Consider the following 57671-nt stretch of genomic DNA (forward strand, 5'->3'; position numbering starts at 1 on the left):
GATCTGGATCAGGCGGGCGGCGGGATTCACAAGAGCTGGATCAAGCGCAAACTGGCACAGCTGTATCCGCAACTGGCCGATCAGCCATTGGTCGAAGGGTGGCATGGCCGCATCGCCATGACGTCAGACCACATCCCGAAGATTACGCAGATCGGTCCCAATGCTCTGTCCGTTCATGGATTTTCGGGGCGGGGAATCGGGCCAGGCACTGTCTTTGGCCGCCTTGTTGCCCAAAGTCTGTTGCAGGACGACCCAAGCCTTTTGCCGGTGCCCGCAGTCCCAGAGTATCAGGAAAAGTGGATAGGGCTACGCCGCGCCTATTTTGAAACCGGCGCGGCGCTGACCCATTTTGTCAAAGCGCGGTTCTGACCTCAGACCGCGCGGGTGATGCCGCCATCAACCCGGATGTTCTGACCGGTGATATAGCCGCCGCCCTCTGATGCAAGCATCGCCACGACCGAGGCGATCTCGTCATAGCTGCGTCCATAGCGGCCCATCGGGATGCGCGCGCGGAATTCCTCTTTCTCTGGCAGGCTGTCGATGAACCCTGGCAAGACGTTGTTCATCCGGATGTTGTCAGCCGCGTAATGATCCGAGAACAGCTTGGTGAAAGCGGCCAAACCTGCGCGGAACACGCCCGAGGTTGGGAAGACAGGGTCGGGCTCGAACGCGGCGAAGGTCGAAATGTTGATGATTGATCCACCACCTTGCTTCTGCATAATAGGTGTCACCAGCCGGGTTGGTCTGACGGCGTTCAGGAAATAGACGTCCATTCCGGTGTGCCAATCCTCGTCCGTCAGCTCCAGCACTGGCGCGCGCGGTCCGTGACCGGCCGAATTGACCAGCACGTCGATGCGCCCCCAATGGGACATCGCGGTATCGACCAGGTTTTGCAGATCATCCGTCGACTGGTTTGACCCGGTCTCGCCAACACCACCAAGTTCGTGCGCGAGTGCCTCACCCTTGCCAGAAGACGACAGGATGCCGACCTTAAATCCATCTGCGGCCAGACGTCGGGCTGAATCTGCGCCCATTCCGCTGCCGCCCGCTGTTATCAGCGCCACTTTGGTCATGTGATTTCTCCATTCATTGATGGCATGAAGATGCGCTTTGGCGATCTGATTGACCAATCAGTTCTGCTGGCCTTATGGTGTAGAAAAACTACAGGATGCTACGATGACGGCTCTTCCCCCTCTGAACGCTTTGCGGGCCTTCGAAGCTTCGGCGCGGCATCTGAACTTTCGCTTGGCTGCCGAGGATCTGGGCGTCACCCAAGGTGCTGTCGCCCAGCAGGTGCGCGGGCTTGAGGCACGATTGGCTGTGACGCTCTTTGACCGCTTGCCACGCGGCCTTGCGCTGACCGAGGCTGGGCGCAGGTTCCATGCGCCCTTGCGCCGGGCCTTCCGACTAATTGAAGAGGCCGTCGAGGATCTTTCTGGGGACAGACAAATTACTATCTCTGTCACGCCCAGCTTTGCTTCGAAATGGCTGGTTCCACGACTTCCGGACTTTACGCGGCACCACCCTGATATTGCCGTGCAGGTCGACGCGCGGGAACGGCTGGCGGATTTCGAGGGGGACGGTGTCGACATTGCTGTTCGGCAAGGGCGCGCGCCGTTTGGATCCGGGGTGGTCGCAGTGCCTCTGTTTTCCACAACCTTCGTTCCGGTTTGCGGTCCTGAGTTGGCGGCCAGAATTGCGCATCCTGCTAACCTGACAAAGCACACTTTGCTGAACGACACCCATGGGCTGTGGCCTTTGTTTCTGCAACGTGCAGGGATCACGGGCAAGCCGAAGATGATGAGTTTCAGCCAGACCAGCCTTGCCATCGACGCAGCCGTGTCGGGCCAGGGCGTTGCGCTTGCTAACGAACCGCTTGTTTCTGCCCAGTTGGCCACCGGTCAGTTGGTGCGCCCGATCCCGGATGAGCTGGTCGAGGACCTGGGCTTTTACATCGTGACACCCAAACAGCCACGTCAACCCGCGCTGGTCGCAGTGATGAAAGACTGGTTGCTGTCTCAATCCTGAAGCGTCGCTGCGATGGCTTCGATCCTGTCACGCAACCAGCGATGTGCCGGGTCGTTGGAAGATCTTTGGTGCCAGACCATGTAGATCGAGACAGGGTCGCACGCGAAGGGCAAGGACGCACAATCCAACGCATGTAGTGGCCCGTGTTTCATCAACGCCGTATCGGTGGAAATCAGGTCGCCGCCTTTCACAAATGAGGTAATGGCGTTGAAATGTGGCAGGGTAACCGTAGGTGGCCTGATCTGGTTTTGATCGACACCCCGCATAACAGCGCGCGAGCTGCGGCCATCCGCAAAACGAACTTCGACGTGTTCGGTTTCGCAATAGGTTTCCCAACTGTCCGGAGGAGATCGTCGCGCGCCATCGTAATAGATCATCAGCGGGCTGCTGAGGATGCGTTTTTGAAAGATGTCCGGCCCATCCGGTGGCAAAGGCGTCAGCATCAATTGACACCGATCGCTGCGCAACAGCTCAGGGTCTGGAACACCTGATGGGATAAACCCCAACCCCAGCCGCACGCCTTCGGTCCGAACCTTTTGCAGCAATTGCGGGAAAATCAATTCCCGCGGCATGTCGTTTGTGGCGATGTGAAAGACCATCTCTTCGGACAGCGGGTCGAACGGGCGATCCTCGGTCAGCGCCCGCATATTGTCCAGAACCTGCTGAACAGGATCTTTCAGGGACAAGGCGCGCTCAGTAGGGGTCAGACCCTGCCCTGATCTGATGAATAACGGATCGCCCAGAACCACCCGAAGTTTGGACAGGGTGTGGCTGATGGCCGATTGTGTCACGCCAAGCCGATCTGCGGCCTTGGACACCGAGTTTTCTTCGAGAATGGTCAGAAAGACCCTCAGGACTTTGCCATCCAGATCCATGAAATCTATTTTGCTCATACCGCTTATGATTATTCATGAATGGATTTACTGTCCACGCCGCATTAGGTGAGACCTAGACATCAGGAGGCGCACGATGGGGATCCGCTTTTTCTCGGACAAGAACCGGCCGGTCCACATGGGGCCTTATCCGTTGGAGCGGTTGGCACGTCAGAGCGTTGTGCCGGACCTGTCTGCCGTGCCGCCGATGCCTGAACTCAGTTTTCACCGGCCGGAACAGCCTGAAAGCATCGTCAACGCCATGGGTGAGTTTCAGGCGATGATGGACGCTATTCGTGATGGATTCGTGAGTGCTGTGCCCTCTGAAATCCCGGCCGATCCGACCGCGCGCGCCCATCACTTTAAGGCTTTTGGCTATTTCAATGACGCGTCGATGATGGGGTGCGGGCCTTTGCCTGCCGAGGCGATGCTGCCCCAGCCGCGTCATAACCCCGACATTGATCGTCTGGCCCATGCGCTGAAGACCCGGCAGACTAAAACGCTGGCGTCGGGCATCGACGTCATCATGGCCGACCTGAAGGAAAGCATGGAGGCCGCGCCCAAGCCGATGGACACGCACCGCCACGCCATCGTCTTTGTCTATGAACACAACCGTGATCCGAACCAGGATGAGCCCGGCTCTGAATGGATCATGGATGCGCAGGACCACCGTTCCTGTTTGCTGGCGACCGAAAATGCGGTGGTGATTGCCAATTACATCCGGTTGTTGGGGTTCGATGCGCGGGCGCATACCGCGATGTCCTCTGAGGTTGATCTTGGAAAACTGGCGGTGGCGGCTGGTTTGGCCTCGGTCGAGGATGGCGATGTTGTCGTGCCGTGGCTAGGTACGCGGTTTGGTCTGGCAGCTGTTACAACCGAGATGGAGATTGCGCATGATCGACCGCTGCAATCCATGGCGCAGCAACCGTGGTTTCGCACTCAGGGTCCGGCGTGGTGGCTGGGAACGGGGTTCGCCAAGAACGCGCTGAACCGGGATGCTTACGCCAAACGACGCTACGTGGACGGGGCGCATCCGTTCGAGAAACTTAAGCGTGTCGAAGACCCTACGACCTACATCGACGAAGAAAACGTGGCCCGCGTTCCCAAACGCGCCGACATGTTTGCCCGCGCACAATTCGGGGATATGGGCAAACCGCTGCAGGATGCAGCCAGGGGGGGGCACTATGTGCGCAAGGCCGCCCCCAGTTTCGCTCAGCGCCGCTCATTGGGCGCATTTGTGCTATTGCAGGATGGCGACAGCGCAGATGGATCGCGCCCGACCGATGCCGCCCGAAATGCCGCGAATATCAAGGCCGCGACCTATTTCATTGGAGGCGATGCCGTGGGCCTCAGCCGTTGCCCGGAATGGGCGTGGTATTCTCACGACGCGACAGGAGAAGAGATCAACCCGCCCCATGATCAAGCCATCAGCGTGATCATCGATCAAGGCTATGAAACAATGGAGGGGTCCAGTGGCGACGACTGGATCGCAGTTGCCCAGTCGATGCGCGCCTACCTGCGGTTTTCACTTTTGGGCGGTGTGATCGCGCAGCAGATCCGCAACCTTGGCTTCAAGGCCAAAGCGCATACGGTCATGGATGGCGAGGTGCTTCAGCCGCCGCTTTTGCTGCTGTCCGGATTGGGCGAGGTCAGCCGGATTGGTGAGGTCATCCTGAACCCCTATCTCGGGCCCCGGCTCAAGTCTGGCGCGGTGACGACCGACATGCCGATAGAGCACGACAAACCGATTGATTTTGGCCTACAGACTTTCTGTGAAAGCTGCAACAAATGCGCGCGCGAATGCCCTTCAGGGGCAATCACCGCGGGGCCGAAACTCATGTTCAACGGCTATGAGATCTGGAAATCCGACAGTCAGAAATGTGCGACCTATCGCGTGACCACCCCTGGCGGTGCAATGTGCGGGCGCTGCATGAAGACCTGCCCGTGGAACCTTGAGGGTATCTTCAAGGAACGCCCGTTCCGCTGGGCCGCGATAAACATCCCGAAAGCCGCGCCGGCATTGGCGAAACTGGACGATGCCGTGGGTAATGGCGGTTTGAACGACACCAAGAAATGGTGGTGGGATATCGAATTGCAGGTGGATGGAGCTTACCGCCCGACGAAACATCCGCTGAACCGGCGTGACCTGCAAACGGATCTGGACCTGCAGTTCGAAGATCAGACATTAGCCGTCTATCCTGCCTATCTGGCCCCCCATCCGTGGCCATATCCTTTTGCGATGGACCGCGAGGCCGGGATTGCGGCCTATCAGGCGATGGTGTCAGCCGAAGAATACAAAAACCGCAAGGCAGCAGGGGATACGTCGATCGTGCATCGGTACTCGATCGCGGGCGATGCGCCGGTGATGCGGGTTGCGTTGACCAAAGTCGACAAGATGACGGCGGATGTGACCAAGTATGAATTCTCGGCCCTGAATGGTGCGCCTTTACCGGATTGGACCGCCGGGGCGCATCTGGATGTGCTGGTCGCGCCTGAGTTTCTGCGTCAGTATTCTATGTCGGGGGACCCATCGGACGGGTCAGTCTATCAGATCGGCGTTCTGCGCGAGGATGAAGGTCGCGGCGGTTCGGCCCTGTTGCATCGAATCTTCAGCGAGGGGCGCAAGGTCTTCATCTCGAAACCGATCAACCATTTCGAACTGGATGAGACCGCAACAATGACCTTCCTGATGGGTGGTGGGATCGGCATCACCCCGATGATTGCATTTGCTCATCGGTTGCATGCGCTGGGCAAGCCGTTCGCGTTACACTATTCCGCCAGCACCCGTTTTGGGGCCGGGTACCTGGACGATCTGGCGGCGATGCCCTGGGCCGACCACGTGCATTTTCATTTCTCGGATGAAGGAACGCGCGCCGATCTGGATGCAGTCCTGTCGGGTTATCAGGAAGGGTGGCACGTCTATACCTGCGGACCGGATCGCTACATGGACGGTGTCATACAAGCGGCCGACCGGCAGGGATTTCCCGAAGAGGCGCGGCACCTGGAGTATTTTTCGGTCCCCGAACAGCCGGAATATGAAAATCACTCCTTCACATTGAAGCTGGCGAAGTCGGGTAGGGAACTGACCGTCCCCGAAGACAAAGATGCCGCTCAGGTATTGAACGAGGCGGGTATTCATGTGGATGTGAAATGCGCCGACGGCATATGTGGCGTCTGCAAATGCGGTGTGGTTTCCGGCGATATTGAGCATCGTGATTTCGTTCTGTCCAACAAACAGCGCGAGGGCGCGATCATCTTGTGTCAAAGCCGCGCGGCTGAACCCAACGGTGTGATTGGACTCGACCTCTGATCTGAGGTCTGAAAACGACTTCGATAAACACAAAAATTGGTCGTTCCAGCCATGGACGCCGTGGGGTTGCTGCACTAACGTCCCCCGCGAACCCCAGTGAATCCTGATCAACAGGTGCGAGGTATTTTCATGGATTATCACAGCCCCGCCAACTTTGCCGAGGCATCGGCTCTGGCCGCGAATGCGACGGGCATTACCCGGTTTCTGGCAGGAGGCACCGATGTTCTGGTGCAGCTGCGCTCGGAACTTGTGACCCCCGACACGCTGATCGACATCAAAAAGATCGACGGCGTCAGCGACATCATCAGCAATGCCGATGGCAGCTGGACAATTGGCGTCGCGGCCACCGGTGCCGAGATGAGCGAACATTCCGAATTGGGCCGCGATTGGCCCGGCGTAGTTGAGGCGATGGACTTGATCGGTTCGACCCAAGTGCAGGGTCGCGCAACGCTGACTGGGAACCTGTGCAATGGCTCTCCTGCGGCCGATTCTGTGCCTGCTATGGTCGCAGCCGGAGTGACGGTTACTGTCACAGGACCCGAAGGTACGCGCGAAGTTGCTGTCGAAGAAATTCCGACCGGCCCCGGCAAAACGTCGCTGTCCAAGGGAGAGCTGGTCTCGGCCGTCCATATCCCTGCACGGGGTGAGGATGGCGGCGACGCCTATCTGCGGTTCATACCACGGACCGAAATGGACATTGCCGTCGTTGGCGTGGGTGTAAACCTTCGTTTGGACGGCGACACTGTCACCGAAGCCCGCGTGTCGCTGGGTGCTGTCGCCCCGACCGTTCTGCTTGTCGAAGACTGTGCCAAGGCGATCATCGGTAGTACACTGGACGACGCTGCGCTTGATGCGCTGGCTGCTGCGGCATCCGCTGCGTGCAACCCGATTGACGACAAGCGCGGCACCATCGCGTTTCGCACCGAGGTCGCTGGCGTTCTGGCCAAGCGCGCCGCGAAAATCGCCTATGCCCGTGCGAAGGGAGAACAAGCATGAGCAAGTTCCACGTATCCACCACTGTAAACGGCGACTCGGTTGAATACCTCTGCGACCCGCGCGAAACCCTGCTGGACTGTCTGCGCGACAAGCTGAACCTGACCGGCGCGAAAGAAGGCTGTGGTACAGGTGACTGCGGCGCGTGTTCCGTCTCGGTCGACGGGCGCCTGGTCTGTTCCTGCCTGATGCTGGGGGTAGAGGCCGATGGCAAGCAGATCGAAACGGTCGAGGGCATCGCGGATGGCGACGTTCTGCACCCGCTGCAACAGAAGTTTATCGAACACGCCGCGCTTCAGTGCGGCATCTGTACACCGGGCATTCTGGTCGCGGCCAAGTCTCTGTTGGAAAAGAACCCCAACCCGACCGAAGAAGAAACCCGGTACTGGCTGGCGGGCAACCTTTGCCGCTGCACCGGTTATGACAAAATCATTCGTGCCGTCATGGAAACGGCGGAAGAGCTGCGGGAGGCTTCGTAATGGCACTGGACGATCGCAAATCGGAATTTACTTTCGTTGGCACCCGACCGAACCGTCCCGACGGGTTGGACAAGGTTACGGGCCGCGCGAAGTTCGGGGCAGATATCTCGGCACCCGGCATGCTACACGGCGCGATCCTGCGCTCGCCCCATGCCCATGCGCGGATCGTGAAAATCGACGCTTCGAAGGCCGAGACGCATAAGGACGTCAAAGCCGTCGTGACTCGTGCGGACTTTGCCGACGTCCCGTTCAAACCGGGTCTGGAAGGCGAATTCTGGAATGTTCTGGAAAACGTCATGGCAGGCGAAAAGGCACTGTATGACGGTCACGCTGTAGCGGCCATTGCGGCCACGTCGGCGCTGGCAGCGCGCGACGCGCTCAAGCTGATCGAGATCGAATACGAGGTGTTGCCCCACGTCACCGATGTGGACAAGGCGATGGCCTCGGATGCTCCGGTCATTCGCGAAGGTGCCGCGGACTATTCAGTTCCCGAAGGAATGCATCCAAACGTCGTGCGGTACCACGAAAGCGGACACGGTGATGTCGAGGCTGGCTTTGCCGAGGCCGATCTGGTCATCGAAGACAGCTTTGTCACCGAAGCCACCCATCAAGGCTATATCGAACCCCACGCCTGTTTGGGCATGCTGGGAAATGACGGTAAGGGTGAGCTGTGGTGCACGACCCAGGGACACTGGATCGCGCAGAAGACATGCGCGGCGCTGCTGGGTATCGAAACCTCGCAACTGCGCGTCACGGCATCCGAGATTGGTGGTGGCTTCGGCGGGAAGACGACCGTCTTTATCGAACCCGTTGCGCTGGCGCTGAGCCGCAAAGCCAACCGCCCGGTCAAACTCGTGATGACCCGATCCGAAGTGTTTCGGGCAACTGGCCCGACGGCCTCGGCGTCGATGGACATCAAGATCGGCATGAAGAAGGACGGTACCATCTCGGCCGCGCAAGGCGTGTTCCGCCTGCAAGGTGGCGCGTTTCCGGGCGCACCGGGCGATATGACCGCCATGTGTGCCTTTGCGCCTTACAATCTGACCAACGTCAAACAGGTTGGCTATGACGTTATGGCCAACCGACCGAAACAGGCAGCCTACCGCGCACCCGGTGCCCCAATGGGGGCGTTTGCCGTTGAGTCGGTGATTGATGAGCTGTGCAAAAAGCTGGACCTTGATCCCGTCGATGTACGCCTAAAAAATGCGGCGTATGAAGGCACCAAGGCCAGCTATGGTCCCCGGTATGAGCGCATCGGTCTGGTGGAGACGTTGGAGGCCGCCAAGGCGCACCCGCACTACTCGGCGCCGCTGAAACCGGGGCAGGGACGAGGGATTTCCTGTGGGTTCTGGTTCAACCATGGCGGCGAGACCTCGGTGTCGTTGTCCATGTCCGAGGACGGCTCGGCCCAGTTGATGGTTGGTACGCCCGATATCGGCGGCTCGCGTGCATCTATGGCGCTGATGGCGGCCGAGGTTCTGGGCATTCCCTACGAAAACATCCGTGTCACCATCGCCGATACAGCGACGCTTGGGTACAACGACGTCAGCCATGGCTCGCGCGTGACCTACGCCTCTGGTCTGGCCACCATCAAAGCAGCCAAGCATGCGATCGAAAAACTGTGCGAACGCGCGGCGGCCAGCTGGGGAATTCCGGCCGACGCGGTGAAATGGGAAAACGGCTTTGCGGTGCCCTCTGGCCCCAACGCCGGTGACTTCGATCCACGCCCGCTGGCCGATATCACGGCCCATATGGGTTCGACCGGCGGTCCGATCTCGGGCCACTTTGAGGCGACCCCTGAAGGCGCGGGTGTGTCCTTTGGTACCCATATCGTCGATGCCGAGGTTGATCCGGAAACCGGCAAAACCGCGATCACCCGCTACACGGTCATTCAGGATGCCGGGAAGGCGATTCACCCGACATATGTGGAAGGCCAGTATCAGGGCGGTGCCGCGCAAGGCATCGGCTGGGCGCTGAACGAAGAGTATATCTACGGCGATGACGGTCGCCTGCAGAACTCGATCTTCCTCGACTATCGCATCCCCGTCGCCAGTGACTTGCCGATGATCGACACGGTGATTGTCGAAGTGCCCAACCCCGGTCACCCCTTCGGTGTACGAGGCGTCGGCGAGACTGGCATCGTGCCGCCTCTGGCCGCCATTGCCAACGCCGTGTCCCATGCGGCTGGCGTGCGCATGCGTCAGTTACCGATGTCACCGCCGCGCATTCTGGCCGCGCTCAAGGACGATGGTTGAGGTTCACCTCTGGTCCGGCCTCCGGTCATTGACCGGAGGCCAGCAGGTCGTCGAGGTTGAAGCCAAGACGACCGGAGAACTGGTACGCGCATTGGTGCTGGCCCATCCACAGCTTCAAGGTCCTATTGATGCCGGGGTGTCTATTGCAATTGATGGCCGCGTTATCGCCACAGGGTTGACCGAGCCAATCCCTGAAGGCAGCGAAGTTTACCTGATGCAGCGGTTAAGGGGCGGTTAGGCCTCTGGCGACCACGGTTCGCGCCCGACCATGCGGTCGGCTTCAGCAGTGATATCGTTCATATGCTGCTCAAGGCTTTGGCGCAGCTCCTCGATTTTCTCTTCGGATGCTTTGCGAGGCACGGTCTCGGTCCACTCGCGGCACAGAAAGACTCCCTTGTTTCGCCAGGGGCGGGGCATCAACAGGCGATCCCATGTACCCGCTTCGCTGCCATATTGCGCGGAAAAGGTGATTCCGAAGATCCGTTTGCCCGAGGTGCGCGCCCAGACCAGCGGCACCGTGGACAGCACACGCTCGGGGCCGCGTGGTCCGTCGGCGGCGATGCCGATGGAAACCCCTTTCTTAATCTTGCCGAACACCTCTCGCGACACGGCGACGTTGCTCTTGTGTTTGCTGGCCATGGCGATGGTGTCCATGCCGAATAGTTTCTGCACCCGACCTACCATGCTGCCTGCTCGTGCAGACGAAGTGATCGAGCAGATGTGCCCTTTGTCCAGCGGGAAGAAATACGGCGACTGTGCCAGCCGCTGATGCCACAGCACCACGATCACCGGTTCACCTTGTTCGGCCAGCTGGTCAAGTTCTTCGAATCCGATGCGCTGCCACTTGGTGTTGCGATTGACTATCCGGATATAACTCGCGATGCGGCGCGCGGCCCAGTTCAAAACGGCTTCGCTGTCGGCGATATTTTTGCGGATACTCACGGATTGCGCCCCTCGTACTGACCAAAACGTGTCTTATAGAACTAAACGCTGCACGCAACTTGTTTGTCGGGTGCAATAGTCGCGCGGAATTTGAAAAAGCCTCTTGAGTCCGCTGCGCGGCTGGCATATTTGATGCGCACCTTAGGGGTATAGCTCAGTTGGTAGAGCGACGGTCTCCAAAACCGTAGGTCGCGGGTTCGAACCCTGCTGCCCCTGCCATTTCCTCATTGATTTTCGGCCGTTTCATCGTAAAGAACGAAGCCCAAGCTGGGAATCCTATAATAATTTGGTGTGTAATCTGACTCTGCAGAGATCCGGACGCGAGGGGCGATTCCTAACTTTTCGAACAACGCCGCAGCACGGCATTGATAGCTAGAAAAATTTGAATTCGTCGACGGAGAGCATACTGACCAACCGACCGTTGTTTGTGTCCCAGCCCGCAGGTGACTTTGAGATGAAGTCTTCGAAGTTAGGCCCGTGCAGCTTCATAAGCCGAGATCTCTCCATCTCGTGAAGCAAATAGAACAGCCCTCCGCGTTTGCCCTTTAAGGACTCCGGCACGGTGAGCGCTGCGACGCTCTTAGAATATTTTGACTGCTGCTCTATCTTGGCCACCGGCATTCGCCTTTTTTGCGACCGTATCAACTGAAAGGAAATATGGCAAATATGTGGCGTAGAAAACTCTGCCGGTGTTGCATACGGGAATTTTGAGACCCGGGGGTGGCTAAAGGCGGCTGAATCTGACCGATCCATTTTTTACAACCAACCGGCTTCACGCCGCATGCGATTGTACGAGGCTACAAAAGACGCCCATTTCGGTGATGAAGTCTGCGTGGGCCATCATATCCTCCTCCATCGCGTGCTCGGTTGTTCATTCCACTCAGATTGGCGGCTGTGTTGAACCTGGGGTTTAGATGGGATTAACATTGGTTTAGCCAGGTGCCGCGCAATTCGATCAATTCGGTTTCCCGCGCCTTTGGAATGGCCTATGGTCCTGCCCACAACAGACAGGCGGAAGAGGGTTCATGTCGCGCTTTGATGGTTACTTCCTGCGGCAACTGCTGATTCTATTCGGCTTTTTTACCTTGGTTCTGGTGGGTGTATTCTGGATTACCCGTTCCGTCAGCCTGTTTGACCGGGTGATCAGCGGCGGCCAACCCGCGATGGTGTTTCTGGAATTCACCGCACTGACCCTGCCGACCCTGATCCGCACTGTGATGCCAATGGCGGTGTTTGCTGCAGCCGTCTATGCCACCAACCGCCTGAGCCGTGAAAGCGAGATGACAGTGATGCTGGCCACTGGGACCAGCCCCTGGAGATTGGCGCGCGCAGTGTTCGTATTTGGCATCGTAACCGGCTTGATGATGGCCGCGATCAGTGTCTTCCTGCGCCCCGCGTCCGTAGAACAATTAGAGCAGCGTCAGGCCGAGGTCGCGGGGGACGTCACCGCCCAGCTTTTGAATGAGGGTGAATTTCTGCATCCCGCGCAGGGCGTTACGGTTTATATCGGGGAAATTGATCTGGATGGCACTTTGTCCGAGGTTTTTGTCTCGGATCGTCGGGATGAAGAGAGCCCGGTCAGCTATTCCAGCAAGACGGCCTATCTGGTCAACAATGGCTCCGGCATTCATCTGGTGATGGTGGACGGGATCGCATTGCGCCTGAACCCGGAAGGCAGGACGCTGTCTTCGACACTTTTTGCGGATGCCTCTTATGACATCTCGGAACTCACAAATTCAGACACCAACGCCATGCGCAGTCTTGAGGCGATCCCAACGCTCGAGCTTTTGCAAGGCCGGGAAAGTATTCTGGCGACCGAGCAGTTCTCGGAAGGGGAACTGATCGAAGAGCTGCATCAGCGTTTTTCATGGATCGCCATTTGTATCGCGGTGGCGATGGCTGGTTTTTCAACGCTGATGCTGGGCAGTTTTTCGCGCTTTGGGCTGTGGCCACAGATATTCGGAGCTTTCACGATTTTGGTCCTGTTGGAGGGGGTCCGGGGCTTTGTGTCCCCGGTCGTGATTGATGATCCAAACCTGTGGATTTTGCTTTATCTTCCGGCGATTGTCGGCGTCTTGATTTCATGCGTGTTCCTGTTGATCGCCGGGCGGCCATTGCTGCGCACCCGATCGCGGGGGGCGAATGGAGCCTTGTCCCAAGCTTAATCCGCCGCACGCAGTTCGGTCAGGCAGGCCACCACGTCGTCGAAGGCTTCGCTGTCCCGCTGGGTCACCAGATAAAGCGGCAACATCAGGTCTATCGCTTCGGCAACCGGCACCAAGGTGCCTTCGTTCAATTGATCCCGAATAACATATTCGGGGAAGTACCCCGTGCCGCCGCGCTGCAAAACATACCGCAGGCCCATCATGCAATTGCCCAAAAAAAGCGTCTGTCCTGCCGCTTTGCGCGCTGCTGACCGCACGTGGTCCTGATAAACTTCGCCTAACTCGAGATTTACGAAAACTGGGTCTTTGCCCACGCCGGGGGTTTCGACCAACAATAAACGTTCCGGTGCCAGTTCGTGATATAGAACGCGCCGATCAGATGGTTTTTCGTGGGTCAGTGCGGCATCCAATACATGCGTCGCCACGGCCTCGACCATGTTGAGGTCATGATCGTAGTTCAGGGTTAGCAACAGCTGGCCATGGCGCTGTTCGTAACGAACGGCCAGATCGACCAGCAGTGGATCCCAAACGCTGAGCTGTGCACCAAGGCGCAGGGCAATCCGGTGCGGTGTCTGCCCCGGTAGGTCACGAGAGGCGAAGGACCACAATGACAACATCTGCTCGGCATAGGGTCGAAACTGCCGTCCGAATTCTGTCAGGTTGGTGCCGCCTGCGCCCCGAGTGAACAAGGGCTTTCCGGTTTCCTCTTCAATCAGTTTGATACGGGCACTGACCGCAGTCTGTGTGATGTTGAGGTGTCGTGCAGCGGCATGGAAGCCACCGGTGTCTGCAACGCACAGAAATGTCTCAAGGGCTTTGATTTGCATGATGAAAGTATTTTTTGATCGAAGTGATAAAATCAATTCATTTTTTTCAGCTTCTGTCTTCGGATATGCTGGCCATAGCAGATCAGCCAGAGGAAATATCATGCTGGACAAAAGCCACAAACCCACCTGGACCAGTTTTGAAGAGGCGACCAAAGCCGATTGGGACGCCGTCATGGAGTATGAAGAGGCGTTCAACGCCGCCCTTCCTGACCGAATTCTGGACGCGATCCGTTCCCTGGACGAGGCGTGGACGCCATACCCGGTCAACCGTTACCAGCACAGCCTTCAGGCCGCGACGCGTGCCTATGAGGATGGTGCAGATGAAGAACTGGTAGTCGCGGCACTGATTCATGACACCGGAGATATTCTGTCACCGTATAACCACGGTGAGCTGTCGGCAGCGATGATGAAACCTTATGTCAGCGAAAAAACCCACTGGATTTTAAAACACCACTGCGTGTTCCAAGGCTATTACTACAATCACCACCTGGGCGGTGATCGCAACGCCCGCGACAAGTACCGTGACAGCCCCTATTGGGAGGACTGCCGCTACTTCTGCCATGAATACGATCAGAAGGCGTTTGATCCCGAGTATCCGACCAAACCGCTTGAGTACTTTGAACCCATGCTGCGCCGCGTCCTGAACAAGGGCGAAGGCCATATGGAACTGAACGAAACGTCCGAGCGTTAACAGGCAGCCATTAGGCGATAAACGATCTGCGCGGCGGTGAAGTCCCAGGCGGCATTGCCGTTCGGGGCCAGTTCGACCACGTCGAAGCCCACGCATTTGCGGCCTTTCAGGGTGTGTTCTACCAGCCGGAGCGCCTGATAATAGCCAAGGCCACCGGGCACCGGAGTTCCGGTGGCGGGCATGATCGCCGGGTCCAGCCCGTCGACATCGAAACTGACATAGACCAGCTCGGGAAAATCCTCTGGCAGGTCGATAGCGTGGATATTGCCTGTGACCAGATCTTCTGCATCCACGTGGAAGATGTGGTTTTTCAGGCGGCTCTGTGCCTCTTCAGTCGAAAAGGCGCGGACACCGAACTGAGCCAATCGAACGCCTTCTTCGGCCAGCAGGTGCATGACCGAAGCATGGGAGTGTTTTTCCCCCTGATATGCATTGCGCAGGTCGGCATGGGCGTCGATCTGAACGATGCCGATTGGTTGACCTAATGCGCGGGCCACTCCCATGACGGCACCGTAACTGAGGGAATGCTCTCCGCCCAAAGTCACTGGAACCCTGCCAGCGCGAACAGCGGCTTCGGTGCGCTGGGCAAGGCGTTCCATAATCTCGGACAGGGCGGCGTCGCAATCCACTGGTTCTTCTGTGAAAATCCCCTCGACGCATGGCTCGGCATGTCCGGTAATGCGTTCCAGCTCATTGCTGGCCTCGATGATGGCATCAGGCCCTTTGGCCGTGCCCGAGCCGTAAGAGACCGTGCGCTCCAGCGGCACCGGGATCACGCGAAAACGGGCATCTTCGGTGCGCTCAAATGCGGTCAGTTCACTGTCGAGGAAAATGCTCATGAGAGTCGGTCCTTAAAGTCGTCATAGTCGAACTGTTTGATGATCTTCAGTTCGTCTGTCTCGCTGTTCCACAAGGCGATGGTAGGCAGAGGAACACCGTTGAACGTGTTGGTCTTGACCATCGAATAGTGCGCCTGATCGAGGAAGGCAAAGCGCTGGCCGATTGCCAGTGGTCGATCCCACGTGTAGTCGCCGATCACATCACCGGCCAGACAGGAGGGGCCGCCCAGACGGTAGGTGTGGCCTGCTTCGGCCTCATCCATCAGGGCGGGACGATAGGGGGCTTCGATCACGTCAGGCATGTGGCAGGTGGCCGAGATATCGGTGATTGCAAGGTTCATGCCATTGGTGGGCAGGTCGAGAATTTCGCCGACCAAGATACCTGCGTCCAGCGCGACCGCCTCACCGGGTTCGAGATAGACATCGATGCCGTATGTCTCGCGGATGCCCTTGATGAAAGTCACCAGCCCATCGCGGTCATAGTCGTCGCGCGTGATATGATGGCCGCCTCCAAAGTTCAGCCATTTGAGTTGGCCGAGGAAGGGCTTGAGTCTTGGCAGGACGGCTTCCCAAGTGCGTTGCAATGGCGCGAACCCTTGTTCGCAGAGCGTGTGCATGTGCAGGCCATCAACCCCGGTCAGTTCGTCGGTCGTCAACTGACTGATTGGGGTGCCAAGGCGAGAGCAGGGCGCACAGGGGTCATATTTTGGGATCTCGCCTTCGGAATGCTCCGGGTTGATGCGCAGACCGACCTGAACGCCAGCGTTCCGAACTTTGGCAAGAAACCGTTCTTTTTGCGCTGGTGAGTTGAATATGATGTGATCGGATAACGACAGAATTTCATCGATGTCCGCGTCCTTGTACCCGGCGCAGAAGGTCGCGACCTCGCCACCATATTCTTCGCGACCCAGCCGTGCTTCGAAAATGCCGGACGCGCATGTGCCGCCAAGATGTTGGCGGACAAGCGGGGCGAGCGAGAACATCGAGAACGCCTTGAGCGCGCTCAGCACATGTGCGCCGGATCGGGTTCCAATATCGGCGAGAATGGTCAGGTTCCGCTCGACGGCCTTTTCATCAACCACGAAGCAGGGGCTTGGCACGCGGCTCAGGTCAAAGTTGCGAAAGGCTCCGGCATCTCCGGCCTGTGTGGTCATCATGTCGGACATGTCCGGCGCCTCCGAATTGTGGAGGGTCCGGGGGCTCTGTCCCCGGACCCTCGGAGTATTTTAGAATAGATGAAGTTAGAACTCGACCGGACCGTCGAGCTCGTGGACCTGCCACGGCAAGCCGTGTTCGTTCAGCATATCCATGAAGTTGTCCGGATCCAGCTGTTCCATGTTCCACACGCCGGGCTCGGACCAGTTGCCTTTCAGCACCTGCGCCGCACCGATCATGGCGGGGACGCCGGTAGTGTAGCTGACAGCTTGGCTGCCGACTTCTGCATAGCATTCTTCGTGATCGCAGATGTTGTAGATGTAATAGGTCTTCTCGCCCGAGCCGTCCTTGGCCTGACCCGTGGCGATGTCGCCGATGCAGGCTTTGCCCTTGGTTTCGGCACCCAGATCACCGGGATCGGGCAGCAGGGTTTTCAGGAACTGGATCGGGATGATTTCCTTGCCGTCATGCATCACCGGGTCGATACGGGTCATGCCGACATTTTCCAGAACCTTGGCGTGCATGATGTAGGCGTCGCCGAAGGTCATCCAGAAGCGGGCACGCTCAATCTCGGGGAAGTGAGTTGTAAGCGACTCCAATTCCTCGTGGTACATCTGGTACATGTTTTTCTGGCCGATGGCGGGGAAGTCGTATTCGACCTTTGTGGTCATCGCCGGGCTGGTATGCCACGCGCCGTTTTCCCAGTGGCGCACTTCGGCCAGCACTTCGCGCAGGTTGATTTCCGGGTTGAAGTTGGTGGCAAATTCCTGATCGTTCGAGCCGCCGTTGGCATCCAGGACGTCGATCTGACGAATGGTGTCCAGCTTGTGTTTCTTCAGCCATTTGGCGAACACGCTGGTCACGCCCGGATCGAAGCCCGAGCCGAGGATGGCGGTCAGGCCAGCCTCTTTGAACCGGTCCTGATAGGCCCATTGCCAGTGGTATTCGAACTTGGCCACGTCTTCGGGTTCATAGTTCGCAGTGTCGAGATAATGAATGCCCGCCTCAAGACAGGCATCCATCAGCACCAGATCCTGATAGGGCAGGGCAAGGTTCACCAGCAGTTCGGCCCCGGTTTCCTTGATCAGCTTGACGGTATCTTCGACCTTATAGGCGTCCAGCTCCGCCGTGGCGATATCAACGCCCACGCGATCTTTCACTGCCTTCGCGATGGCGTCGCATTTTGATTTCGTGCGGCTGGCCAAAGTGATTTCGGTGAAGATATCCGAATTCATTGCCATCTTGTGCACGGCCGCGTGCGATACGCCGCCTGCGCCGACAACCAGTGTTTTGCCACTCAAAGTTCCCATGGGGGTTATCTCCTCTCTGGAGTTATTCGTAATAGGTGTAGCCGTTGATGGAGTCGCGATAGGCGCTCATCAGGGTTTTGCGGTCCTTGGCCATCAGAGTACCGGTCGAGATCGCCTCGTCCACCATTTTGCGGAACGCGGCGACACAATCGTTGGGGTCAAACTCGACATAAGACAGAACCTGGCTGATCGTGTCGCCCTCTTGCTCGTGCAGCAAGTCAAAGCCACCGTCCGCGCGCAGGTCGATGGTGACAACGTTGGTGTCGCCGAACAGGTTGTGCAGATCGCCCAGCGTTTCCTGATAGGCACCGACGAAGAAGACGCCCATGAGGTATTCCTGATCTTCGGGCAGGGAATGCACCGGCAGGCTGGGCGAGACGCCGTCGGCCAGAATAAACCGGTCGATCTTGCCGTCGCTGTCGCAGGTGATGTCGGACAGCACCGTGCGACGATCTGGCGTCTGGTTCAGGCCCTGCAACGGCACGATAGGGTGCAGTTGGTCAATGGCCCAGACATCAGGCAGCGACTGAAACAGCGAGAAGTTGCAGTGATAAATATCGGCCACTTTCTCAAGCTGATCATCCACATCCGTGTCTAGATCATCGCTTGCGGCCAGCGCTTTGAGACGGGCCATCAGCGACAGATAGATCCGTTCGGCCCGAGCCATCTGGCGCAGGTCTACATAGCCGCGGCGGAACAGCGCGCGCAGTTCGTTGCGGTAGAAATTCGCGTCGTTCCAGCATTCCTGCAGTCGGTCGCTGCTGAGATAGCCGTTGATTGCAGCCAAGTCTGAGACCAGATGGTGGTCGTCCGCTTCAACCTCGGGGCCGTTGGGCGCATCGTAAAGCGTGCTTTCCAGCACGTTAAACACCAGCATCGACGATGTTGCCACCACGGCGCGGCCGCTTTCAGTGACCAGCGTAGGGTGGTTCACTTCTGCCTCATCCATCGCATAGGCGACGGTTTCGACAACATTGGCGCAATATTCCTCGACCGTGTAGTTGATCGAGTTCTCGGCAGCCTTCTTCTCACCTGTGTAATCCACGCCCATACCGCCGCCGAGGTCCAGATGGGTAAGCGGCACGCCTTCGCGTATCAGTTCAGTGTAATAGCGGCAGGCTTCGCCCACCGCGCGACGTACATCGTTGACGTCCTGCACCTGCGAGCCAAGGTGTGAGTGCTGCAGCTTCAGGCAATGCAGCAAGCCCGCCGCCTTCAGCTTGTCCACCGTAGCGACCAGCTGATCTGTATTCATGCCAAAGGCCGATCGATCACCCGAGCTTTCTTCCCACTTGCCGCTGATCTGGTTGGTCAGTTTGACCCGCACACCGATCAGGGGTTCGATGCCCAGTTCGTTATAGACTTGGATTACTGTGTCAGCCTCTTTCGGGCTTTCCAGAACAATGACCGTGTTGAACCCGATCTTGCGGCTGAGGATGGCCAACTGAATGAACTCGGCATCTTTGACGCCGTTGCAGACAATCAGCGCCTCGCTGGCCAGACGATGCGCCAAGGCCACCACCAGTTCGGGCTTTGACCCGGCCTCAAGCCCATAATTGTATTTCTTGCCGAACTCGACAATCCGGTCGACCACCTGCGCTTGCTGGTTCACCTTGATCGGGAAAACACCGCGATAGCTGCCCTTGTAGCCGGTGCGTGCAATCGCATCGCGAAAGCTCTCGTTAATGTGGACAATCTCGTGTTCCAGATAAGAACTGACGCGCAGTATCATCGGCGCTTTGATGCCGCGTTCATCTAGATCACTGAGAATACCCGGTAAGCTGATCGCTTCGGCCTCGGGGGCCATCGGATTGCGCAGACCGATTTCGCCCTGCTCCGTCACCTCAATGAGACCTTTGCCCCATTTCTCAACTCCGTAGATGGAATGCGGTGCGTCGGGCGTGTGTTTCAATCAAGTCAGTCCTTTTAAGTCAGGGTGCCAGTTTCGCGCCCGCCAATACGGCAGCTATATGATTCTTCCAAGTGTAATCTATGAGGCGGAATTTTCCGAATTCATGCAGCTGTGCGAATTGGGATCAAATGGTTGTCCCATTGGCAATCAGCCCGGTTGGATATTTGGGCCTTGTTTGTGGACAATTGCCCGATGACTCCAGTCCCGGTTGTGAACACAAACCCATTTGATGCGGCGCCAAGGCCGCAAACATCCTCGTGCAGGAAGACGCCATCAAGCTGTCCGTCCGCGACCCGAAAACGGTGCACGGCATTGCCGCGGGGGCAGGTGATAGCGACTGTTTCGCCTGCACCGGAAAAGGCGATGCTGCCCGCATATCCCTGCAACGTGCTTTGGTCAGCGTCGGGCGCGCTGAGTAGCAGGGGCTTTTCGCCACGGCGATGCAAACCCAAAAGGGGAGGATGTTGCGATGTATCGCCTTGCCATTGCATCGCGAACCCGATCAAACCGTCAGGTCGCACGGACAAATGGCGGATCGAGTTTTTGTGAAGCTTTTGTGGCAGTTCTACCTGCTCAAGAACCCCGCCATTTTGGTCCAGATAGGTCAGGCGCGGTTGCATCACAGGCAGGTTGAGCTTGGTTCTTCCTGTTTCTGGGTGGGTTTCGATCCCGCCATTTGCCACAACCAATGTGCGACCATCTGGCATGAGACGCATGTCATGGGGACCGACACCGCCCGAAGCGAACTCGCCAATTCGTGTGTAGTCATCTGTGTTCCAGACACCAATCACGCCCTGACCGGTCTCATAATCGTTTTCGGTGGTGAACAGCCGCGTTCCATCGGTTGAGAACACACCATGCCCATAGAAATGGCGGCCTTTTGGGGCTTCTAACACAGCGGTCTGTGTGCCGGTCGCGCAGTCGATGATGATTGCAAATGTTCCCGGACGGCGTGCAAAAGCCACCGCTTGCGCGTGGTGGGGATGCGCCGCCGCCGCGTGCCCGCGCGCGGGCAACGGCAGAGAAAACAGGATGTCGCCACCCGCGTCCATCCCGGCCAGCCGATAAGTCCCATCCGGGAACAGCGCCGCAGCCAGGTAATCCGGCGCACCGACAGCAGACCATCCATGCATGGGTGCAAGGCTAGCGGCAGCCAGCCCGGCTAGGAAGCGTCGACGGTTGGTCATGGTTCAGTCCCCGTCCAGCGAGTTGAAACCGGCATTGATGCCCAACGTCGGGCCAAGCTCGGTCGAGGCAATGGCGCGGATATCGTTGATGGATTGCTGTAACGCCTCAAGGCGGAACCGTCCCTGCGGGGTTGCCACAGCGACAAATGCCGGATCGTCCAGTGACTGCGCACGGTCGATGGCTGCAGCGAATGCGCCGTCCAGATCTGCCGCGATGTCCGGATGATCTGCCGACAGGCGCGCGGCAAGGTCACGCAAGGCGGTCAGAGACAGCTGCACATGGCGCAGTGAACGTTCCGAACGCCGCGCCTCGGCGCGTTTTGGGCGGGGGCGGTCGAACGTACCCATCGGGCGGCCAAGGCGGGTATCGGCCGTGAATTCCAGACCAGTAATCAGGGTTTTATAAAGCTCTTGCATGGCTTCGTCTTCCGACCGGTATGGGCTGTTTTCGCCCGGATTTGCCAATGCCGGCGCGTAGCCTACCCAATCCGCGTCAATTGCCATCGCGTTGCGGTTAATATCTGCGGTTATGGCCTGCATCAGCGCGCAGCGATACTCGGCGCTGCCCAGATCGGTGAACCGTGGATCGTAGAGCATCAGTTCCAGCGCGAAAAAACCGCGTCCGGCTACGGAGGTTTCCGCAAAGGCATCCTGGGATTGAATGGCTGTATCTTCAGCAGCGATCAGGCCGGACAGGGCTTTGGGCGTAAAGCCCTTGGTGTCGGGCCAAAACGCCAATGCAAACGCGCGGTCTTTTGCCTCAGATGGGCCAAAGCGCAGATGACTGACCAAAATCCAGTCGTCAAACACCGCGTGGTATGCAGTGCGAAGCGCGACCGAGGTTGGGTTGCAATCTGTCTGCGCTGCCTCGGCCAATTCGTCGGTGGCCTCCGTCAGTCTGGCATAGCCGGGTAGGATGTGCGCCTCGATGGTGTCGGACAGGATCGGGCCGCGCTCTTGGGCAAATACGCCCAGCGGCAACGTCAGGGAAAGGGCAAGTACGAAGGCGCGCATGGGTCAAAGGCTTTCTAGAAAACGGATAAGGGCATCGCGGTCGGGTTTTGGCATCCCGACGACAGCGTCACGCGCTGCCTGCGCCTCACCGCCGTGCCACAAGATCGCCTCAAGTAACGACTGCGCGCGGCCGTCATGCAGAAACTGCGTATGTCCTGACACCTGCTGGGTCATGCCGATCCCCCAAAGCGGTGGCGTACGCCATTCGCGACCCGTGGCGCGCGCCTCGGGCCGATTATCGGCCAAACCTTCGCCCATGTCGTGCAGCAGCAGGTCCGAATAAGGCCAGATCAGCTGAAAGCTATGCTCGGGACGGTCTTCCATACGATGCGTCACGAACGAGGGCGTGTGGCACGATGCACACCCGGTGTCGTGGAACACCTGCTTGCCGCGCAACACGTCAGCATCGTTCATATTTCGCCGGGCCTGAACACCCAGATTCCGGCTGTAGAAGGCGACCAGATCCATGCCGATCTGATCAATTTCGAAGGTCCGGTCGTCGCCATCACCATGCGGCGCGTTCACGCAATCGACCTGCGAAGTGGTGCAGTCACCCTGCGGAGCCGGGTAGAGCGGGCTGGAGATGCCGATATCCCCGGCAAAGGCCGCAGCGGATTGCTCCATGATCGTGGGCATACCTGCCTTGTGGCCAAACCGGCCCATCATCGGCGCGCCGTACTCAATCGCCCATACGATATTGGGGCGGCCGGAAATCCCGTCGCCATCTTCATCTTCGGGGTCTGCGTTTGCCAACAAGTCCTCAACCGGGATCGCTTCGAGCAGACCCAGGCCGATCATCTGCGGGGCTACGCGCGGGCTTATCATGGCGTCGGGGTGCAGCGGGCCATAACCCAGATCGGCGGCCTCGTAGGTCGGGCGGCGCAAGGTGACGGTTTCCCCATCAGCCAACGTGACGGGAACGTCCTCGTAGGTAATATCCAGCCTGTATTCTGCCGGGTGGCCGGGAAGGGCCAGATCCTGCATCTGCCCGCCGTAATTCGGTTCGGGCAGGGTGGCGATGTAGTCTTCGATCTCGGCGTACCCGTCTTCGGATGTACCAGGGATGGACACGCGCAGGAACATCGAAATCGCGTTGTCATCTGACCCGTTGGGCGTATGCCCGCGCCCGTCTTTGATGTGACAGCGTTGACAGGATCGTGCGTTGTACAGCGGCCCCAACCCATCCGAGGCCAGTGTGGATGACGGAGATGACACCCAGATTTTCTTGAACAGCCCGTTGCCGACTTTGAAGTCCAGCTCCTGCTCGAAACTCAGGTTGCCCGAGGGCTGCGAAAACGCATCTGCGTCGGTGCGCACGCGGACAGTTGCGGCACCACCGGCCAACTCTTCAAAGCGCTGCGGCGCGCTGAAATCGTCAGGTGCGGCGGTTACCCGCGCAATCCTCGCTTGTTCGTCTTCGGTTCTGGGAAGGTAGTTCAGGTGAAAATCTCGCAGCTCGGCTGACAGGGATTGGGTGGCCGCAAGGGCGGCCGCCGTCACCAGCGAAAGCTTACGCGTCTTCGTCCATTTTCGATGCGTTGAGTTGCGCATAATTGGCTTCGCCAATCCTTTCGTACAGGTCCAGCTGTGTTTCGAGGAAATCGATATGCCCTTCCTCATCCGCCAGCAATCCTTCAAACAGAGACATAGTGACGTAGTCTCCAGCGCTCTGACAGTATTCGCGCGCTTCCTTGTACAAGGCCCGGGCATCGATCTCTGCCGCCAGATCGCATTCCAGTGTCTCTTTGGGAGTCTGGCCGATGCGCAACGGGTCAAGTTGTTGCAAATTCGGGTGACCGCCCAAGAAAATGATTCGCTCGATCAGCTTGTCCGCGTGCTCCATTTCTTCGATGGACTCTTCACGACTTTTCTTGGCCATGTGAACAAGGCCCCAATCCTCCTGCAGGCGGTAGTGTAGCCAATATTGGCTGACTGCCGTTAGTTCATGCCGCAGTGATTTGTTTGGATATTCTATGACCTTGGGGTCGCCCTTCATCTGCATTCTCCTGTGTTACCTCGCTGCGAAGTGCGCGAAGCTGCATCGGGACCTCCAACTTGTCGCTGGAACGCATCGAGTCTAGGAAAAGCGGCATGCACCCGCCACAATCTGCTGATTTTCCAAGGGCATGGTAGATTTTACCAGGGGTAATGACGGCGTAAGGATCAGACGTGCGCATCCAATCGATGGCTGCGCGGATATCGTGATCCGAGATGTTTGTGCAGTGGCATACGATCATAGCAATCAGGGCTCTGAGTTGTATTTCCTACTGTATTAGTAAGTTAATTTAGAAACGTCCAGAGGCAACAGATCAAAGGTTCCTCACAAGATTTGGAGGCGGCGTGAAACTGCCGCCTCCGTTTAGCGCGAACCTTGTGTTTTACTGGAAGACCGCGTCTGGGTTGTCCAGGCTGTCCGAACCTTCGAACGCGATTTGGTCAAGTTCCAGAGCAGTCACAATGCGCTCGATCGTCTTGGTCTGATCGACCAGCCCGTTTACACCACCCATGATCAGCACTTCGCCGCCTTCGTTGCCGCGTTCCAGCATCTGGTCATAGGCAAATCCTGCTTCCGCGGTTGATTTCAGACGTCCCAGCGCCTGCATGGTGTTGGCCAGTTTCACCTTCATCTCGGCATCCAAAGTTGGGTCGCTGGCGATCACCAGATCAGACAAGGATGCGCCGCTGACCGGGGTGCCATCGATACGGGTGTAGCTGCCCAGATAGACGTTCTGAACACCCTGACCATCGTAATAATGGCTGTTATGGGTGTTGTCCGAAAAGCAATCATGCTCTTCCTCGGGGTCATTCAGCATCAGGCCAAGACGCATGCGTTCGCCCGCCTGCTCACCGTAAGACAGTGAACCCATGCCGGTCAGAATGGCGCTGACGCCAGCGGTTTCATCGGCAGTCAGGGCTGCGCGTGCTTCGCCACCTTCGGCCCATTGCGCGGCCATCCATTCCAGATCGCTGACCAGCAGGTCAGTTGCAGCGCTCAGGTATTGTGCGCGGCGGTCGCAATTGCTGTTGGTGCAGTCGTCACCCTGAACGTAATCGGTATACGGACGGTCGCCTGCGCCCGCGCCATGGCCGTTCAGATCCTGGCCCCACAGCAGGAATTCGATTGCGTGGTAGCCTGTGGCAACGTTTGCCTCGATCCCGTCGGCTTCGTGCAGGGTTTCGCCCAGCAATTCCGGCGTGATTTCGCTGGCGTCGATGGTTTTGCCCGACAACTCAAAGCTGGGGTTGGCGATGACATTCAGCGCGGCGAACTCGTTTTCGTCAGTCGGACCGCCATAGGCTGCGTCCACATAGTCGATCAGCCCTTCGTCCAGCGGCCATGCGTTTACCTTGCCTTCCCATTCGTCAACGATCGTGTTGCCGAAACGGTAAACCTCAGTCTGCTGGTAAGGAACACGTGCGGCAACCCAAGCGGCGCGTGCTGCGTTGAGTGTGGCGTCTGACGGATCATCGATCAGCGCATTTACGGCGGCCTGCAGCGACTTTGCCGCGATCAGGCTGTCGTCGTATTTGGCTTCGGCGATGTTTGCGTAGGTGGTCAGAACGTCGATCTTCGCGGGGGCGTCCGCAAACGCTGCAGTTGCGATCCCAAGGGTTAATGCGCTGGTGGCGGCAAAAAATTTGGTCATGGAGGTGACACTTTCCTGTCAAAAAAACTCACTAGCGCCGCCTCAGCGACGCGCATGCGTCAAAAACTGAGTGAATTGGTAAGTTAAGTCAACCTGAGTCTTATTGTCGGAAATAAATGTCGCACCCTTTCCCCATAATTAGCGGGGTAGGTGGACCGAAGCCGCGATTGCACGGGGTTTTAATCACATTAGAATGGACCATGTGATTCCTTGTTGGATGGTGCTTTGTTTATGAAATGTGCAGCCATTGCTTTGATGCTGACACCGGCGATTGTTCTATCGCAGGTGCAAGGCCCTGCCCATGAACATGGTACAGGATATGTGGATATCGCCTTTTCTGATCAGGCATTTACTTTGTCTCTCAACGTGCCTTCTGCAGACATCATCGGTTTTGAGGGCCCGGCCAAAACCGATGACGATCGCGCGCAGGTGGCGGTTGCGGTCTCAGACCTGTCCAAACCTCTGGGCCTGTTTGTGCTGCCGGAAGAGGCCGGATGCGTTACTGCGTCGGCCAATGTCACCCTTACGGGAGAGGGATTGGGGCAGGATAATACCAACGAGTCTGCTGATCAAGATCAACATAGCGACTTTCTGGCCGACTACCTGATTCAGTGCCAGGATATTACAGCGCTGGCTAATATTCGGTTTGCGTATTTCGAACGGTTCGAAAATGCCCAGAAGTTGATCTTGCAGGTGACCAGATCCGGTCAAACCCGAAAGTATGAGATAACTCGGAACCAGCCAGATCTGACAATGTGAAATGCCAAAACGCGGGCCATAACGGCTGGCCCGCGCCCATATACGATGCAAAGGGCGCAATCATGCAAGCGTGACGAAAGCGCCATGGACGGCACCCAAAGTGCCGTCAGTGCACAAAATGCAGTTCTGAAAACTCTGCCGCCACTCTGCAACCTCGGCGGCGATATCCGCGCCCTCCAAGCCAGAGGTGATCAATGCCGACAACCGATCGTTGTCCTGCGACGTCATCCCCCATCTGACCAGTTCAGGCGTCCCGAACCGAAGGCCGTTCATGTCCCCTTTTACTTCGGGTGCGGGCAGTCCAATTCCGAAAGCAAGAAACCCGGCGCAGCGCAGCGTTTTGGACGCAGCCATAAGATTCTGCCAACACGGCAAACTGGTGTGAGTTGGTAAACCGTCCCCGACCTAACTTTGCCGCACAATTTGGTTGAGGTTCGGACTTCCCCCTTTCCCTGACGCGTCTAGAGATCAGGTTTATGAGAGGCAGCACCCGCCATCACCAACCAGGAAGCCTCGAGTCGCGTGCAGTGTATGGCAAATCGACCATTGTTGCGGTGACGTTCGGGTTTCAGCTCAATACGCCAAAAGCTAAGCTGCTGAAAACTCGTCGCAATCCGCGGCTAACTATTCAGTGCGTGATTTAGAGGAAAATTATGGCTGGGGTGGTAGGATTTTTTGTCAACATATTGAAAATTAACAAAATAAATGAAATGGGGTCAATGGGAAGTGTTCGGAAATTGGTTTGTGTCCAGTATTGTGCCTCACTTTTCTGCTTTTGACTTTTTGGACGTTAGGGAACTCGCCTGTCATACGACTTGCGTGGGATTGGACGGAAAGCGGTCATTAGCTGCAGTTAGCACCAAGGTCCAACAGGTCCGATGTGCGGGATCAAAGCGGCCATTGGCACCATGAACTCATCCGATTAACTTGGCCGAATGTCCGCGATTGTCGGCGCTCTACCAATTCAGTCAGTTCGCAGCATCGGTCAGTAAAGGTTCAAAGTGGTATTTGGCCGCTGCAGTCACAAAGATATGCTCAGGGCCGCCAGTAGAAAAAGCAAATTTTCCCCTACTCCCTGTCACAAGCGACTTGGGTATTCACTTAGCTTGGCAAATATTCCTCACTCCAGGACTCGGCGACATCGCCAGATTTGATCATCACTTCAATGGCTTCATCAGCATAGCCGAGTTCACCGAGGATCGTTCTGGTTGAAGTGCCGAACTTCTCGGATGGTTCGACCGCAAACACTTTTGCACGGCTTGGGCGCACCGCGTAGGGATCAAGCTGTGTCACTTCATGCCCACTCGGATGATCGGGGTAAATCGAGAAGGAGTAGCTGCCATTTTTGGTGCCCGGTGTGCCATCTGCCTCGCGAGAATTCCGCGCACGCAACGCGTCGAGGTTTTCGCAGATTGCCACGCCGATATCGGCCGCGTGCAGCTTTTCCACCCAATCCGACGCAGGAAGGGCTTGGAAGGCGGTCGCCAGATACGCAGCGCGGTCTTCTTCCGCCAGATCCGCCAGATCCTCCAAGCCTTCGACTTTTCGGAACCGAGGCAGATCGGCTTCGTAGGCGCTGAGCAACACATAGCGACCTGATGCGGTGCTATAGAAGCGGGTCAGAGCATCATAGCCGTTTGCCTCGGGGCCCGACGGCTCGTCAAACAGCCCACGGCCTTTGTAGTCAAAAGCAAAGGGGACTTGCAAAAGGCCGCTATTGGCATTGAGCGAGGTGCGCCCGCGCCCAATCCGACCGAAGCGGTATTTCTGATAGAGTGCTGCGGCCACTCCAAGCGCGCCGCCAAATCCGCACATGACATCGATCGTGCCTACATGGGCGTGTTCCTCCGGCCGGTCCATGGCGCCACCAAAACGCAACATGATGCCCGTCGTCGCCTGAACCAGATCGTCGTAACCGATGTAATCGGTCCGCGTGCCCCGACGCACACCGCTGAAACAATCGAGTTTGCAGAACAGCGCATCAGGGTTGAGCTTGCGCAGGCTATCGGTATCCAGACCCATTTTCTTGATTTGATTGTCTGGTGCGTTCCAAACGATGACATCCACGGATTTCACAAGGTCCTCGAAAATCCGGCGTCCGTGTTGCGAGGTCATGTCTGCCAGAATGGAGCGTTTGCCGCGCATCTGTGACATGCCATAGATGACGGTGTTCCAACTGTCATACATTGGCATGGATGGGTCGAGCTTGATCACCTCGGCCCCGAACCGCGCCAGGTAACTGGCCGAATGCGGACCCGCGATCACATTGCATAGGTCCAGTACCCGTACGCCGGACAACCACCCTTCTTTCGCTGTTTCTTCACAAGGTGCTGGAATCTCGGTGCTGTGTTTCCTCAATAGTTTCAGCGCTTCGTCGAAATCGACCCATCGGCGGGGCTCGGGCTGCAATGCCTCTTCGCCACTTTCCTCCATCCAAACCACTGGGCCGGGTTGCGTCATATCGCCATAAATCGGATCGTGGACGTCGATCATCAGCCCCGAGGTCTCGGCGTATTCGTCGTGAATCCATTCCTGCAGCCAGCGCTGCGGCGCACCGGGGATCAATCCACGGCCGAACATTTTTTTCCACTCGTGCGATGTGCGGGTCATGAAGACCTCTTTCATACGCGCCGCGATTTTATCGGCCCAGAACTTGGGCATCGGATAGACCCCAAGTGAGGTATCCTGCGACCATTCCGACCAAGGTTTGTATGTGTCTTCTTCCGACGTCAGCCCGTCCGCGACCAATTCGTCGTAAATGCCAAGCACTTCCAAGCACCGGCGGGCATGGTTCTTGTGGCTGGGGCAGACGACGTAGAACATGCGCCCGTCCTTGCACATGTAGCTGCGGAAGAACGGGTCCAGCAGTTCCTGCAGATCTTCATATGCAACATTCATCGGCAGGCCTTCGATGCGCCGACGTTCGATCTCGACCTCGCGCTGGGTTAGATAGCGCTCGGGCATGTTTTCGACCTTGATCGAGTTGTAGCAGAGCCCCTCCATCACGGCGGCGGCCAACGGAACTTCGATCTGGTCACCAAGGCCTGTTACCTGCCGGGACTGCAGAGCCAACACCGCGGCTGAGGCTGCGATCTGCGAGGCGTATGCCGAGGCAAGCGGCAGGGGAGAAAATGACGGGTTCAGCCCCATCAGAACACGATTCAGCCCCATGTCGGTGAACACGCCCGAACTTGCCGCGACGATGCTTTCATAGGCCCGAAGTTCGCGCCGTTCTTCGTCGTTCGATGCAAAACCGGGGATTGAGATCGTGATCAGTTCGGGCCTTGTTTCGCGCATTGCGGCGAAGTCTATTCCAAGCGCGGCCATTTTCCGGGGGCGGAAGTTCTCGACGATGATATCGGCCTCGGCGCAGAGCGTCTTGGCTCTGTCCAATCCCTCTGGTGTTTTGAGGTCCAGATTAACGATCACTTTGTTTCGGTTCAGCGCAGCGTTTGCCGGACTGTCCCACATCGGACCGTCAGGTGGGTCGATGTGAACCACGGTTGCACCCAAATCGCCCAGCAACATCGCAACGGCGGGACCGGCGATGTACTGACCAAAGTCGACAACTTTCACGCCGGCCAGCGGAAGATTGGACAACGAATTGCGCATGGTTCCTCCCAGAAATTCTTATTCTCGGATGTCGAAAGGTTTTATTGACCTGCCAGCATCCAGCCTGCGGCTTTCTCTGCAATCATGATTGTGGGTGAATTGGTGTTGCCACTTGTGATCTCTGGCATGACCGAAGCATCGACCACGCGCAGGCCAGCCACGCCCTTCATGCGCAGATTCGGGTCGAGAACGGCAGTTTCATCGCTCTCTCGACCCATCTTGATCGTGCCGACAGGGTGAAAGATCGTGCTAGCAATGTCGCCTGCCAACCGAGCCAGTTCCTCGTCGGTTCGATATTGGATGCCCGGTTTGAATTCTTCCGGCTCGTAAGCTTCCATCGCGGGCTGAGCCATGATTTCGCGCACCTGCCGCAGGCTGTGAGCGGCAACTTTGCGATCTTCGTCTGTGTCCAGATAATTGGGAGTTATCTCAGGCGGGTGACGGAAATCCGAAGACGCAATGCGCACATGCCCGCGGCTGGTCGGGTTCAGGTTGCAAACGCTGACAGTAATGGCAGGGAAATCATGCAGGTCTTCGCCAAAGGCTTCAAGGCTCAGCGGTTGGACGTGATATTCGAGGTTGGCGTGCGGGCGTTCTGGATCCGATCTGGTGAAAGCACCCAATTGGCTGGGCGACATGCTCATCGGACCAGAGCGCTTAAGAATGTATTCCAAACCGATCTTGGCTTTGCCTACCAGAGAATTGGCCAATGTGTTCAGCGTCTGGGCGCCTTTTACCTTGTATACCGCGCGTATTTGCAGGTGATCCTGTAGGTTTTCGCCCAAATAGGGCGCATCCATCACCACATCTATTCCGTGCTCTTTCAAAAGGGCCGCCGGACCGATCCCCGACAGTTGCAGGATCTGCGGCGAGTTCACGGCACCTGCCGACAAAACCACCTCCTTTGAGGCCTCGACCGCGATGGACTGTCCTTTGAAGTGGACAGCCGCACCGGTACAACGCAACCGACCATCTTCGCTTTTTTCAAAGGACAGCTTCTCGACCTGCGCTTCGGTCCAAATCGTCAGGTTCGGGCGCGACTTGGCGGGGCGCAGGAACGCTTTGGACGTGTTCCAGCGCCAGCCCGAGCGCTGGTTGACGTCGAAATAGCCCACCCCGGCATTGTCGCCAGAGTTGAAATCATCGGTTTTGGGAACGCCGTTTTCGACCGCCGCATCGGCAAAACTGTCCAGAACATCCCAACGCAACCGCTGTTTTTCGACCCGCCATTCGCCGCCATGACCATGCAGGTCGGAAAACCGGCTATTGTCGCCGGTGCGTGGGTCGGCGTCATCGTCCAGCTTGTAATGGTTCTCATGAGCCTTAAAATCGGCCAGCGAGTGCTCCCAACTCCAGGCCTCTTCGCCGGTGAGCTTGGCCCAATTGTCATAGTCGCGGGCTTGGCCGCGCATATAGATCATCCCGTTGATCGAGGAGCACCCACCGAGCGTCTTCCCGCGAGGATAAAGAAGACTGCGCCCGTTCAACCCTTTTGCTGGCTGGGTCTTATACATCCAGTCGGCACGCGGGTTGCCTATGCAATAGAGATAGCCAACCGGGATGTGTATCCAAGGATAGGTATCCGGCTTGCCTGCCTCAAGCAGCAAAACCCGGTTCTTAGGGTCAGCACTCAGCCTGTTGGCCATCAGGCACCCGGCTGATCCGCCACCAATCACAATGTAATCGAACCTGTTTGCGCCGTCAGACATTTTTGTCTTCCACCTATTCAGTCGTTGCTTCGCCATTTGTGCACCGGAAAGGAAACGGATTCCTGTTTTCTGGTACGCGGCCTTTTTAATTCACCGCAGAAGGTTGGGGGCGATTCACCCGCGACCACACAACGTTGGTTTCATTGATTCATGCGGGAGCGGCACGCAAAAAGCTAATGACAATTCGCACAATGCCATATTAGTAAATTTTATATGGACCGGTTTTCGAATATTAACACCATCCTGGCCTTTGTGACGGTTGCCCGTGAAGGCAGCGTTTCACGCGCAGCCGAAGTGTTGAACCTGACCCAGCCAGCCATCAGCCATCAAATCAAGCGGCTTGGTGAAGAGACGGGACTTACGCTGTTCAACAGAACTGCAACTGGGTTGCAGATCACCCATGACGGCGCCGCGGTTTTAGCAAAGGCTGAACAAGTCCTCGATGCAGTCAGTGATTTCCAACGCAGCGCGCGCCAGCGTGTCGGTCGTTTGAGTGGAAAACTGACGATCGGTACGATCGTCGATCCGGAGTTCATCCGGTTGGGACGTCTGTTGGCGCATCTGCGATCAGAGCATCCTGATGTAGAAACCGAGCTGATACACGGGGTCAGCGGGGACATCCTGACATGGCTCAGACGGGGTCGGGTCGATGCCGGGTTCTACCTGTGTGGACCCGATGACCTTACAAGTATTGGGTCGGACGGACCCGATCCGGTGCACGCCATAAAGCTGGCCGATTTCACGTATCGCGTGATCGGGCCGGCTGGTTGGCAGAAGCAGGTGGAAGAGTCCGACTGGTCTTCGCTTGCAGCCCTCCCATGGATTGGCACTCCCGAAGCCTCTGTACACCATCGCTTGCTGGCCAAGATTTTCAAAGGTCAGGCCAGTCGCCCGAACGTGGTCGCATTGGTGGATCAAGAAGCTTCGATGCTTGAGATGGTAAGATCCGGCATTGGCCTGAGCCTCTGCCGCGATTCTATCGCACTCCATCAAAAACAATCCTTTGGGCTTGCCGTCTGCAATTCTGTATCAGTTCTTGCTTGCCTGTGTTTCGTGGCGTTAGAACGGCGCAAAGATAGCCCGATGATAGCCGAGACATTCGACCTACTAAACCGGTCCTGGTGATCGCGCCACGCGGAACTTCACAAAGATGCTCGCTGGAGGTGTGGCGCAGTTTGCCATCTGGCGCGTTCTGCGAGTGGTATGGCGGGCGGCGCTATAAACTTGCTCGGCTCCAAATGCTATGTTCTGCCCAGACAGCAAGGAACGTACTCATGCCAGCACCAGATCGGATAAAGACGCCAGACACGTTCTGGAACGCACTTAGAAGTTTGTCGATCAATCCGGTAGCGCTGTAGCGCGAGGCCAGGCCAACACCAGTCCACACTCTCAGCGGCCACGAGGTGAACGCCGTCAGTCCAGTTATCGCCAGTTTTCCAAGTTGCCGCAGGTTGAATTTACTGGCTCCTCCGTTACGAGGGGCCAATTGCACCGGCACTGCGATGGATTTGAATCCAACCCAGCCGAATAAGCCTTTCATAAACAAGGTTTGCTCCGGAAGCGCCAACAACGCGTCGACAACTTTGCGATCCATTATTCGAAAATCCCGTGCGTCCGCCTTAATGTAAACTTCCGCACCCAAGTTGAGCATCTTATAGAACGCGCGTGTTAACACCCGTTTCGCTTTACTTTCGTCCTTTCGGTGGACGCGCACTGCATATGCGACTTCCCAACCATTACGCCAAAGATCGATCATGCGCACCAGGGCATCCAATGGCTCTTGGAGATCGGCATCAAGCAGGATCACTGCCGACCCGCGAGCATGACGCAGGCCGGCCATGAGTGCCTGTTCCTTGCCAAAGTTGCGCGACAATCTGAGAACCGTCACCGGCAACTCACGGCAAAGGGCTTCTGCGAGATTTCCGGTTTCATCCGTACTGCCATCATCGACAACGGTCAGTTCATACGAGCGTACCAACCCGTGTATTCGACTATGTACAGCTCGCAGTGTGGTCTCGATGCAATCTTCTTCGTTCATCGCGGGGATCACGACGCTCACCTCGGGTGAAACACCGAAAGATGCTGCAACGTCGATCTTTTCGATTGGTTGGGTTAACTTCATGGACACACCGCCGACACATATTGCTGTTGCCAAATACAATCACATTGGCAATTGCCGGTAAGTGGCAGGTAGGTTGCGATCCGGTAATGTCAGTCTATTTCGAAGAGAGCATTGCGGTCTTAGCCTATTGCAACGATTACGCCTTCGTATCACAGTTCGAAGTGCTTATGTTGGTCTTCCGAATTCTTCTGAAGTAGAGCCCATTTCATTCGTTCATCTGGATGAACTTTTTTGGAATTTGGAAATCGCTGCGGTTCACGTCCAAAGGTCTGCGATCCCCAAAAAGCGCGCCGCTTAATGCTTGCATCGCCTCATTCAGGGATACTTTAAGACGCACCAACTTTGCTTCCAGCCATGACTGATTTCGGAAGATTTCACGGGCAATCGATGGTCCGCCGTTCGATGGGAACGAAGCATTTGAATCAAAAACGTCAAGCTGAACAACTTGGCAGGGCTCAATCTGCACCAACGTGGCCCAACGTCGGGTCCAGAGAAATGCCTCCATCATCCAGTACTGCGTCGCTTCCGCACGCAAACGCTGTGCCGCCCGCGGCCCAAGAATGTAGGCAGCAGCACCACGTTTGTTTTTGTAGATTATTGATGCGGAGATTTTTAGCTTGTCATCCCACCATACTGGCCGTTTACCAAGCGTATGTTGGCGCAGGGCGTATTCGAGGTCGTAAATATAATCCCAGCTATTTTCGAGGGCATCAATGTGCTCAAGGACTGAACGGATGTTTTCTGAAAGCACGACATCGTCTTCCAGGACACAGACTTTTTCCTTTTGGGCCGCGACCATCTCCCAAACCTTCCAATGTGAGAGCGTGCATGCCACATCCTGCCCTCGTATGGGACGTGTCCATTGATTGGCGTAGCTTTGGATTTTTTGGGGCGACAGTTCATCAGCTGAAACTGCGTCGACAAACTCAATGTCCAAGCCCAGCTTGGCTGCTTGCCGCTGTTGAAAATTGCGCCTCGAGCAATTGTTTTTGAGGCTGATTACTAGAATTTTCAATGACCGAGCATCTCCAAGCTTTTGTGTGGTGACAGCGATATTGCATCGTGCCTGACGGGATTCCGCTCTCAGTTCGGATTTGATTTCTCGGAAGGCGGAACCAATATCGACAAGGCGCTCTGTGCGCTGCTTGACTTCAAGCACATGAGGGGTCGCCGACAGATGACCGAAAGGTTGTGATTTGGTAACGTGCAATCCTGAGGAAGGCGCGATACAGGAGTCACATGCGTATTTTGGTGATTGAAGACGACCCGGAGACTGCCAACTACGTGGTTTCTGGGTTTAAGGAAGAGGGACATGCTGTCACTCTAGAAACCGATGGTCGTGCTGGATTGCTGACAGCTCTCGACGGCGATTTCGATGCAATGGTCTTAGATAGAATGCTGCCTAACCGAGATGGCTTGTCTATTCTTGCCGCCGCGCGGGCCGCGGGCGTCCAAACACCAGTGCTACTTCTTAGCGCTTTGGGAAAAGTCGACGACAGGGTAAAGGGCTTGCGAAGCGGTGCCGACGACTATCTAGTCAAACCATTTGCATTTGAGGAACTTTCTGCGCGCCTTGACGCTCTTTTGCGCAGACCCGCACCGCAAGAAGATCAAACCGAAATTACAGTTGGCGATCTGAAAATTGACCTGATGTCTCAAAAAGTGACACGTCGGGGGCGTCCTATCGTCTTACAACCTCGCGAGTATCGTTTGTTGTGCCATCTTGCTCGTAACGCTGGACGGGTGGTAACTCGCACAATGCTTCTAGAGAATGTGTGGGATTTTCACTTCGAGCCGGGCACCAACCTTGTTGAAAGTCACATGAGTCGTCTAAGGACAAAGGTCGATAAGCCGTTTGGCGAACCTTTGATCCATACCGTTCGCGGATCAGGCTATTCTCTCCATGAATAAAGTGCTCGTTCGCGCAACTTCGCTGCGGCTTTCGGTGCAATTCGCAATACTGTATGGCTTGCTGTCCGTCTTAATATTTTTGGGTGCCTATGCCCTGGCCAGGTTCGAGATTAAGGATTGGGTGGACGATAGAATGCGCGCCGACGCGCGCACGCTCGAGCCACTTGCCAATTCAAAAAAAAGTGGGCGAACTCGTAAATTCCGTAAACACAGCCGGCCAGTTAGCTTTCGAAGGAGATCGGATCTACCTGCTTCTGGACTCCGAAGGAAAGGCAATTGCGGGAAATGTAGCTAGCGTTCCGATACCGCCTCCGAAGTATCTTCCTGTGGTGGGACTTAGCGTATCAGACCATGCCCACGAGGAAGTCTCTGGATATTGGATGCGATCTGACCAGATCGGAAGTTTCACTCTGATTCAAGGGACAAGTGATCACGTCGTTTCAGAAATCCTAGAAGCTCTGGTCATTTCGCTTGGCATTGGAATTTTGGTGATACTTGTTGGCGTCAGAGTTGGGCGACTGACAGGAGACAAAGTCAATGCGATATCCAAGGCTCTCGACGAGGCCGCGCAAGGCACGCTGGAAGCACGTGTTCCTCTTCCCGAGAAAATAGTACGCGATGACCTTGGGCGGTTAGCTGAAGAGGTCAACAGAACACTTACGGAAGTTGAGACACTTCTAGAAGCACAGGAAACGATCACGGTTCAAGTCGCTCACGATCTCAGGACACCCATGCAACGTCTTCGAGTTCGCATTGAACAGTTGGAAGGGGTGTCACAGGAGGCATTAGAGGCTGCATTATCCGAGATTGACCGGATCCTTCGGACGTTCCGGGGGTTGCTCTCCATTGCAGAGCTGGGAACACGAAAATCCTTAAGCAATGCGGCACCATTGGATGTAAACCAAGTATTGCGCGATGTAGTGGAGGCTTATCACCCGTTATTTGAAGATGCAGGGACATCAATTGAACTAAATCTGCCAAAGGTTGGTCCAACTATTAGAGGTGATCGAGATCTGCTTGTTCAAATGAGCGCAAACATATTCGAGAACACTTTGACTCACGCGTCCGATGCATCTCAAGTAGTCGTCGAGGTAAGGCAAGACAGTTCGGGCGTTTCCATCAAAATACAAGACGATGGACCCGGGATTCCCAACAACGAAACGGAGACTGTTTTCCGTAGGTTTCACCGAGTGGATCCAGCCCGACCCGCCGGCGGCTCTGGCCTCGGGCTAGCATTGGTACGAACTATTGCTCGGCTGCATGGGGGAAACGCCCGCGTCGTTCCATCCAATGGTGGGTTCTGTATCGAAGTCACGTTTGAACCTTTGGTGGAATAGAATGGGTAACAATAGCACTACTCTCGGAGCAAGTTAAATCGCTAAGACACCATTAGTATTGAGTAACTTACCGCTGATGACCCGTGAAGGTATGGGGAGTCAGTGGCACCTCGACGATCTTGATGTCTACTACGAGAACTGTGTGACGGGCGGACTTGGTTCGTTCGTAATCCCGGTGCTTGACTGGCAAGGCTTTGCGGAGGCCGTACGACGAAAATTGGTACTGGAAATTGGGTCAGCGCCAGCAACAGGAGAGGTTATGAAGGCGCAATACACCTCACCCTCAGACTATGACTGCCTGATTGGCGAGAAGATCTGGGACCGGAACCAACAAATCTGGAGCGAACCCTAGAAGCGGCCTTTGCATCAACCACCCGAGGCTCGATACAAAAAGCCAGCAGCAATTATCTGAGGAAAACTAGCGTTCGGCGCTTTCAATAGAAATGCACAGATGGTGGTAGATATTCGACACAGAGTGAGTAGACAAACTTATTGACGTCGATTTGCACGAACCGAGTGAAATTTGCACGCTTATGGTTAATTCGCATCTGGAAAAGGTGGCTGGGGTGGTAGGATTCGAACCTACGGTACACTGTACCAAAAACAGTTGCCTTACCACTTGGCTACACCCCAACGGTGAGGCGCTGTCTACGATTGTTGATCGGTGGGTTCAAGACCTTTCAGACAAAAAAATGAGTGCGGATTGAAAAAAATCTAAAGGCGCTAATCGAAGATCTGAGAGTGGCTTGTTTTCCTGAGAAAGGTGTTCAATCCTGCTGTGATCTGGTCGTTTGCCAGGGCCGCGGAGTTTATGCGGAATGGGTCGCCCATAGAGCCTGATCTTGCGGTGCGGTTTTTGAAATCTAATGTTTCGGAAGGGTTGGATGCGCGCATTGGTGGTAGGGCATTCAGATTGAAAGCTCCGAAAGGGAAGAGAATGAAGTTTCTACGTACTCCAGACACCCGGTTTGACGGGCTCTCAGAATACCCGTTTGCACCGAATTACGCGCAGGTGGATGACACCGAAGGCGGCCAGTTGCGGATGCATTATGTGGACGAAGGGCCAGCCGAGGCCGATCCGGTACTAATGATGCATGGCGAGCCAAGCTGGTCCTACCTTTACCGTCACATGATTGCGGGATTCGTCGCGCAGGGTCATCGCGCGGTTGCGCCAGACCTGATTGGGTTCGGGCGATCCGACAAACCAACTGAACGAAGCGACTACACTTATGAACGCCACGTGGCTTGGATGGGTGAGTGGTTGCGCAGGTTGGACCTGCGCAACATCACTCTGGTTTGCCAGGACTGGGGCGGGCTGATCGGGCTGCGGTTATGGGCAGAGATGCCGCAGAGATTCGCGCGCATAGTGATTGCCAACACGGCGTTGCCGACTGGCGATCAGCCAATGGGCGCAGCGTTTGAGAACTGGCGCAGGTTCAGCCAGGAGGTTCCGGTATTTCCGGCCGGTGGAATTCTGAAAGGCGGAACTGTATCGCCCCTGTCCGAAGACGTTATCGCGGCCTATGACGCGCCTTTTCCAGATGAAAGTTACAAGGCCGGGGCGCGGCAGTTTCCCATGCTGGTGCCAGCGGCGCCTGATGATCCGTCCTCGGGTCCGAACCGGCAGGCTTGGGAGGTGATCCGAGGGCTTCAGACACCTGTCCTCACTGCTTTCGGGGCCGATGATCTGGTCATGGCGGGGATTGATGCGGTGTTCCAGAAACTGTGCCCGGGGGCCGCAGGGCAGCCTCATGTTATCTTGCCGAATGCGGGGCATTTCTTGCAAGAAGACGTTGGTCCGGAACTGGTCAAGCTGACCTGCGATTTCATCGCGCGCACACCCCGATCCGACTAGGTTATTCTCGGATTTCGGCTGGGTCGACGCCCCAAAGGTTCGTTTTCTGTGCCCAGCCGCGATACCCGCCCGCAGAAATCTGGCACCAGTCCAGCGAACAGCTGCCAAGGCGCGCCACTACACCGGTTTCAAATTGGGCGCTGACCGGGGCCTTTGGGGCCGGACTGGTGTAAACGGGCAGTAGTTCCGCATCGACTAACACCGTTCGAACACCGGACAACAGCGCATAGTGCACCCATCCCCCGGCGCCGTCGCGGTCCTGAACCCTGCGCCAGTTTCCGTATTCTGCCGTTATCTGCAGTGGCATGCCGCGCCGTTTGAAAACCCAATCGATTCGGTGAGTCAGTGATGGGCCTCGGCGCACATTGCCCTCGGCGGCTTTCATCGAGACAAACCGTGGAAGGGGCAGGTTGGTAACTTGGCCACGCTTGTCCTGCGCGCTGGCGGGCAGGGTGCCAAGCACGGTTAGGAAAACAGCGAATGCCGCCGAAACAAGGCGTTTTACGGGTAGAAAACCACTCACTTACTGTCTGCTCTTGTGCCTGTTGATCTTGCTTCGAAAAAAGGTCGACTCAATGCCTATGGGGTTCTTGTGCCCCGCCTTATCCTGCGCCACGATGACATGGCGCGCGAAGGTTTGCAAAGCAGTGGGAGTGCAGAGGTGTCAAGAGAACGTCTGAGTGTTGTCGTTACGCGACGGTTGCCCGAGGCGGTTGAAACCCGGTTAAGCGAATTGTTCGATGTGCAGTTGCGCGACGATGACAGCCCGATGACCCGTGAAGAACTGGTGAAGGCCGTGAAAACCGCCGATGTTCTGGTGCCAACCGTGACCGATACGATCGACGGTGGCCTTTTGGGGCAAGCGGGTGAAAACCTGCGCTTGATCGCGAATTACGGGGCAGGGGTCGACAATATCGATGTCTCGACCGCGCGTCAGAGGGGCATTCTGGTGTCGAACACCCCGGGGGTTCTGACCGACGATACCGCTGATATGACCATGGCGTTGATTCTCGCTGTGACCCGCCGAATTCCCGAGGGTCTGTCTGTCATGCAAAAGGGCGATTGGACCGGGTGGGCGCCGAATGCCTTGTTGGGCGGACGTATCGGCGGGCGGCGTTTGGGCGTTCTTGGCATGGGGCGTATCGGCCAGGCCGTGGCCCGCCGTGCCAGCGCATTTGGAATGCAAGTACATTACCACAACCGTCGCAGGCTTCGCCCCGAGATCGAACAAGAGATGGAAGCGACCTATTGGGAAAGCCTCGATCAGATGGTGGCGCGAATGGATGTGATTTCGGTCCATTGCCCGTCGACACCGTCTACCTTCCATTTGATGAATGCACGGCGGCTGAAATTGATGAAGCCGACAGCCGTTATCGTGAATACCTCAAGGGGTGAGGTGATCGACGAAAACGCTCTGACACGTCGGATACGCTCGGGCGAAATCGCCGGCGCGGGCCTGGATGTCTATGAGCATGGGACGGATGTGAACCCAAGGTTGCGACAGTTACCAAACGTTGTTCTGCTGCCCCACATGGGGTCGGCCACGTTAGAGGGGCGGATCGAAATGGGCGAGAAAGTTATTATAAATATCAAGACTTTCGAAGACGGTCACCGCCCGCCGGATCAAGTGGTCCCCGCAATGCTTTGATCAGGTGTTTCCCGCGTTTTGATGCGGGCGGTGCCAATTTACACACGCATATTTTCAGGAGGATACGATGAAACGAAGTCTGATTTCGGGAGTGTTGCTGTCGGCGGTGGTGCTGGCAGGACCATTGACTGCTCAGGAGACGGCGGATGCCGTTGCGCCCGAAGGCGCGTCCGAGGGGCAGGTGCAAGGCCTGACCGAAGAGGTGATCGCTGCGCTTGAGGCCAAGATGGCAGGGCAGCCGGTCACATCTGAAAACTGGATGGTCGCTGCTGCGAATCCATTGGCGGTTGAAGCAGGCGCAAAGGTTTTGCGCGCCGGCGGGTCGGCGGCTGATGCAATGGTCGCCGTTCAGGTTGTGCTGGGGTTGGTCGAACCGCAATCGTCGGGCCTTGGTGGCGGTGCATTTTTGGTTTGGTATGACGCTGCATCGGGCAAGCTGACGACATTGGATGGGCGTGAAACGGCCCCGCTTGAGGCGAACCACAGGCTGTTCCATGACGAAAACGGCGAACCGCTGAAGTTCTTTGATGCAGTTGTCGGCGGATTGTCGGTGGGCACACCCGGGACACCGGCCTTACTGGAAGAGGCACACCGGCGCTGGGGCCGCAGTCCCTGGCCAAGCCTGTTTGCCGATGGCATCGCGTTGGCGGACGACGGTTTTCTGGTATCCCCGCGCCTTGCTGGCCTGGTCGAAAAGGATGCCGAACGCCTGTCGCGCTTTCCTGCAACCGCAGAATATTTCCTGCCCGACAGTAAGCCGCTTGAGCAGGGGCAACGCCTGACCAACCCGGCCTATGCCGAAACTCTGCGTATTTTGGCCAACGAAGGCTCGGCTGGCTTTTATGGTGGTGAAGTTGCCGCTGGCATCGTCAGCACCGTACGCAACGCCGAAGGCAACCCGGGCGTTCTGTCGGGAATTGATCTGGCGCTGTATCAGGTGATCGAGCGTGAACCAGTGTGCGCAACCTATCGCGCCTATGAGGTCTGCGGCATGGGCCCGCCATCGTCAGGCGCGCTGACCGTTGGTCAGATTCTGGGCATGCTGGACGGCTATGATCTGGCTGCAATGGGCCCCGAAGACACCAATGCATGGCGCCTGATCGGTGATGCTTCGCGTCTGGCTTTCGCAGATCGCGGTCGCTACATGGCCGATCATGATTTTGTTCCCATGCCAACGCAGGGGCTTGTGGATCCTGCCTATTTGTCGGATCGCGGTGCACTGCTAAGCGGCGAAGCCGCCCTGACAGAGGTCGCACCGGGTAACCCCGAGTTCGATCATGCGTCGAATTGGGCCGACGATATTTCGATCGAGTTACCCTCAACCTCGCATATCTCGATCGTTGATCAGTACGGAAACGTTCTGTCGATGACGACGACGATTGAGAACGGATTCGGTTCACGGCTGATGACAAACGGGTTTTTGCTAAACAACGAATTGACGGACTTCTCGTTCAAAACGCACAGTGACGGTGTTCCAATTGCCAACCGGTTGGAGCCGGGCAAACGCCCACGTTCGTCGATGAGCCCGACAGTTGTGATGCAGGACGGCGCGCCTGTTCTGGCCATCGGATCGCCGGGCGGTAGCCGTATCATCGGCTATGTTGCCAAGTCGATCATCGCCTGGGCAGATTGGGACATGGATGTGCAGCAAGCTCTTTCACTGCCGCATCTCGTCAATCGTTTTGGCACTTATGATGTCGAAGTGGGAACCGCCGCCGAAGGGTTCTCGGACCCGCTAATCGAGCTGGGTTTTGAAGTGAACCCGCGCGACCTGACATCGGGCCTGCATGCGATTGAGATCGGAGATGTGCTGGTCGGCGGTGCCGATCCACGTCGTGAAGGAATTGCGCTCGGCGAATAGCCCGGCGTTTCAAAGGGGAAGACCATGGTGCAGGCAGTTGCTTTGCCGCGAAATGAAGTGGGGATCGAGGCAGCTGTCGGCATCCTGAAACAAAAGTTTGGTGACCGTTTGCAAACCGGTCAGGCAATCCGCGAACAACATGGTCACACGACCACCTGGATCGAAAACCAATCACCGGATGCCGTGGTTTTTCCCCATTCTACGGAAGAGGTCTCCGAGATCGTAAAAACCTGCGCCACGCACAAGGTACCGGTGATTGCATTTGGTACGGGTACATCGTTGGAGGGTCACGTGAACGCCCCTGCTGGTGGTATCTCGGTTGACCTGACCCAGATGAATAATGTGCTGGCTGTGAACCCGGGTGATCTGGATTGCGTCGTACAGCCGGGTGTGACGCGCGAAGACCTGAATACCCATTTGCGGGATCAGGGCCTGTTCTTTCCGATCGACCCCGGCGCAAATGCCTCGTTGGGTGGAATGGCGGCGACGCGGGCGTCCGGGACCAACGCGGTTCGCTATGGCACGATGAAGGACAATGTCCTTAGTCTTGAGGCGGTCATGCCGGATGGGCAGATCATCCGAACCGGGCACCGGGCCAAGAAATCCTCGGCGGGTTATGACCTGACTCGGTTGCTGATCGGGGCCGAAGGGACGTTGGGCATCATCACCGAACTTACCTTGCGCCTGCAGGGCATCCCCGAGGCGATCGCCTCGGCCCGTTGTTCATTTCCGTCGGTGGATGCGGCCTGTCAGGCTGTCATGATGACGATCCAATATGGTGTTCCGGTGGCGCGGATCGAGCTGCTGGATGAAATGTCGGTCAAGGCCGCTAATGCCTATTCTGGGCTGAGCCTGCCGGAATCGCCATTGCTATTGCTCGAGTTCCACGGATCGGAAAACGGTGCGGTCGAACAGTCCGAAACCTTCAACCAGATCGCGGAAGAGTTCGGTGGCACCGATTTTGCGGCGACCTCAACGACTGAGGAACGCAATAAACTCTGGCAGGCCCGGCATGATATGTACTGGGCTTCCTTGCAACTGCGTCCGGGCGCGCGGGGAATATCCACGGATGTCTGCGTCCCGATCTCGCGTTTGGCAGAGTGCGTCACAGCGACTCAGGACAAAGCGCGTGAGCTAGGGCTTATGGCCCCCGTGGTTGGGCATGTCGGGGATGGCAACTTTCATTCCTTGCTGCTGATCGACATGGAAAACGCGGACGAAGTCAGCAAAGCTGACGAATTCGTCGGTTGGCTGAATGATCTGGCTATTTCGATGGAAGGCACGTGCACGGGCGAACATGGGATCGGACAGGGCAAACGGCCCTACCTGGTCAAAGAGCTTGGACCAGCGGTCACGTATATGACTGCCATCAAAAAGGCACTGGACCCCGATAACATCATGAACCCCGGAAAGATCCTGTCGAACACGTAGAAACGGCGCATCCTTGGGAATTCCGCCTCAGAGCCACAAGGGTGCCCAATTCTGCTGCTATCAATTGCGAAAATGAGCAGCAATTGATTCGAGGTTTTGGATGGGAGCATTGAGGTTTCTTGGCTTTGCACTGATTGTTGCAATGGTCATGGCAGGTCTTGACTATTATCAGCAGGACAAAAAAACCGAAGGTAAATTAACTGCCAGCGGTTATGTGGAAGTGATCAAGCAACGGTTCGCCAGATTTAGCGAACAAAAGAACGCAGAAGAGTTAGAGCGCGAGCGACAGAAGCGTTGGCGCGCCGGCGGCAAATCCTATCTGCCTGAAACAAACAACGAATGGGTGCGTCGGGCTATTGTCAATCGAGATTTTACACTTGATGCACGTGAAGGCGTGTTGCAGGACAATATCAGCGAAGCAGCTCGACCGTTGGCAAAAAAAGTGGCCGTACAAAAAACCGAGCAACTGGCGTCCAAGATGGACCGCAGCAGTTGGGTCTATGAAAACGGTGAACATACGATATGGCTGCAGATGCTGCTCAAGAAAGATGCCAAGTCAAACACGCTAGCAGGCAACATCGCCCAGTCCATTGACGCCATAGACTTCGGCAGAAGCGACTATGTACCGTTCGGTGTCATAGGGGGTGTCGCATACTTCCAGTTCGTGCAAAACGATTACAATGTTCTGACAGTAAGGGATCGGGCGTTCTGGTCGATTATAACGGCCAGCATAACAGATCTGAGAACATCGGCCAATTTTGAGATTTACAAGGCGACACTTGGTTTGGGCCAGGAAATTCAACTGAAGGCCTATTCCGATGCACCAGCTGAGGAAGTCCATTCGTTCTTTAGCAATCTGGACTATGATCGCTTCAACGCTTTGCTGAGCAGGCCTGTGCCGGGAATTGGCAATGCCTCACAAGTAAATCCCGAGACCGAAGTTGAGTTGGCTGTGAAAATGGCGGAGGTTCGGTCGGAATTCATGAAGCTTCGCGGCGAATTGGCGCAACTGAGGCTCGAAAATGTCGACGGGATGGCTCTGATCGCAAACACCATGGCGGCACAGTATGGGCTGGCAGGGGACACGTTTGACCTGACAGCAAATAAGATCGAATCTGCGGATGATTTAGTTCAGGTCGCATATCGCAAGGAGCTTAGCGATCTGCTTGAGGGGCAAATTGAAGAAGCCAATTCGGGTGGCAACGTTTTCGGTCGGCTATTTGCGAGTTTTCAAGGCGGCGAAGTAACTCCCAAATCAGAAGACGCCAACTCTGCTGGTTTTTTGGGGGGGGTTAGGTCGTATTTCCAAAGTACAAGCTCCGCAGAGGCACATGATGTTCGTATCAACAAAGGGTCCGCGGGAGTGGTCAGTAAATGCGCCACAAAAGACGCCTTCAAAAAATGTTCGTTGACGGGCGGCTGACGCATACAGGACAGATGTGAAAAACGTCCTCCAATAGATTGGGGGTCGTTTTCTTTATATCACTGGTCGGATGAATGTCGCGCCGGGGCATTCAAATGCGCCATATGGTGTCAACTGAATTCAAGGGGAGACGCCCGGTAATGAAAACCCAAGTCAAAGCACTGGTTGTTGGCGGCGGTGCCGTCGGCACTTCGATTGCATATCACCTGGCCAAGGCAGGCTGGGACGATGTGATGCTAGTCGAACGGGATGAGCTGACCTCAGGGTCCACATGGCACGCAGCGGGGCTGTTGCCGCTGTTCAACATGTCCTATGCGACGACACACATCCACAAGTACTCGGTCGACTTCTACAAGCAGCTTGAGGAAGAAACCGGTTTGAACGCAGGCTTTGCCGTTGTTGGCAATCTGCGCATGGCACAGACGCAAGAGCGAATGGATGAATACATGCTCTATGCGTCCACGGCCGAAACCTGTGATGTCGCATATGAATGGCTGACCCCGGACCAGATCAAGGAACGCTGGCCGCTGATCGAAACTTCGGACCTGAAGGGTGCGATCTATCACACCGAAGACGGCTACATTAACCCCGCCGATGTAACGCAGGCGATGGCCAAGGGCGCCCGTCAGCGCGGTGTCGACATCGTGCGCAAAATGCAGGCCGATGCCTTCCATTGGAACGGCACTCACTGGGAAGTCACCTGCACCAAAATGGTTGAGAAGGGCGGTAACCTCATCCCGTCGGATGAGCAGGTGGTTATCACCGCCGAGCATGTCGTGACCGCATCGGGCAACCACGCGCAGCGCACGGCCAAGATGCTGGGCATCAAGATGCCCGCGATCCCGGTCGAGCATACCTTTATCGTCATGGACAAAGACCCTGAGCTGGTCAAATGGCGTGAAGCGGGCAACCCCGAACACCCAGTTGTCCGTGATGCCGACAACGAATCTTATGCACGCGAGGAACGCGGCGGATGGATTCTTGGCATCTATGAACATGGCGCGCCGGCGCAGTTCGAACATGGTGTACCGGACAGCTTCCGTGCTGATCTGTTCCCGCTCGATCTCGACCGGATTGCAGACCAGTATATGGCAATGGCCGAGCGCGTGCCGTCCTGTGCCGAATCCGGCTTGAAAGACGATTTCAACGGCCCGATCTGCTACACGCCCGACGGCAACCCGCTGGTTGGTCCGGCTCCGGGTCTGCGCAACATGTGGCTGGCCGAGGGGTTCTCGTTCGGTATCACCGCCGCAGGCGGCACCGGCTATTATCTGGCGCAGATGATGGTCGACGGCGAAGCCGAGATCGACATGGCTTCGCTGGACCCCAAACGTTACTCGTCGAACTGGATGACCACCGAGTTTGCGGCACGCAAGAATGAAGAGTGCTATGAGCACGTCTACATCCTGCACCACCCCGATGAAGAACGTGCTGCATGCCGCCCGCTGCGGACTGTTCCGGCCTACGACCGTCAGAAAGCGCGTGGCGCACAGTTTGGCTGGGTTAACGGCTGGGAGCGCCCGAACTACTTTGGTCCGCTGGATGCACCGGAAAACTTCGACCATGATGCCCGCTCGTTCCGCCGCGGTGGCTGGTGGCAGCATGCCGTTGACGAAGCAAAGGCGATCCGCGAAGGCGTTGGCCTGATCGACGCATCGGCCTTCACAAAGCATGTCGTCAAAGGCCCCGGTGCGACCCAGTTCCTGGATTGGTTCACCTGCAACAAGCTGCCCAAGGTCGGTCGTATCAACCTGACCTACGCGCTGACCTCGCACGGTACCACCCGCACCGAATACACCATCGTCCGTAACGGCGAGAACAACTACTACATCGTCTCTGCTGGTGCCTGGACTGAGTACGACGCCGATTACCTGCGCAAGGCGGCCGACGACAAGATGGAGGAGTTCGGTTACATCGAGATCCAGGACGTGACCACTCAGTGGGGCGTTTTTGCCATCGCCGGACCCAAATCGCGGGACGTTCTGAAAGAGGTCATCAAAGACGCCGATCCGGAAACCGTACTGTCCAACAAGCGCTTCCCATGGCTGTCGGCCCGTCAGATCGAACTGGGCATGTGCCCGGTCAACGCGATCCGCGTGGCCTATACCGGTGAGCTGGGTTGGGAACTTCACCACCCGATTGAGATGCAGAACTACCTGTTCGACCTGCTGGAAAAAGCTGGTGAGAAACACGGTATGAAGCTGGTCGGTGCCCGCGCCCAGAACTGGCTGCGTCAGGAGAAATCCTATCGCGCCTTCGGCACCGAGCTGGGCCGCGACGCGACCCCGCTAGAAGCCGACCTGCCGCGCTTTGTCGACCTGTCCAAAGACTTCTATGGCAAGGCCAAGCTGGAAGAGACTGGCGTACGCGTGAAATGCTGCACCCTGCTGATCGACGGGCCGGAGGATGCCGATCCGTGGGGCCGTGAAGTGCTGTATACGCCGGAAGGTGAACGCGTCGGTCGTCTGACCTCGGGCGGTTATTCGGTGGCCTTCGAGAAATCCATCGGCATGGGCTATGTGAAGCCCGATCTGGCGGTCGAAGGCACCAAGCTGAAGGTCAAGCTTCAGGACAAACTGTGGGATGCGGTTGTCACCTGCGACAGCCCCTATGATCCGAAAAACGAAACCATCCGCAAGGACGGCTGACTAAGCAAAGGTCCCGGAGATCTCCGGGGCCTTTCTTCATACTGATAGCTCGTCAAAGCATTCCAACGCCTTGGCCGCATACATCATCGACGGTCCTCCGCCCATTTGAATGGCCATGGCCAGAACGTCTGACACTTCTTCGCGGCTTGCTCCGGCATTGATCAGAGCTTCGGTGTGTAGCGTTATGCAAGGTTCGCAGCGGGCAGCGATGGACATACCCAAAGCGATCAGCTCTTTGGTTTTGTAGTCCAGCGAACCGCCTTCTTTGACGGTTTTTCCCAGCGCACCGAAGGCACGGGCGGTATCAGGGATTGCAGCGTTGAGGTTGCGCAGATTGTTGCGCGTATCCGAGAGCTTGTCTTGCCAGTTCATTTGTGGGCTTCCTTTAAACATATTACCTTGTGAATATGTTCATGGAATTTGCCTGACTTTGATCTTGATCAGACTGCAGGTCTTTCAGCGATAAATGCCAGGTTGTTTGCTGGCATTTCAACAGCATCGATTAAACTCAGTTGAACTCGACGCAGCAGGTCCAGAATATCGGCGTCATCCTTGTATCCGATGTCCGGGTCTTGTTGGCTCAACGCAGCATGAAAGTTCTGGTCTCCGGTACTGGTCAATCGGCCAGCGCGCATGAATGGCCCATAGAGGATTAGCCGACCGCCCGGGTTCAGCGCCAGCGCGGCCTCGGTCACCAAGGTTTCCATCTCCGACCAACTGATCAGATGCAGCAAGTTGATCAAGAGGATCAGGTCATTTGCCCCGTGAACAATATGCCAACCGGGTTGGACCGCATCGAGTTCTATCGCAGGGGCTATGTTTTCTACGCCTTCGGCATATGCGTCGATTGAAGCGCGTCGTTCAGGTTCAACCTCACTGGGTTGCCAATCCAGACCGGTCAGTCGATTGGCAAAGACCGCGACGTGTTGCCCCGTACCGCTCGCCAATTCCAACGCGCGACCTGACGATGGGCCAAACCGCGCCAACAGATCACAAAGCGCATCGGCATTGCTGCTGGCCGCCGGAGCGACCATCTTTTGCCCATCGGATACCGTCGCGACGCTGGCATTTGCAGGGAGTTTGCGTTTTGTCATCCACGTAGTCTTTCCGGTCTGAGGGCTGAAACGCTGGCCGCGTCCAGTTCGGATCGTGCGCCAATTGCCAAATCCGCCACCAGCTGTGAGGCCGCCGGTGCCGTTTGAAAGCCATAACCGCCTTGCGCAGCCGACCAGATAAACGTGGGATCGGCAGGGTCGGGGCCTAAGACCAGCGTACCATCCGGCGCAAAGCTGCGAAGCCCAGCCCAGTTCGCCTCGACCCTTGTGACCGGTTCGGTCACCATCGCTTCGTACCTCGCCAGTCCTTCGGCTAACACCATGTCGTCCGCATAGGCATCATGGGGAAAGGTCGGATCAGCCTCGCAAGGGGAAACGATCAGCTTTCCGGCATCCGGTTTCGCATACCAGCCTTCGCCAGCGCCCAACATCAAAGGCCAACCGGTCACGCCATGACCGGCAGGGGCGGGAATACGGGCCACAGATCGCCGCCGCGGTTCTATGCCGATCGGTGTAACGCCAGCCATCGTGGCGATCTCATCCACCCACGCGCCTGCGGCATTTACAAGAGCCTTAGCCTCGAAAGGTTCTGCCGCCTCAACAAACCAGTGCCCAACTTTGGTGATGCTCTCGACCTTCTGACGGGTCAGAACCAAGCCGTCGTTGGCCCGGATTACACGTGCGAAATCTTGCATCATCCGGTCGGTATCAATGTCAAATGCAACGCTGCTGGCGGCAGCAAACCCAACAGTCTGTGGGTTCAGTATCGGAACCCGCGAAATGGCCTCGTCAACCGAGATTTCTGACAGACGAAGGTCAGCCTGATCCTGAACAAACTCATCTCGTTGATCATGCCCGGCAATCAGCATCAACCCGCGTGGCGACAGATAGCCGTTCGATCTGAGGTAAGCTTCGCTCGCTGCATTCAGGGTCTTGACGGAAGGTGGTCCATACCCCTTTTCAAACAACGCCGCTGACCGGCCAGAGGTGTGATATCCCAGCGCGTCTTCGCCTTCGAGCACGACGACATGACCATGTTCGGACAAACGCGCGCCCGCGCTTAATCCGGCGATGCCGCCACCGATGACCAGGAAATCGATCATGTTAGAAACTCCGCCCTAGGATCACCCCAAAACGGGTGGATTTGAGATCTGCTTTTATTCATGCGCAAAGCTTCGCATGCGTAACACTAGTGGAAAAGAGGCGTAATTTCCGCAATGTAAACTTGAACCAAAGAGACCGGCCTGTTTTTAGTGCAGCTATCATCGGAATCGGAGAAAGACGTGACACCGGCAGAATTACATCCAATGGCCACGGGGCATATCCCCTCATACGTCACGCAGGCAGATGGCAGCGACTTTTTGCTGACCTTCATGTTTGTTTTTACCGTTTTGGTGATCGTTCTGATCGGAGTTGGCTACTTTACGCTGCACTCCATCCCGGAAAAAATCGCGCATGAATCCAACCACCCTCAGTTTCAGCTTGTGGGGATATTGGCGCTGTTGGCTCTGTTTACCCACAATGGTCTGTTCTGGGTGGCGGCCATTCTTGTAGCCGGGTTCCAGTTCCCGGATGTCGCCGCCCCCTTGCGCGCCATTGCTGACGCGATCCGATCCTTGGGCAATCAAGGCAACGATGTTCCTGCCCCCGCGACCCCATCGCAACCTACCGCGCAGCAGGAGCAGTAAGAGATGCTTGAGACACTGATGTGCGCGCTGGTCACCGTGTTGCCGGATTACCTGTTTCGTCGTTACGTACAGGGCAAACGCATAGGCCATGAAATCACATTGTTCACCATGTGGTATGAACTGCGCTGGGGCCTGACCACCTGCGCCATTCTTGCGCTGACTGTGATCACCACGCTGTTTTACTTCCACCCTGCCAGTAAAACGGCCGCGTCTTATTTCCGCACGGTGACGATCCTACCCCAGCTCGGCGGTCGCGTGTCCGAGGTCTATGTCACTAATAACCAGCAGGTCACTGCCGGTCAGCCGATTTTCCGGATCGAGGATTTCACCCAAACCGCACAGGTCGAGGCCGCGCATGCGCAGATCGCGCAGGTTCAGGCCTCGCTGAAAGTGGCGGAAACCGATCTGGCCGAGGCCGACGCAGGCATCGCAGGCGCGCGCGCTGCATTGGATCAATCGCTTGAGGATTTAGAGCGTAATACCACCCTGCGGGACGAAGGCTCCAGCGCCGTGCGATTGGCCGAAATCGACCGGTTGGAAAACCTTGTTGCCGAGCGTGAAGCGCAGCTGACCGCATCGCGATCCCGCCGTGCCGCCGTGGTGCAGCAGATCGAAGAACTGATCCCGGCCCAACTGGCCAGCGCCAACGCGCAACTTGATGCGGCTCTGACCGAGTTGGACAAAACAGTCGTAAGTGCAGGTGTGACGGGCCGGGTTGAACAATTCGGCCTGCAGGTGGGCGACTATGTCAGTCCTTTGCTGCGGCCTGCGGGCATTCTGGTTCCGTCAAGCTCGGGACATAACCGGTTTCAGGCTGCATTCAACCAGATGGCCGCTCAGGTCATCAAGCCGGGCATGATCGGAGAGCTAGGCTGCATGACCAAGCCCTTCACCGTGATCCCGATGGTTGTGGTTGAGGTGCAGGATGTCATCCCGTCAGGTCAGATACGTCCCACAGATGAGCTGCGCGATGTTCAGACCAACAAGGTGCCCGGCTCGATTTTGGTCTATATGGAGCCGCTGTACAAAGGTATGGCGGACGACATCCCTCCGGGCAGCAATTGCCTGGCCAATGTCTACACCGATAACCATGAACGGCTTGAGCATGAGGATTTGGGATTCTGGCACGCCGCCGCCTTGCATGTGATCGACACGATCGGTGTTGTCCACGCGGCGGGCTTGCGCCTGCGTCTGATCCTGATGCCGGTGAATACGCTGGTGCTGACCGGGCATTGATCTCAACAGGTTCATCTCTTCACGTTCGACGAGATGAACCTGCGATCCAAAGGGCCGGCCTGATCGTGATAGGTGGTGAAATGTCGTTGCCTGCCGTTCCTGTCTGACGAGGTATGTGAATGGCATGGTTGTGCAACAAAACCGCCATCCGCTCTTGTTTAATGCGGCGGTGTACAATCTTGTCGCATTAGCAAAAGCGTTGTTTTGACAACGCAGCCGATCTCCCCAGACCGGTCGTTTGATCGTGCCGATCCAAATTGATTTCAAACCGAGGCTTCGCTGCGACAAAGCTCAACAATCGGTACGCTGACAAAACTTCCGCTCCTAGATTTGAATGCAATGGCCGCTCTCGCAAACCGAAAGCAGAACATTTGTATTCGCCGATCGAGCGGGAACCAGACATTCGTAGTGGAGACAACACCGGGACGAAAAAATCGCTGATCGCATCAGCGCATTCGGTGGTGATTCAGTCATAGGTAGCCGTCTAATCACGTCAACTTTTGGACCACCACGTGCAAGCTTGGACTCTCCACAGTCCCATGTTGGAGCGTCGCCCTCTGGTACCCATGCGTCCCATACGAAGTTCACCTCAGTATTTCTCGCGTCTGTTCTGCCACTGTAGGTGCGCCGACGTTTGGCCGCATAGATAGGCCACACCATTGTGTTTGATGATTCTGCTCATGCGCTGGCCGGTTTCAATGCGAGTGGTGGTCATGTCTTGGATCTTCTCTTTGTTGAAATTTGCTGTGATGCTGGCTGGTCTGGTTACGCGAAGCCTGAAAATGGTCTTTCGAGTTTTATTAGCGACACAGATGGCTCATCGCTGGGGTTTCAGGAGTTTCGTTTGGGTACCAAAGATGGAGGCAAGTAAGTTTCTGAAACGTATGAGGACTGCGAACGCTTCAAGTTGGGTTGTGGATCAATTCACTTTGATATCCAAAGAGTGCGGGCAATCCACCCGTGTGTAACAATACGATTTTTTCGCCTGATTTGATTTTCCCACTTTCGACCAAGTTCAGCAAACCAGAGAACGTTTTCGCAGAATAAACAGGGTCGAGGAAAATCCCTTCCGTCCGGGCCATCTTTTCCAATGCAGCGCTCGTTATTGCATTCACTTTGCCATAACCCGGCGGCAAGGCTTCGTCAAAGACACTAATCTTGTCCTGTAGAAGTCTTGCGTCGATATCCAGCAAGTCCGCAAGTTTCTGCAGAACGACCTTCATTCGGGCCTGCTGCTTATCACGATCTCTGCGCACGCAAATCCCAAACACCGAGGCAGTGCTTTCTTCTAACGCCAGACCGGTCAGCAGTCCGCCATGTGTGGCACCGCTACCCGAGGGGACGACGACCGCGTCGAAATCCGGCATCTGCTGATACAATTCCTGTCCGGCCACGACGTAGCCCAAGGCACCCAAGGGCGGATGGCCCAGCCCCAGATTAATAACGTACGGTTTGTGACCTTTGGCTTTCAATTCAACTGCGCGCGCATGCAGCGCTGCGTCGGCTCCCGCTTCGTCTTCACCTTCCGGGTAGCCCAAATGCTCGGCACCAAGGATTTGTGCCAGCAGCACATTCCCGGACGAATAGTACTCCGCCCCCATGTCAGGGACACGCTCTTCCAACTGAAGCACGGATTGCATGCCTAGTTTGGCTGCGGCAGCGGCCGCAGATCGAACGAAATTGGATTGAACGGCGCCGGTGATCAGAATGGTATCAGCACCTTGCTGACGCGCATCTCCGAGATAAAATTCAAGCTGCCGTGTTTTGTTGCCACCAAAACTAAGGCCAGTCAGATCATCACGTTTCAGCCAAAGGTCGATATCCATTTCTGCCGACAAGTTGTCCAAACGCTCCAAAGGGGTTGGACCCGACATAAGTTTGGCACGTGGAAACCTGTGCAGATTGTTGTTTCGTGTCATCTTGTGACCTTTAAGGTTAAGCCATTGAAAAAGCCCGATGGAACAGAACGCAGCAGGCAATCAAGGATACCACGCGGATCACTGCGATGACGATCGGCTGTGGTAAGTAAGGGCCTGCTGCACGACCAATGATGCTGCCGATCAGAGTAATCGCAACGAACCCTATTAACTGCGGTTCATATGAGATTTCTTGGGCTTCGGACAAATTGTGCAACAAGAAAGCTATGCCATATGCCACCAGCGCTATGGGTTGAACCAACTTTGCCACCTCTTTGGCGGAACGACCCTTTGCTATCAAACCGAACACCATAAGAGGGCCCGGTGTCGCCGCCCAAACAGTTGCAAGCCCAGACAGTCCTGTAACGACTGAAAATCCAGCGTTGCCAATGGATCCCCGCAAGGGGAGCAAGGTCGTAATCAACCCGATCAGCAATAGACACGCCGTCAGGGCAAGAACAAATGCTTCGCTAAAAAAGGGATACACAACAAGGCCGGCGGCAACTCCGACACAGCAACCAATGACCGCGGTCCGGATTAGTTGATGGTTGTTTTTCAGAACATGCCGGTCTGTCGCTACCACTGATCCAAACGTGTTCAGCAAAAGCAAAACGGGAACCGCTGTCGACGTGCCAAGCAAAATCATCATGGGCGGTCCCGCGATGATGCTGAACCCGATACCAACTCCGACTTGCAGCATTGCACCAAGGCAGATGGCAATCATCAGGATGGACAGGTCAACGGACACTCACAACTCCTATGAACCAAAGCAATGTCGCAAGGCCTCAGATATCCTGAGTTCCCGGCCAGGGTCCATTCTATTTCTCTTTCATTGACTGTTTTGGCACGGTCAGCGCTGCCACGGCATCAGCCCCGAATATGGCGCCCGAGTCGTTACAGCGTGCGCCATATGCGCCAGTGTGACCAGGTCAAAGACAGGAAGCTGCAGTTCTTCCTGAAGCCGCGATGCGTAAGGCGGCAGATCCGTGCATTCCAAAACCAACGACCGAATGTCCGGAGCTTCAAGAACCAGAGTACGGGCCGCATCCCTGACCTCGGTCTCGATCAGGTCCGTGTCCATCCGGGTCCGCGTGTTCCGCAGGATCACTTCGGCGAATTCTGTGGTATCCTCCAATCCCTTCACGGCCACAGGAACACCTGATGCACCGACACATTCGAAATGCCGATGCGTCAATGCGGATGCATCCGCGGTTAGCACGCCCACTGGCGCGTTGGCACCGGTCATTTGAAAGGCCAGCGGCACCTGGATCAGGCTGGAGGCAAAGACAGGAACTGAAACCGCAGCTGCCAATTCTTTTTGAAACAAGGCTAGAAAGCCGCAACTGCCTGTGATGGCTCGAACGCCTTCAGCCTCAAGCCGCTTGGCGCCTTCGATGAACGGTGCCAGTAACTCGGGCGAAGGGTTGTTCAGCAAGGTCGGGACCGTCACACCGTCGATCATCTCATACAGAACCGGAAATGGCAGGCTGGAAGGGTTTTTGATATGGCCCGGTGGTTTTGGAAAATAGCTTTCAAGGCACAGAACACCAATTGACGCCCCGCAGATGTTCTGACCACCGTTGTATATTGGCATAATCATCGGATCCTTCTGATTTGAAACTTTAGAACCGGGCCAGAGAAAACGGGGCCAGATCGATGTTTGGGCTGCGACCAGACACAAGATCGGCCACAAGCTCGCCGGTCTTTGGGGCCATCATCAGCCCATAATGAGAATGCCCGAACGCGGTATAGAGCCCTTCCCGCCCGTTAACTGGTCCGATCGCCGGCAAACTGTCCGGAAAGGACGGACGTCGACCCATCCAAAATTGTGCCTCGCCTGCATCGAGGCCTGGCATCATGGCCTTGGCTTGTTCGGTCAGGATTTTTTTCTTGCGTGGATCAGCGGGCGCGTCGACGCTACCAAATTCAGCCGTGCCAGCGACTCTCAGACCGTCCTGCATTGAACTTGCAACCACCTTTGCGTCTACATCCATGACCGAATTGGTTAATTGGGCCAGGGGCTTAGGGAATTCGACATGGTAGCCCCGTTCGGCCACAAGCGGCACAGGCATCCCCAATGGTTTCAGCAGGTCGGCGGACCACACACCGGCCGCGAGGATGATGCTGGCGGCACGCATCGTGCCCTGCGAGGTTGTAATCTGCCAACCATCACCTTCAGCCGGTGTCAGTTTGGTGACTTCGGTTTGTACTATTTCGGCGCCTTGCGAGCGCGCTTTTTCAGCCAGAACTGCCCCCACACGTCCTGGTGAGGTTACGCGTGCCTGACCTTTGATCACGATTGCGGCTTTGAATTCCTCTGACAGTGCGGGTTCCAAGTGGCGCAACTCGGCACCATCGATCAGCTCCAGATCGCCTCCTTTCTCCTGGCGGATCAGATATCCAAGCCCATTCAGATCAGCCTGCTTCCGATGGCGAAATGCGTGAATATAGTAGCTGTCGGTGATCAGATTTTCGTGTCCGGTGCCCTTAAGATGACGACGATACAGGTCGATAGAAGGGCGGCACAAAAGCTCCATCGCGTCCGAGATTTCACGCACTGACCTTTCGCCGGAGTTTCCCAAAAACCGCAGGCCCCAGGGGATCATTTTTGGCCAGTAACTGGTTCTGACCGAAAGTGCGCTTTTAGGGTCCAGTAGCATCTGCGGCAGTGATTTCCATATGCCCGGCATCGCTTGCGGAATGATTGACCACGGCGACACTACACCTGCATTCCCGAAAGAGGTTTCCTGCCCCGGTAGACCGCGGTCAATCAGCCGAACAGAAATGCCGCGCTCTTGTAGCGACAAAGCGCAACAAATGCCGACGATCCCTGCGCCGATAATGGTCACTTGTTCTGTCATGGTTTCACGCCGGTGAGTTACTGCGGTTGCGGGCGATCAGTTGAGTGACGATGACAGGTGATGCCACGGCCAGCGCGATCAGATCAGCAGTCAGGCTGGGCGCGACAAAGATAATCCCAGCGATGGCCAACAGAATGCGCGATGCGATATTCAGCGGACTCAACCAATACCCAACCACAGCCGCCGACAGGGCAATAACCCCGGCGATGCAACTGGTCGCGGTATAGGTGAATTCCCATAGGTTGAACCCGGTTGACGACACGAACAGAAGGACCGGCGCATAGACAAAGGCCATGGGCGCAATCACTTTGCCCAATCCAAGGGTGAAAGCAGAAAGACCAGTTCGGAACGGGTTTGAGTTCGCAATGGCAGCCGCGGCATAGGCTGAAGTACAGACCGGTGGTGTAATCTCGGACACCACACCATAGTAGAGCACGAAAAGGTGGCTGGCGATGGGTGGAACACCCAGTTGCGCCAGCGCAGGCTGCGCCACTGACACCAGCATGATATACAGCGCGGTGGTCGGAATGCCCGCGCCCATCAGGATACAGACGACGGCGATGAACACCAATGAGATGAACAATTGTAAGTCTTCCATCGCAAAGAACTGGAAGCTGCCGAACGAGATCATGTTGTACAGATCCGATGCCAGGTTGCCTGCGCCCTGTGTAACCATGAAACCGATGCGGAACCCGATGCCAGTGGTGTTGATCACGCCTACCACGATACCGACCGCAGCAGCGGCGGCGCCCACGGCTAGCGAGTATTTCACACCCAATTCTACCGCCTGTAGCATCTCGGGCACTTCGATGCGTTTCTGAGGGTTCATAGTTGCGACCACCGTCAATCCGCTCAGGATTGTTGTCATGGTCAGGTCAAAGCCGCCGTCTGAGAACTTCCACAGTACAAAACTGAGGAACGCTGCCGCATAGATCAGCGTCGGAGGCTGCCTCAAGCGCGACATGCCAGCGAT

At 56.5% G+C, this 57671-nt stretch carries 51 protein-coding genes, 2 tRNA genes and 1 pseudogene (2 of these 54 cut by a window edge); 24 read left to right on the forward strand and 30 right to left on the reverse strand.

Going from position 1 to position 57671, the window contains the following annotated elements; translation table 11 throughout:
* Positions 1-369 carry the final stretch of an FAD-binding oxidoreductase gene (locus DK510_RS12555; RefSeq protein ID WP_109312382.1) on the forward strand. 903 nt of this gene lie to the left of the window's left edge, so 369 of the gene's 1272 nt are visible here — the last part of the coding sequence; the start codon falls outside the window, past its left edge; it ends in the stop codon at positions 367-369.
* A 2-nt stretch (positions 370-371) separates the two neighbouring features.
* Here DK510_RS12555 and DK510_RS12560 read toward each other — a convergent pair whose 3' ends face one another.
* Positions 372-1073, reverse strand: a complete 702-nt coding sequence (locus tag DK510_RS12560; protein WP_109312383.1) for an SDR family oxidoreductase — start codon at positions 1071-1073, stop codon at positions 372-374.
* 103 nt (positions 1074-1176) lie between these two features.
* On the opposite strand from DK510_RS12560, the gene DK510_RS12565 reads away from it, so the two are divergent.
* Positions 1177-2028 carry a LysR substrate-binding domain-containing protein gene (locus DK510_RS12565; RefSeq protein ID WP_109312453.1) on the forward strand — a complete coding sequence of 284 codons (852 nt, stop codon included), beginning with the start codon at positions 1177-1179 and terminating at the stop codon, positions 2026-2028.
* On the opposite strand, the gene DK510_RS12570 is transcribed toward DK510_RS12565, so the two are convergent.
* Entirely contained in the window at positions 2019-2921 is a 903-nt protein-coding gene (locus DK510_RS12570; RefSeq protein ID WP_109312384.1) for a LysR family transcriptional regulator, read from the reverse strand. The two genes, DK510_RS12565 and DK510_RS12570, sit on opposite strands and share 10 nt — an antisense overlap.
* Positions 2922-2997: 76 nt before the next feature.
* On the opposite strand from DK510_RS12570, the gene DK510_RS12575 reads away from it, so the two are divergent.
* The 5 genes from DK510_RS12575 to DK510_RS12595 all read left to right on the forward strand — a co-directional run bounded on the left by DK510_RS12575 (position 2998) and on the right by DK510_RS12595 (position 10175).
* The gene (locus tag DK510_RS12575; RefSeq protein ID WP_109312385.1) at positions 2998-6210 is read left to right on the forward strand and encodes a 2Fe-2S iron-sulfur cluster-binding protein; all 3213 of its coding nucleotides are present in this window, start codon (positions 2998-3000) and stop codon (positions 6208-6210) included.
* 129 nt (positions 6211-6339) lie between these two features.
* Positions 6340-7206 carry a xanthine dehydrogenase family protein subunit M gene (locus DK510_RS12580; protein ID WP_109312386.1) on the forward strand — a complete coding sequence of 289 codons (867 nt, stop codon included), beginning with the start codon at positions 6340-6342 and terminating at the stop codon, positions 7204-7206.
* Positions 7203-7682 (forward strand): (2Fe-2S)-binding protein, encoded by a 480-nt coding sequence (locus tag DK510_RS12585; RefSeq protein ID WP_058278395.1) that lies wholly within the window; start codon positions 7203-7205, stop codon positions 7680-7682. Before DK510_RS12580 ends, DK510_RS12585 begins: the two co-directional genes overlap by 4 nt.
* A complete protein-coding gene (locus DK510_RS12590) occupies positions 7682-9937 on the forward strand; it encodes a xanthine dehydrogenase family protein molybdopterin-binding subunit (protein ID WP_109312387.1) in 2256 nt (751 codons plus the stop codon). The genes DK510_RS12585 and DK510_RS12590 overlap by 1 nt, the downstream gene beginning before the upstream one ends.
* Positions 9930-10175, forward strand: a complete 246-nt coding sequence (locus DK510_RS12595) for a MoaD/ThiS family protein (RefSeq protein WP_109312388.1) — start codon at positions 9930-9932, stop codon at positions 10173-10175. The genes DK510_RS12590 and DK510_RS12595 overlap by 8 nt, the downstream gene beginning before the upstream one ends.
* Here DK510_RS12595 and DK510_RS12600 read toward each other — a convergent pair.
* The gene (locus DK510_RS12600) at positions 10172-10879 is read right to left on the reverse strand and encodes a lysophospholipid acyltransferase family protein (protein WP_109312389.1); all 708 of its coding nucleotides are present in this window, start codon (positions 10877-10879) and stop codon (positions 10172-10174) included. The two genes, DK510_RS12595 and DK510_RS12600, sit on opposite strands and share 4 nt — an antisense overlap.
* A 143-nt stretch (positions 10880-11022) precedes the next feature.
* Here DK510_RS12600 and DK510_RS12605 point away from each other — a divergent pair.
* Positions 11023-11098: transfer RNA gene (locus tag DK510_RS12605), tRNA-Trp, on the forward strand.
* A gap of 806 nt (positions 11099-11904) precedes the next feature.
* The gene (gene lptF, locus DK510_RS12615; protein ID WP_109312391.1) at positions 11905-13044 is read left to right on the forward strand and encodes an LPS export ABC transporter permease LptF; all 1140 of its coding nucleotides are present in this window, start codon (positions 11905-11907) and stop codon (positions 13042-13044) included.
* Here the strand turns inward: lptF and DK510_RS12620 are convergent.
* The gene (locus tag DK510_RS12620; RefSeq protein ID WP_160116513.1) at positions 13041-13871 is read right to left on the reverse strand and encodes a LysR family transcriptional regulator; all 831 of its coding nucleotides are present in this window, start codon (positions 13869-13871) and stop codon (positions 13041-13043) included. The two genes, lptF and DK510_RS12620, sit on opposite strands and share 4 nt — an antisense overlap.
* A gap of 100 nt (positions 13872-13971) precedes the next feature.
* Between DK510_RS12620 and DK510_RS12625 the strand changes: the two genes are divergently transcribed.
* Positions 13972-14562, forward strand: coding sequence for an HD domain-containing protein (locus tag DK510_RS12625; RefSeq protein ID WP_109312393.1), 591 nt, complete (start codon positions 13972-13974; stop codon positions 14560-14562).
* On the opposite strand, the gene speB is transcribed toward DK510_RS12625, so the two are convergent.
* The 10 genes from speB to DK510_RS12675 all read right to left on the reverse strand — a co-directional run bounded on the left by speB (position 14559) and on the right by DK510_RS12675 (position 25626).
* Complete coding sequence (gene speB, locus DK510_RS12630; protein WP_109312394.1) at positions 14559-15401, reverse strand: agmatinase; 843 nt, start codon at positions 15399-15401, stop codon at positions 14559-14561. The genes DK510_RS12625 and speB overlap by 4 nt on opposite strands.
* Positions 15398-16567: a carboxynorspermidine decarboxylase gene (gene nspC / locus DK510_RS12635; RefSeq protein ID WP_109312395.1), complete on the reverse strand. Its 1170-nt coding sequence runs from the start codon at positions 16565-16567 to the stop codon at positions 15398-15400. The genes speB and nspC overlap by 4 nt, the downstream gene beginning before the upstream one ends.
* 75 nt (positions 16568-16642) lie before the next feature.
* Positions 16643-17866: a saccharopine dehydrogenase family protein gene (locus tag DK510_RS12640; RefSeq protein WP_109312396.1), complete on the reverse strand. Its 1224-nt coding sequence runs from the start codon at positions 17864-17866 to the stop codon at positions 16643-16645.
* A 22-nt stretch (positions 17867-17888) separates the two neighbouring features.
* Entirely contained in the window at positions 17889-19778 is a 1890-nt protein-coding gene (gene speA / locus DK510_RS12645) for a biosynthetic arginine decarboxylase (RefSeq protein WP_109312397.1), read from the reverse strand.
* Positions 19779-19879: 101 nt separating this feature from the next.
* The gene (locus tag DK510_RS12650; RefSeq protein ID WP_109312398.1) at positions 19880-20965 is read right to left on the reverse strand and encodes a DUF1513 domain-containing protein; all 1086 of its coding nucleotides are present in this window, start codon (positions 20963-20965) and stop codon (positions 19880-19882) included.
* Positions 20966-20968: 3 nt separating this feature from the next.
* Entirely contained in the window at positions 20969-21979 is a 1011-nt protein-coding gene (locus DK510_RS12655; RefSeq protein WP_109312399.1) for an imelysin family protein, read from the reverse strand.
* A 3-nt stretch (positions 21980-21982) separates the two neighbouring features.
* On the reverse strand, positions 21983-23530 hold the full coding sequence (locus DK510_RS12660) for a di-heme oxidoredictase family protein (protein WP_109312400.1): 1548 nt from the start codon (positions 23528-23530) through the stop codon (positions 21983-21985).
* The gene (gene bfr / locus DK510_RS12665) at positions 23490-23975 is read right to left on the reverse strand and encodes a bacterioferritin (protein WP_109312401.1); all 486 of its coding nucleotides are present in this window, start codon (positions 23973-23975) and stop codon (positions 23490-23492) included. Before bfr ends, DK510_RS12660 begins: the two co-directional genes overlap by 41 nt.
* Entirely contained in the window at positions 23923-24216 is a 294-nt protein-coding gene (locus tag DK510_RS12670; protein ID WP_109312402.1) for a bacterioferritin-associated ferredoxin, read from the reverse strand. Before DK510_RS12670 ends, bfr begins: the two co-directional genes overlap by 53 nt.
* A gap of 141 nt (positions 24217-24357) precedes the next feature.
* Positions 24358-25626: an imelysin family protein gene (locus DK510_RS12675; RefSeq protein ID WP_109312403.1), complete on the reverse strand. Its 1269-nt coding sequence runs from the start codon at positions 25624-25626 to the stop codon at positions 24358-24360.
* A gap of 231 nt (positions 25627-25857) precedes the next feature.
* On the opposite strand from DK510_RS12675, the gene DK510_RS12680 reads away from it, so the two are divergent.
* A complete protein-coding gene (locus DK510_RS12680; RefSeq protein WP_160116514.1) occupies positions 25858-26385 on the forward strand; it encodes a DUF2796 domain-containing protein in 528 nt (175 codons plus the stop codon).
* Positions 26386-26445: 60 nt separating this feature from the next.
* Here DK510_RS12680 and DK510_RS23330 read toward each other — a convergent pair whose 3' ends face one another.
* The 3 genes from DK510_RS23330 to DK510_RS12695 form a co-directional block, all read right to left on the reverse strand.
* Positions 26446-26739 carry a hypothetical protein gene (locus DK510_RS23330; protein WP_370246294.1) on the reverse strand — a complete coding sequence of 98 codons (294 nt, stop codon included), beginning with the start codon at positions 26737-26739 and terminating at the stop codon, positions 26446-26448.
* Positions 26740-27486: 747 nt separating this feature from the next.
* On the reverse strand, positions 27487-29997 hold the full coding sequence (locus DK510_RS12690) for a CoA transferase (protein ID WP_109312405.1): 2511 nt from the start codon (positions 29995-29997) through the stop codon (positions 27487-27489).
* A gap of 41 nt (positions 29998-30038) precedes the next feature.
* A complete protein-coding gene (locus DK510_RS12695) occupies positions 30039-31706 on the reverse strand; it encodes a GMC family oxidoreductase (RefSeq protein ID WP_109312406.1) in 1668 nt (555 codons plus the stop codon).
* Positions 31707-31919: 213 nt separating this feature from the next.
* Between DK510_RS12695 and DK510_RS12700 the strand changes: the two genes are divergently transcribed.
* Entirely contained in the window at positions 31920-32831 is a 912-nt protein-coding gene (locus DK510_RS12700) for a LysR family transcriptional regulator (RefSeq protein ID WP_109312407.1), read from the forward strand.
* A gap of 91 nt (positions 32832-32922) precedes the next feature.
* On the opposite strand, the gene DK510_RS12705 is transcribed toward DK510_RS12700, so the two are convergent.
* Positions 32923-33861, reverse strand: coding sequence for a glycosyltransferase family 2 protein (locus DK510_RS12705; RefSeq protein ID WP_200833238.1), 939 nt, complete (start codon positions 33859-33861; stop codon positions 32923-32925).
* Positions 33862-34033: 172 nt separating this feature from the next.
* The gene (locus tag DK510_RS12710) at positions 34034-34987 is read right to left on the reverse strand and encodes a glycosyltransferase family 25 protein (protein WP_160116515.1); all 954 of its coding nucleotides are present in this window, start codon (positions 34985-34987) and stop codon (positions 34034-34036) included.
* A gap of 80 nt (positions 34988-35067) precedes the next feature.
* On the opposite strand from DK510_RS12710, the gene DK510_RS12715 reads away from it, so the two are divergent.
* From DK510_RS12715 to DK510_RS12725, 3 genes are all read left to right on the forward strand, one after another.
* Positions 35068-35739, forward strand: a complete 672-nt coding sequence (locus DK510_RS12715; RefSeq protein ID WP_109312410.1) for a response regulator transcription factor — start codon at positions 35068-35070, stop codon at positions 35737-35739.
* A 380-nt stretch (positions 35740-36119) separates the two neighbouring features.
* Entirely contained in the window at positions 36120-37076 is a 957-nt protein-coding gene (locus DK510_RS12720; RefSeq protein WP_160116516.1) for a HAMP domain-containing sensor histidine kinase, read from the forward strand.
* A gap of 58 nt (positions 37077-37134) precedes the next feature.
* Positions 37135-37428 carry a DUF1194 domain-containing protein gene (locus DK510_RS12725; protein ID WP_234999062.1) on the forward strand — a complete coding sequence of 98 codons (294 nt, stop codon included), beginning with the start codon at positions 37135-37137 and terminating at the stop codon, positions 37426-37428.
* A gap of 206 nt (positions 37429-37634) precedes the next feature.
* Here the strand turns inward: DK510_RS12725 and DK510_RS12730 are convergent.
* Positions 37635-37709, reverse strand: a tRNA-Gln gene (locus DK510_RS12730).
* Positions 37710-38013: 304 nt separating this feature from the next.
* On the opposite strand from DK510_RS12730, the gene DK510_RS12735 reads away from it, so the two are divergent.
* A complete protein-coding gene (locus DK510_RS12735) occupies positions 38014-38931 on the forward strand; it encodes a haloalkane dehalogenase (protein ID WP_109312454.1) in 918 nt (305 codons plus the stop codon).
* Position 38932: 1 nt separating this feature from the next.
* Here DK510_RS12735 and DK510_RS12740 read toward each other — a convergent pair whose 3' ends face one another.
* Positions 38933-39394 (reverse strand): SH3 domain-containing protein, encoded by a 462-nt coding sequence (locus DK510_RS12740; protein ID WP_234999075.1) that lies wholly within the window; start codon positions 39392-39394, stop codon positions 38933-38935.
* 198 nt (positions 39395-39592) lie between these two features.
* Here DK510_RS12740 and DK510_RS12745 point away from each other — a divergent pair, with 198 nt between their 5' ends.
* The 5 genes from DK510_RS12745 to DK510_RS12765 all read left to right on the forward strand — a co-directional run bounded on the left by DK510_RS12745 (position 39593) and on the right by DK510_RS12765 (position 47942).
* Entirely contained in the window at positions 39593-40579 is a 987-nt protein-coding gene (locus DK510_RS12745) for a D-glycerate dehydrogenase (RefSeq protein WP_058275717.1), read from the forward strand.
* Positions 40580-40646: 67 nt separating this feature from the next.
* On the forward strand, positions 40647-42440 hold the full coding sequence (gene ggt / locus DK510_RS12750) for a gamma-glutamyltransferase (protein WP_109312413.1): 1794 nt from the start codon (positions 40647-40649) through the stop codon (positions 42438-42440).
* Positions 42441-42464: 24 nt separating this feature from the next.
* Positions 42465-43871, forward strand: a complete 1407-nt coding sequence (locus DK510_RS12755; protein ID WP_109312414.1) for an FAD-binding oxidoreductase — start codon at positions 42465-42467, stop codon at positions 43869-43871.
* Positions 43872-43971: 100 nt separating this feature from the next.
* A complete protein-coding gene (locus DK510_RS12760) occupies positions 43972-45294 on the forward strand; it encodes a hypothetical protein (protein ID WP_109312415.1) in 1323 nt (440 codons plus the stop codon).
* Between the two features lie 140 nt (positions 45295-45434).
* On the forward strand, positions 45435-47942 hold the full coding sequence (locus DK510_RS12765) for an FAD-dependent oxidoreductase (RefSeq protein WP_109312416.1): 2508 nt from the start codon (positions 45435-45437) through the stop codon (positions 47940-47942).
* Between the two features lie 36 nt (positions 47943-47978).
* On the opposite strand, the gene DK510_RS12770 is transcribed toward DK510_RS12765, so the two are convergent.
* From DK510_RS12770 to DK510_RS12780, 3 genes are all read right to left on the reverse strand, one after another.
* Positions 47979-48314 (reverse strand): carboxymuconolactone decarboxylase family protein, encoded by a 336-nt coding sequence (locus DK510_RS12770; RefSeq protein WP_058275472.1) that lies wholly within the window; start codon positions 48312-48314, stop codon positions 47979-47981.
* A 68-nt stretch (positions 48315-48382) separates the two neighbouring features.
* Positions 48383-49036, reverse strand: a complete 654-nt coding sequence (locus DK510_RS12775) for a DUF938 domain-containing protein (protein ID WP_109312417.1) — start codon at positions 49034-49036, stop codon at positions 48383-48385.
* On the reverse strand, positions 49033-50100 hold the full coding sequence (locus DK510_RS12780) for an FAD-binding oxidoreductase (protein WP_109312418.1): 1068 nt from the start codon (positions 50098-50100) through the stop codon (positions 49033-49035). The genes DK510_RS12775 and DK510_RS12780 overlap by 4 nt, the downstream gene beginning before the upstream one ends.
* Positions 50101-50280: 180 nt before the next feature.
* On the opposite strand from DK510_RS12780, the gene DK510_RS12785 reads away from it, so the two are divergent.
* Together DK510_RS12785 and DK510_RS12790 are read left to right on the forward strand one after the other, a co-directional pair.
* Positions 50281-50685 (forward strand): hypothetical protein, encoded by a 405-nt coding sequence (locus DK510_RS12785; protein WP_370246295.1) that lies wholly within the window; start codon positions 50281-50283, stop codon positions 50683-50685.
* A 3-nt stretch (positions 50686-50688) separates the two neighbouring features.
* On the forward strand, positions 50689-51921 hold the full coding sequence (locus DK510_RS12790) for an HlyD family secretion protein (RefSeq protein WP_109312419.1): 1233 nt from the start codon (positions 50689-50691) through the stop codon (positions 51919-51921).
* Positions 51922-52407: 486 nt separating this feature from the next.
* Here the strand turns inward: DK510_RS12790 and DK510_RS23335 are convergent.
* A pseudogene (locus tag DK510_RS23335) lies at positions 52408-52636 on the reverse strand (RidA family protein); the annotation flags it as partial.
* Here DK510_RS23335 and DK510_RS22820 point away from each other — a divergent pair.
* Positions 52583-52792 carry a hypothetical protein gene (locus DK510_RS22820; protein ID WP_160116517.1) on the forward strand — a complete coding sequence of 70 codons (210 nt, stop codon included), beginning with the start codon at positions 52583-52585 and terminating at the stop codon, positions 52790-52792. The pseudogene DK510_RS23335 and the gene DK510_RS22820 overlap by 54 nt on opposite strands.
* 31 nt (positions 52793-52823) lie before the next feature.
* Here the strand turns inward: DK510_RS22820 and DK510_RS12800 are convergent, their stop codons facing one another.
* The 5 genes from DK510_RS12800 to DK510_RS12820 all read right to left on the reverse strand — a co-directional run.
* On the reverse strand, positions 52824-53840 hold the full coding sequence (locus DK510_RS12800) for a D-cysteine desulfhydrase family protein (protein WP_109312420.1): 1017 nt from the start codon (positions 53838-53840) through the stop codon (positions 52824-52826).
* Positions 53841-53856: 16 nt separating this feature from the next.
* The gene (locus tag DK510_RS12805; protein WP_109312421.1) at positions 53857-54585 is read right to left on the reverse strand and encodes a TSUP family transporter; all 729 of its coding nucleotides are present in this window, start codon (positions 54583-54585) and stop codon (positions 53857-53859) included.
* 102 nt (positions 54586-54687) lie between these two features.
* The gene (locus tag DK510_RS12810) at positions 54688-55437 is read right to left on the reverse strand and encodes an aspartate/glutamate racemase family protein (RefSeq protein ID WP_234999064.1); all 750 of its coding nucleotides are present in this window, start codon (positions 55435-55437) and stop codon (positions 54688-54690) included.
* Positions 55438-55459: 22 nt separating this feature from the next.
* Complete coding sequence (locus DK510_RS12815; protein ID WP_109312422.1) at positions 55460-56698, reverse strand: FAD-binding oxidoreductase; 1239 nt, start codon at positions 56696-56698, stop codon at positions 55460-55462.
* Positions 56699-56702: 4 nt separating this feature from the next.
* Positions 56703-57671: the 3' end of a TRAP transporter fused permease subunit gene (locus DK510_RS12820; RefSeq protein ID WP_109312423.1), read on the reverse strand. The gene runs 1245 nt beyond the window's last position; 969 of the gene's 2214 nt are visible here — the last part of the coding sequence; its start codon lies beyond the right edge, outside the window — the gene reads right to left on this strand; it ends in the stop codon at positions 56703-56705.

The sequence above is a fragment of the Ruegeria sp. AU67 genome, from assembly GCF_900312795.1.
Taxonomy (GTDB): domain Bacteria; phylum Pseudomonadota; class Alphaproteobacteria; order Rhodobacterales; family Rhodobacteraceae; genus Ruegeria; species Ruegeria atlantica.

What these genes read in the sequence shown, in the direction of transcription:
- DK510_RS12560 (WP_109312383.1), bottom strand. Translation starts at nt 1,073, where the DNA reads ATGACCAAAGTGGCGCTGATAACAGCGGGCGGCAGCGGAATGGGCGCA.
- DK510_RS12565 (WP_109312453.1), top strand. Translation starts at nt 1,177, where the DNA reads ATGACGGCTCTTCCCCCTCTGAACGCTTTGCGGGCCTTCGAAGCTTCG.
- DK510_RS12570 (WP_109312384.1), bottom strand. Translation starts at nt 2,921, where the DNA reads ATGAGCAAAATAGATTTCATGGATCTGGATGGCAAAGTCCTGAGGGTC.
- DK510_RS12575 (WP_109312385.1), top strand. Translation starts at nt 2,998, where the DNA reads ATGGGGATCCGCTTTTTCTCGGACAAGAACCGGCCGGTCCACATGGGG.
- DK510_RS12580 (WP_109312386.1), top strand. Translation starts at nt 6,340, where the DNA reads ATGGATTATCACAGCCCCGCCAACTTTGCCGAGGCATCGGCTCTGGCC.
- DK510_RS12585 (WP_058278395.1), top strand. Translation starts at nt 7,203, where the DNA reads ATGAGCAAGTTCCACGTATCCACCACTGTAAACGGCGACTCGGTTGAA.
- DK510_RS12590 (WP_109312387.1), top strand. Translation starts at nt 7,682, where the DNA reads ATGGCACTGGACGATCGCAAATCGGAATTTACTTTCGTTGGCACCCGA.
- DK510_RS12595 (WP_109312388.1), top strand. Translation starts at nt 9,930, where the DNA reads ATGGTTGAGGTTCACCTCTGGTCCGGCCTCCGGTCATTGACCGGAGGC.
- lptF (WP_109312391.1), top strand. Translation starts at nt 11,905, where the DNA reads ATGTCGCGCTTTGATGGTTACTTCCTGCGGCAACTGCTGATTCTATTC.
- DK510_RS12620 (WP_160116513.1), bottom strand. Translation starts at nt 13,871, where the DNA reads ATGCAAATCAAAGCCCTTGAGACATTTCTGTGCGTTGCAGACACCGGT.
- DK510_RS12625 (WP_109312393.1), top strand. Translation starts at nt 13,972, where the DNA reads ATGCTGGACAAAAGCCACAAACCCACCTGGACCAGTTTTGAAGAGGCG.
- speB (WP_109312394.1), bottom strand. Translation starts at nt 15,401, where the DNA reads ATGAGCATTTTCCTCGACAGTGAACTGACCGCATTTGAGCGCACCGAA.
- nspC (WP_109312395.1), bottom strand. Translation starts at nt 16,567, where the DNA reads ATGTCCGACATGATGACCACACAGGCCGGAGATGCCGGAGCCTTTCGC.
- DK510_RS12640 (WP_109312396.1), bottom strand. Translation starts at nt 17,866, where the DNA reads ATGGGAACTTTGAGTGGCAAAACACTGGTTGTCGGCGCAGGCGGCGTA.
- DK510_RS12650 (WP_109312398.1), bottom strand. Translation starts at nt 20,965, where the DNA reads ATGACCAACCGTCGACGCTTCCTAGCCGGGCTGGCTGCCGCTAGCCTT.
- DK510_RS12655 (WP_109312399.1), bottom strand. Translation starts at nt 21,979, where the DNA reads ATGCGCGCCTTCGTACTTGCCCTTTCCCTGACGTTGCCGCTGGGCGTA.
- DK510_RS12660 (WP_109312400.1), bottom strand. Translation starts at nt 23,530, where the DNA reads ATGCGCAACTCAACGCATCGAAAATGGACGAAGACGCGTAAGCTTTCG.
- bfr (WP_109312401.1), bottom strand. Translation starts at nt 23,975, where the DNA reads ATGAAGGGCGACCCCAAGGTCATAGAATATCCAAACAAATCACTGCGG.
- DK510_RS12670 (WP_109312402.1), bottom strand. Translation starts at nt 24,216, where the DNA reads ATGATCGTATGCCACTGCACAAACATCTCGGATCACGATATCCGCGCA.
- DK510_RS12675 (WP_109312403.1), bottom strand. Translation starts at nt 25,626, where the DNA reads ATGACCAAATTTTTTGCCGCCACCAGCGCATTAACCCTTGGGATCGCA.
- DK510_RS12680 (WP_160116514.1), top strand. Translation starts at nt 25,858, where the DNA reads ATGAAATGTGCAGCCATTGCTTTGATGCTGACACCGGCGATTGTTCTA.
- DK510_RS23330 (WP_370246294.1), bottom strand. Translation starts at nt 26,739, where the DNA reads ATGGCTGCGTCCAAAACGCTGCGCTGCGCCGGGTTTCTTGCTTTCGGA.
- DK510_RS12690 (WP_109312405.1), bottom strand. Translation starts at nt 29,997, where the DNA reads ATGCGCAATTCGTTGTCCAATCTTCCGCTGGCCGGCGTGAAAGTTGTC.
- DK510_RS12695 (WP_109312406.1), bottom strand. Translation starts at nt 31,706, where the DNA reads ATGTCTGACGGCGCAAACAGGTTCGATTACATTGTGATTGGTGGCGGA.
- DK510_RS12700 (WP_109312407.1), top strand. Translation starts at nt 31,920, where the DNA reads ATGGACCGGTTTTCGAATATTAACACCATCCTGGCCTTTGTGACGGTT.
- DK510_RS12715 (WP_109312410.1), top strand. Translation starts at nt 35,068, where the DNA reads ATGCGTATTTTGGTGATTGAAGACGACCCGGAGACTGCCAACTACGTG.
- DK510_RS12720 (WP_160116516.1), top strand. Translation starts at nt 36,120, where the DNA reads ATGCGATCTGACCAGATCGGAAGTTTCACTCTGATTCAAGGGACAAGT.
- DK510_RS12735 (WP_109312454.1), top strand. Translation starts at nt 38,014, where the DNA reads ATGAAGTTTCTACGTACTCCAGACACCCGGTTTGACGGGCTCTCAGAA.
- ggt (WP_109312413.1), top strand. Translation starts at nt 40,647, where the DNA reads ATGAAACGAAGTCTGATTTCGGGAGTGTTGCTGTCGGCGGTGGTGCTG.
- DK510_RS12755 (WP_109312414.1), top strand. Translation starts at nt 42,465, where the DNA reads ATGGTGCAGGCAGTTGCTTTGCCGCGAAATGAAGTGGGGATCGAGGCA.
- DK510_RS12760 (WP_109312415.1), top strand. Translation starts at nt 43,972, where the DNA reads ATGGGAGCATTGAGGTTTCTTGGCTTTGCACTGATTGTTGCAATGGTC.
- DK510_RS12765 (WP_109312416.1), top strand. Translation starts at nt 45,435, where the DNA reads ATGAAAACCCAAGTCAAAGCACTGGTTGTTGGCGGCGGTGCCGTCGGC.
- DK510_RS12770 (WP_058275472.1), bottom strand. Translation starts at nt 48,314, where the DNA reads ATGAACTGGCAAGACAAGCTCTCGGATACGCGCAACAATCTGCGCAAC.
- DK510_RS12775 (WP_109312417.1), bottom strand. Translation starts at nt 49,036, where the DNA reads ATGACAAAACGCAAACTCCCTGCAAATGCCAGCGTCGCGACGGTATCC.
- DK510_RS12780 (WP_109312418.1), bottom strand. Translation starts at nt 50,100, where the DNA reads ATGATCGATTTCCTGGTCATCGGTGGCGGCATCGCCGGATTAAGCGCG.
- DK510_RS12790 (WP_109312419.1), top strand. Translation starts at nt 50,689, where the DNA reads ATGCTTGAGACACTGATGTGCGCGCTGGTCACCGTGTTGCCGGATTAC.
- DK510_RS12800 (WP_109312420.1), bottom strand. Translation starts at nt 53,840, where the DNA reads ATGACACGAAACAACAATCTGCACAGGTTTCCACGTGCCAAACTTATG.
- DK510_RS12810 (WP_234999064.1), bottom strand. Translation starts at nt 55,437, where the DNA reads ATGATTATGCCAATATACAACGGTGGTCAGAACATCTGCGGGGCGTCA.
- DK510_RS12815 (WP_109312422.1), bottom strand. Translation starts at nt 56,698, where the DNA reads ATGACAGAACAAGTGACCATTATCGGCGCAGGGATCGTCGGCATTTGT.